This is a genomic window from Roseateles sp. SL47 (assembly GCF_026625885.1).
Classification (GTDB): domain Bacteria; phylum Pseudomonadota; class Gammaproteobacteria; order Burkholderiales; family Burkholderiaceae_C; genus Roseateles.
The window spans coordinates 4,224,973-4,282,643 of the sequence record NZ_CP113068.1; the positions used below are offsets into that span (position 1 = coordinate 4,224,973).

The 57,671-nt window shown below is 69.5% G+C and carries 44 protein-coding genes (2 of these 44 only partly in view); 12 read left to right on the forward strand and 32 right to left on the reverse strand.

Going from position 1 to position 57,671, the window contains the following annotated elements:
• Both OU995_RS18475 and OU995_RS18480 read right to left on the reverse strand, forming a co-directional pair.
• Positions 1-122 carry the beginning of an esterase-like activity of phytase family protein gene (locus OU995_RS18475; RefSeq protein WP_267831482.1) on the reverse strand. 1,126 nt of this gene lie to the left of the window's left edge, so 122 of the gene's 1,248 nt are visible here — the first part of the coding sequence; its start codon is at positions 120-122; its stop codon lies beyond the left edge, outside the window.
• Positions 119-2,407 carry a TonB-dependent receptor gene (locus OU995_RS18480; RefSeq protein WP_267831483.1) on the reverse strand — a complete coding sequence of 763 codons (2,289 nt, stop codon included), beginning with the start codon at positions 2,405-2,407 and terminating at the stop codon, positions 119-121. The genes OU995_RS18475 and OU995_RS18480 overlap by 4 nt, the downstream gene beginning before the upstream one ends.
• A 248-nt stretch (positions 2,408-2,655) precedes the next feature.
• Between OU995_RS18480 and OU995_RS18485 the strand changes: the two genes are divergently transcribed.
• The 7 genes from OU995_RS18485 to OU995_RS18515 all read left to right on the forward strand — a co-directional run bounded on the left by OU995_RS18485 (position 2,656) and on the right by OU995_RS18515 (position 10,476).
• Complete coding sequence (locus OU995_RS18485) at positions 2,656-3,417, forward strand: GntR family transcriptional regulator (RefSeq protein ID WP_267831484.1); 762 nt, start codon at positions 2,656-2,658, stop codon at positions 3,415-3,417.
• A 33-nt stretch (positions 3,418-3,450) separates the two neighbouring features.
• A complete protein-coding gene (locus tag OU995_RS18490) occupies positions 3,451-4,563 on the forward strand; it encodes a BMP family lipoprotein (protein ID WP_267831485.1) in 1,113 nt (370 codons plus the stop codon).
• Positions 4,560-6,203, forward strand: a complete 1,644-nt coding sequence (locus OU995_RS18495) for an ABC transporter ATP-binding protein (RefSeq protein ID WP_267831486.1) — start codon at positions 4,560-4,562, stop codon at positions 6,201-6,203. Before OU995_RS18490 ends, OU995_RS18495 begins: the two co-directional genes overlap by 4 nt.
• A gap of 2 nt (positions 6,204-6,205) precedes the next feature.
• The gene (locus OU995_RS18500) at positions 6,206-7,399 is read left to right on the forward strand and encodes an ABC transporter permease (protein ID WP_267831487.1); all 1,194 of its coding nucleotides are present in this window, start codon (positions 6,206-6,208) and stop codon (positions 7,397-7,399) included.
• Positions 7,396-8,382 (forward strand): ABC transporter permease, encoded by a 987-nt coding sequence (locus OU995_RS18505; RefSeq protein WP_267831488.1) that lies wholly within the window; start codon positions 7,396-7,398, stop codon positions 8,380-8,382. Before OU995_RS18500 ends, OU995_RS18505 begins: the two co-directional genes overlap by 4 nt.
• 74 nt (positions 8,383-8,456) lie before the next feature.
• Positions 8,457-9,551, forward strand: coding sequence for an ADP-ribosylglycohydrolase family protein (locus tag OU995_RS18510; RefSeq protein ID WP_267831489.1), 1,095 nt, complete (start codon positions 8,457-8,459; stop codon positions 9,549-9,551).
• On the forward strand, positions 9,544-10,476 hold the full coding sequence (locus OU995_RS18515; RefSeq protein ID WP_267831490.1) for a carbohydrate kinase family protein: 933 nt from the start codon (positions 9,544-9,546) through the stop codon (positions 10,474-10,476). The genes OU995_RS18510 and OU995_RS18515 overlap by 8 nt, the downstream gene beginning before the upstream one ends.
• A 90-nt stretch (positions 10,477-10,566) precedes the next feature.
• Here the strand turns inward: OU995_RS18515 and OU995_RS18520 are convergent, their stop codons facing one another.
• Positions 10,567-12,018 (reverse strand): hypothetical protein, encoded by a 1,452-nt coding sequence (locus OU995_RS18520; RefSeq protein WP_267831491.1) that lies wholly within the window; start codon positions 12,016-12,018, stop codon positions 10,567-10,569.
• A gap of 451 nt (positions 12,019-12,469) precedes the next feature.
• Between OU995_RS18520 and OU995_RS18525 the strand changes: the two genes are divergently transcribed.
• The 4 genes from OU995_RS18525 (at position 12,470) to OU995_RS18540 (ending at position 22,270) form a co-directional block, all read left to right on the forward strand.
• Positions 12,470-17,293 carry a hypothetical protein gene (locus tag OU995_RS18525; RefSeq protein ID WP_267831492.1) on the forward strand — a complete coding sequence of 1,608 codons (4,824 nt, stop codon included), beginning with the start codon at positions 12,470-12,472 and terminating at the stop codon, positions 17,291-17,293.
• Positions 17,294-17,649: 356 nt separating this feature from the next.
• Positions 17,650-18,423, forward strand: coding sequence for a hypothetical protein (locus OU995_RS18530; protein WP_267831493.1), 774 nt, complete (start codon positions 17,650-17,652; stop codon positions 18,421-18,423).
• Between the two features lie 139 nt (positions 18,424-18,562).
• The gene (locus OU995_RS18535; RefSeq protein ID WP_267831495.1) at positions 18,563-19,018 is read left to right on the forward strand and encodes a hypothetical protein; all 456 of its coding nucleotides are present in this window, start codon (positions 18,563-18,565) and stop codon (positions 19,016-19,018) included.
• A gap of 27 nt (positions 19,019-19,045) precedes the next feature.
• Positions 19,046-22,270, forward strand: a complete 3,225-nt coding sequence (locus tag OU995_RS18540) for a hypothetical protein (protein ID WP_267831496.1) — start codon at positions 19,046-19,048, stop codon at positions 22,268-22,270.
• Between the two features lie 75 nt (positions 22,271-22,345).
• On the opposite strand, the gene gtfA is transcribed toward OU995_RS18540, so the two are convergent.
• The 6 genes from gtfA to OU995_RS18570 form a co-directional block, all read right to left on the reverse strand.
• Positions 22,346-23,836 (reverse strand): sucrose phosphorylase, encoded by a 1,491-nt coding sequence (gtfA, locus tag OU995_RS18545; RefSeq protein WP_267831497.1) that lies wholly within the window; start codon positions 23,834-23,836, stop codon positions 22,346-22,348.
• A 28-nt stretch (positions 23,837-23,864) separates the two neighbouring features.
• Positions 23,865-25,202, reverse strand: coding sequence for an MFS transporter (locus OU995_RS18550; protein WP_267831499.1), 1,338 nt, complete (start codon positions 25,200-25,202; stop codon positions 23,865-23,867).
• Positions 25,202-26,155 (reverse strand): PfkB family carbohydrate kinase, encoded by a 954-nt coding sequence (locus tag OU995_RS18555; RefSeq protein ID WP_267831501.1) that lies wholly within the window; start codon positions 26,153-26,155, stop codon positions 25,202-25,204. Before OU995_RS18555 ends, OU995_RS18550 begins: the two co-directional genes overlap by 1 nt.
• A 21-nt stretch (positions 26,156-26,176) precedes the next feature.
• Entirely contained in the window at positions 26,177-28,543 is a 2,367-nt protein-coding gene (locus OU995_RS18560; protein WP_267831502.1) for a TonB-dependent receptor, read from the reverse strand.
• Between the two features lie 293 nt (positions 28,544-28,836).
• Complete coding sequence (locus OU995_RS18565; protein ID WP_267831504.1) at positions 28,837-29,877, reverse strand: LacI family DNA-binding transcriptional regulator; 1,041 nt, start codon at positions 29,875-29,877, stop codon at positions 28,837-28,839.
• A 179-nt stretch (positions 29,878-30,056) separates the two neighbouring features.
• Complete coding sequence (locus OU995_RS18570; protein WP_420714743.1) at positions 30,057-35,996, reverse strand: AvrE-family type 3 secretion system effector; 5,940 nt, start codon at positions 35,994-35,996, stop codon at positions 30,057-30,059.
• An 870-nt stretch (positions 35,997-36,866) separates the two neighbouring features.
• Between OU995_RS18570 and OU995_RS18575 the strand changes: the two genes are divergently transcribed.
• The gene (locus tag OU995_RS18575) at positions 36,867-40,403 is read left to right on the forward strand and encodes a hypothetical protein (RefSeq protein ID WP_267831507.1); all 3,537 of its coding nucleotides are present in this window, start codon (positions 36,867-36,869) and stop codon (positions 40,401-40,403) included.
• Here OU995_RS18575 and OU995_RS18580 read toward each other — a convergent pair.
• The 23 genes from OU995_RS18580 to OU995_RS18690 form a co-directional block, all read right to left on the reverse strand.
• Entirely contained in the window at positions 40,400-40,630 is a 231-nt protein-coding gene (locus OU995_RS18580; RefSeq protein WP_267831508.1) for a hypothetical protein, read from the reverse strand. The genes OU995_RS18575 and OU995_RS18580 overlap by 4 nt on opposite strands.
• Positions 40,623-41,651 (reverse strand): SET domain-containing protein, encoded by a 1,029-nt coding sequence (locus OU995_RS18585; protein WP_267831509.1) that lies wholly within the window; start codon positions 41,649-41,651, stop codon positions 40,623-40,625. The genes OU995_RS18580 and OU995_RS18585 overlap by 8 nt, the downstream gene beginning before the upstream one ends.
• 15 nt (positions 41,652-41,666) lie before the next feature.
• Positions 41,667-42,149, reverse strand: coding sequence for a hypothetical protein (locus OU995_RS18590; protein ID WP_267831510.1), 483 nt, complete (start codon positions 42,147-42,149; stop codon positions 41,667-41,669).
• A 45-nt stretch (positions 42,150-42,194) separates the two neighbouring features.
• Complete coding sequence (locus OU995_RS18595; protein ID WP_267831511.1) at positions 42,195-43,289, reverse strand: hypothetical protein; 1,095 nt, start codon at positions 43,287-43,289, stop codon at positions 42,195-42,197.
• 126 nt (positions 43,290-43,415) lie between these two features.
• Entirely contained in the window at positions 43,416-43,991 is a 576-nt protein-coding gene (locus OU995_RS18600) for a GNAT family N-acetyltransferase (RefSeq protein WP_267831512.1), read from the reverse strand.
• A gap of 20 nt (positions 43,992-44,011) precedes the next feature.
• Positions 44,012-45,112 carry a hypothetical protein gene (locus OU995_RS18605; protein WP_267831513.1) on the reverse strand — a complete coding sequence of 367 codons (1,101 nt, stop codon included), beginning with the start codon at positions 45,110-45,112 and terminating at the stop codon, positions 44,012-44,014.
• 149 nt (positions 45,113-45,261) lie between these two features.
• A complete protein-coding gene (locus OU995_RS18610) occupies positions 45,262-46,455 on the reverse strand; it encodes a pectate lyase (RefSeq protein ID WP_267831514.1) in 1,194 nt (397 codons plus the stop codon).
• Positions 46,456-46,587: 132 nt separating this feature from the next.
• A complete protein-coding gene (sctT, locus tag OU995_RS18615; protein ID WP_267831515.1) occupies positions 46,588-47,415 on the reverse strand; it encodes a type III secretion system export apparatus subunit SctT in 828 nt (275 codons plus the stop codon).
• Positions 47,412-47,942: a hypothetical protein gene (locus OU995_RS18620; RefSeq protein WP_267831516.1), complete on the reverse strand. Its 531-nt coding sequence runs from the start codon at positions 47,940-47,942 to the stop codon at positions 47,412-47,414. The genes sctT and OU995_RS18620 overlap by 4 nt, the downstream gene beginning before the upstream one ends.
• 14 nt (positions 47,943-47,956) lie before the next feature.
• Positions 47,957-49,279, reverse strand: coding sequence for a type III secretion system ATPase SctN (gene sctN / locus OU995_RS18625; protein WP_267831517.1), 1,323 nt, complete (start codon positions 49,277-49,279; stop codon positions 47,957-47,959).
• Positions 49,276-50,004 (reverse strand): type III secretion system stator protein SctL, encoded by a 729-nt coding sequence (gene sctL, locus OU995_RS18630; RefSeq protein ID WP_267831518.1) that lies wholly within the window; start codon positions 50,002-50,004, stop codon positions 49,276-49,278. Before sctL ends, sctN begins: the two co-directional genes overlap by 4 nt.
• 34 nt (positions 50,005-50,038) lie before the next feature.
• Positions 50,039-50,767, reverse strand: coding sequence for a type III secretion protein HrpB4 (locus tag OU995_RS18635; RefSeq protein WP_267831519.1), 729 nt, complete (start codon positions 50,765-50,767; stop codon positions 50,039-50,041).
• Positions 50,764-51,555, reverse strand: a complete 792-nt coding sequence (gene sctJ, locus OU995_RS18640) for a type III secretion system inner membrane ring lipoprotein SctJ (protein WP_267831520.1) — start codon at positions 51,553-51,555, stop codon at positions 50,764-50,766. Before sctJ ends, OU995_RS18635 begins: the two co-directional genes overlap by 4 nt.
• 7 nt (positions 51,556-51,562) lie before the next feature.
• Positions 51,563-51,946 (reverse strand): hypothetical protein, encoded by a 384-nt coding sequence (locus OU995_RS18645; RefSeq protein ID WP_267831521.1) that lies wholly within the window; start codon positions 51,944-51,946, stop codon positions 51,563-51,565.
• Positions 51,947-51,968: 22 nt separating this feature from the next.
• Positions 51,969-52,439: an HrpB1 family type III secretion system apparatus protein gene (locus tag OU995_RS18650; protein ID WP_267831523.1), complete on the reverse strand. Its 471-nt coding sequence runs from the start codon at positions 52,437-52,439 to the stop codon at positions 51,969-51,971.
• Positions 52,440-52,506: 67 nt separating this feature from the next.
• A complete protein-coding gene (locus OU995_RS18655; protein WP_267831524.1) occupies positions 52,507-53,580 on the reverse strand; it encodes a hypothetical protein in 1,074 nt (357 codons plus the stop codon).
• 36 nt (positions 53,581-53,616) lie between these two features.
• Positions 53,617-53,907 carry a hypothetical protein gene (locus OU995_RS18660; protein ID WP_267831525.1) on the reverse strand — a complete coding sequence of 97 codons (291 nt, stop codon included), beginning with the start codon at positions 53,905-53,907 and terminating at the stop codon, positions 53,617-53,619.
• A 16-nt stretch (positions 53,908-53,923) separates the two neighbouring features.
• A complete protein-coding gene (locus tag OU995_RS18665; RefSeq protein WP_267831526.1) occupies positions 53,924-54,316 on the reverse strand; it encodes a hypothetical protein in 393 nt (130 codons plus the stop codon).
• Between the two features lie 33 nt (positions 54,317-54,349).
• Entirely contained in the window at positions 54,350-54,619 is a 270-nt protein-coding gene (locus tag OU995_RS18670; RefSeq protein ID WP_267831527.1) for a hypothetical protein, read from the reverse strand.
• Positions 54,616-55,254 (reverse strand): hypothetical protein, encoded by a 639-nt coding sequence (locus OU995_RS18675; protein WP_267831528.1) that lies wholly within the window; start codon positions 55,252-55,254, stop codon positions 54,616-54,618. Before OU995_RS18675 ends, OU995_RS18670 begins: the two co-directional genes overlap by 4 nt.
• Positions 55,254-55,655, reverse strand: a complete 402-nt coding sequence (locus OU995_RS18680) for a hypothetical protein (RefSeq protein ID WP_267831529.1) — start codon at positions 55,653-55,655, stop codon at positions 55,254-55,256. The genes OU995_RS18675 and OU995_RS18680 overlap by 1 nt, the downstream gene beginning before the upstream one ends.
• Positions 55,652-56,722: a type III secretion system outer membrane ring subunit SctC gene (sctC, locus tag OU995_RS18685; RefSeq protein ID WP_267836303.1), complete on the reverse strand. Its 1,071-nt coding sequence runs from the start codon at positions 56,720-56,722 to the stop codon at positions 55,652-55,654. The genes OU995_RS18680 and sctC overlap by 4 nt, the downstream gene beginning before the upstream one ends.
• Positions 56,644-57,671, reverse strand: partial view of a hypothetical protein gene (locus OU995_RS18690; protein ID WP_267831530.1) — the 3' portion only. 7 nt of this gene lie beyond the right edge of the window; 1,028 of the gene's 1,035 nt are visible here — the last part of the coding sequence; its start codon lies beyond the right edge, outside the window; it ends in the stop codon at positions 56,644-56,646. Before OU995_RS18690 ends, sctC begins: the two co-directional genes overlap by 79 nt.

Consider the following 57,671-nt stretch of genomic DNA (forward strand, 5'->3'; position numbering starts at 1 on the left):
CCAGCACCATCCCCACCGGCGGTGCCACGCGCGGAAGGCGCGACGGAGCAGCCTGAGGTCAGGCCGGCCATCAGCCCGATCACGAGAGAGGCGATGATCGCGCTCAACGCCGTCTCGCTCACAGCTCCATCCTCACCCACAGCACCGCAGTACGGGGCGCGCCGATGAAATAGCGGCCCACGCTGGAGGCCGTGGTCATCAGCTCAGGCGCCACACCGGAGATGTAGTCCTTGCCCGTGATGTTCTCGAGGTTCAGCCCCACGGACACACGCTCCCACTGGTACGACGCACCGGCGCCGAGCAGCGTGTAGGCGGGCAAGCGCTCGTCCACACCACTGTTGGCCACACGCGGGTTGGCGTAATAACCGGCCTGGCTGGAGAGATGGCGGACATTGGCCACCAGGCGCAGCGCATCGGTCGGCCGCCACGTGGCTTCCAGGAAGAGATTGCGCGGCGCGATGCCCACCAGGTCCGCCCCATCACGGATGAAGCCCTTGGCCGGATACCCTTGTGCGTCAACATCGCTGAGCTCGTAGCGCGCCTTCTGGTAGGTGAACGATCCATAGAAGCGCCAGGCGGCACCCAGGCGGCCATTGCCGCTCAGTTCCACGCCGTTGATGCGGCGCCCCTGGTCGACGTTCTCGGACTGGAGCGTACCAGCGATATCGGCCGCCACCGTCTCTTTAGAACGGATCGAAAACCCCTGAATGCCGAGCGCATAGTTCTCCCCTTTGTGGCGCAGCCCCAGATCGAACGCCTTGGCGGTGTCCATGTCATGTGGCCGCGTGGCCCCAGCCAGCGTGGCCGCGGCACCGCCCTCCAGCGTGGCGTCGGTCATGGTGGCAGCGTTCTTGGCGTAGCCTGCAAACAACTCGGTGTTGGCCGCCAGCGGCACCAGCGCGCCAAGCTTGGGCAGCACGCCAGAATTCACACGTGCCTCGTTCACGTAGTTCACCTTGGCCGTGCGGGAGTCCTGGATGGGCGCGCGATAGTCCACCCGGTTGTCCAGGTAGGTCAGGCCGTAGTCCAGCTTGAGTCGCCCTTCCAGCAGGCTGCTGCGGTTGGCCGCATACACCATGGTGCTGCGGTTCTTCCAGTGCTTGTCTTCGCTGGTGGCGTCCGGCGTGTCGCTGTAGGCCGGGCCGGTGGCCTCGTCCAGCACCGGATACCAGCGCCGCAGCTGGCTGCGGTCATAGCTTTCATACCAGGCGCCCACACGCCAGTCGATCAGGTCGTTGTGGCGGGCGCTGACCTCCACCAGCGCACCATTGCGGGACAGCCCATAGTCATTGGCGCGGAAGTACAGGCTGGTGGCCCGGCCATCCAGGCCGGGGTAGCCGGCATTACCCAGCCCGGTCTCCTTGCCGGTACCGTCCTGCCCATGGTGGTAGGCCTTGGCCGACACCTTCAAACCGGCCAGTGAGGTGCTCAGGTCCACATAGCTCAGCCGGTCTTCGCGCGGGTTGCCCTTCAGGCCCCGGTAGTTGCGGTCCCTGCCAGGCACGCCCGTCCAGGTGTCCGTATAACCGTCCGCCTTGGGATTGGTCTGGAACTGCTTGAGCGTCACGATGTTCGTGCCACTCCTCTCCTCACGGTCGTTGTAGCTGGAGTGCAGCTTCAGCGTGGTGTCCGCACCCAGGCGCCAGGCCAGCTTCAGGTCTGCATGGTCGCGGGTGTTGTGGCCGGCAGGGTCGTCCACATAGGACACCTTCCATTGCTGGCGGGAGATGCTGAGATACGCAGTCAGGCCCGGGGCGATCTCGCCACTGTCCACGCGGGCATACAGCCGGCCCAGGTCCGCGCTGCCAGCGGCGGCTTCGGCCCGCAGACCGAAGTTGCGGTTGGGATCCTGCGTCAGATAGTTGATGTGGCCAGCCAGCGCCTGATGGGAAGGTGCGCCCACGATGCCGGCGGACTGGGACACATCAATGCCGGCCAGGTTGCTGCTGTCAAAGAATCGCGTCGGCACCGACCCGCCCCCCAGAGTGGTGCGTCCGTTGGGAATGCCATCAATCGAGAAGCCGATGCTGTCCTTGCCGAAGCCACGCATGCTGATCGTGCTTTCGAAGCCGTCGCCGCCAAAGGCATTGGACGAGCCGACCTGGATGCCGGAGACCCGCTCCAGCAGCTTGTCCGCCGAGACACCGGTCGGGTAGTGGTCCAGATCAGCCGCGGTGATCTTGACGTTGGCACGCGCCTGGCGCAGGCCGATGGATTCCCCCATCACCATCACCTGCCCCAGCGACTGGCTGGAAGCCGCGGGCGCGGTGCTGGTGTCCTGAGCAGCATCGCTGGCGGGCCGCGCCGGCGGTGGCACTTCCTGGGCCAGGGCCGGCAGCGCCTGAGCGGCCAGCAGCAGCGCCACAAGGGGGAGCGGGCGGAAGGGAACGTAGGCAAGAGGAGACATGTTGTTGGAGCTTTCAGCAGGTGGAGCCTGGATGCACGGGTAAGCGTCGTGGTTTGGGGTACTGCGAAATCGGGCGGATGATCCAATACTGGTACGTACCACGTCAATCCGGAGTGGAGCCCTTTTGCCGCATAAAAACGGTTTTCTTAGGGAAAACACTTCTGTCACAGCCTTGTCAAACGTTCATGAGTCACCCGTACGGGCAGCTCCTATTGACCTTCTGGTACGTACCATGAGAGCATGAAACGATGAACAAGCGTTCCGATGACTCCCCGTCCGCCGCCGCGGCGGTCCCCCGCTACCGCCTGGTGGCGGATGCCCTGCGCGCCGCCATCAATGAAGGCCGGCTGGCGGACAACCAGGCCCTGCCCTCCGAGCGTGAATTGACGGAGCAGCACCAGGTCAGCCGGGATACCGTGCGCAAGGCCGTCCGGCTGTTGGAAGACCATGGGTTGGTCTACAGCGACCACGGCCGCGGCACCTTCGTGGCACCGGCGCTGGTGCGGCGCATGTCCCGCTACATCGACGGTTTCTCGGAGGACACCCGCCAACGCGGCGGCGCGCCCACGCAGCGCATCCTCAACCTGGAACTCAGCCCGGCCACCCTTGCCATTGCCCAGTTGCTGCAACTGGAATCGGGCCATCCACTCACCCGTGTGCGGCGCGTGCGCCTGACCAACGGCGTGCCCGTCGGCCTGCACGATGCCTACTTCCCGCTGGCCCCCGGCGTGAAGCTGGAGCGGCAGGAGGTGGAGCGCACCCGCTCGCTGTATCAGCTGCTGCAGGAGCGCGCCGGTTTTGCCCCGGTGGAGGCGGTGGAGAACCTGTTCGCCGCCACGGCGGATGCGGAAGAGGCCCGGCTGCTGGAAATCCCCGAGGGCTCCCCACTGCTGGTGTGTGAACGCATCACCCTTTCGGACCGGCGTGAACCCATCGAGTACTGCCTGATGAAGTACGTCTCCAGCTACCGCTACAGCGCACGTATCACGCAGTCCACTCGTCTGGCCTGAGTCCACCCTCCTCCTCCGCACGTCCTGGCTCCGATGCGCGCTTCCCTGAAGTTCCTGCTGGTTCAGTTCGCCTGGCTGATCGCCGCTGTCGTGGCGCTCTACGCCATCAAGGCGGTGGGGGACCGCCTGCTGCCACGCGCCCAGGCTGGCCAGGGCCTGCGCGCCGTGCTCTTCATCAACGGCACGCTGGGCGACAAGTCCTTCTTCGACGGCGCCGCCAAGGGCATGCGTGACGCGGCCCGCGCCTTGCCCGTCTCGGTCAGGATCATCGAGGGCGGCACCGATCCCACCCGGTGGCTGCCCGCGCTCACCAGCCTGGTCGACAGCGGCGATTACGACCTGATCGTCACCGGCACCTTCACCATGGCGCCCTATGTCGAGCAACTGGCGCGGGACTATCCGGACCGGCGTTTCGTGCTGTATGACGCCTCGGTGGACACCCGCCGCTGTGCCTGCCGCAACGTTCAGTCGCTGCTGTTCCGCCAGAACGAGGGCGCCTATCTCGCCGGCTACCTGGCCGCGAAGCTGGACCAGGCGGGCCTGCCCGGCATGCCGCCCGGAGGCGGCCTGGGGGTGATGGGGGGCATGCAGTTTCCGGTGGTGGACGATTTCATCGTCGGCTTCCGGGCGGGCGCCAAGGCGGCCGACCCCAGCCTGCCGGTGGCCACGCAATATGCCAACTCCTTCTCCGATCCAGCGCTGGGCAAGGAGATCGCCAAGACGATGTATGGCCGCGGCGCCGGCATCGTGTTCCATGTGGCGGGCGCCAGTGGCCAGGGCGTCAACGAAGCCGCGCTGGAAACCGGCCGCTACGCCATCGGCGTGGACGTGGACCAGTACGCGATCTACCAGCGCCATCAACCCGCGCTCGCGGCCCGTATCGTCACGTCGGTGATCAAGAACGTGGACGTTGCCGTGCTGGAGGCCATCCGGCGGGCGGCCCGGTCGGCACGAGAAGGCAACGCCCCCACCACCGGCGGCATCCTGTCCCTGGGCCTGGCCGAGCGCGGCGTGAGCCTGGCTCCCCGCGCTGGCGCGCTGGAGAACGCCCCGCCAGCGCTGCTGCTGGAGCTCGACCAGGTGCAGGCCGAGATCATCACCGGCCAGCGCAGAGTCCCCAGCGCCTTCGCGGCCAAGACGTCATGATGCATCCCATCCCATCCATCCGCCCCGTGGCGGCGGCGCTGCCCACGGCCCCTCCTCGACCGATCCTTTCCCTGCACGAGGTCTCCAAGCGCTACCCCACCGGCACGCTGGCAGTGGACCAGGTGACGCTGTCCATCGCTCCCGGCGAGGTGCACGCCATCGTCGGCGAGAACGGCGCCGGCAAGTCCACCGTCATGAAGATGCTCTACGGACTGGAGCAGCCCAGTGCTGGCGAGATCCGCCTGGACGGCCAGCAGGTGCACTGGCCCTCGCCCCGGGCCGCCATCGCCGCCGGCATGGGGCTGGTGCCGCAGCATGTCACCCTGGTGGACTCCTTCACCGTCGCCGCCAACGTCGTGCTGGGCCAGGAGCCTCGGCGCGGCCTGTGGCTGGACACCCGCGCTGCGGCCCGGCAGGTGGCCGAGACCGCCCGCCGCTACCAGCTGCCGCTGGACCCGGACGCGCCCGTGTCCAGCCTGTCCCTCGGCGAGCAGCAGGCTGTCGGCCTGCTCAAGGCGCTGCACCAAGGCGCCCGCATCCTGATGCTGGACGAACCCACCGCCGTACTGCCGCCGCAGCAGGCCGAGGCGCTGATGCAGGCCCTGCGAGGCTTTGCGGACAGCGGCCTGACGGTGGTCCTCATCACCCATCGCATCGCCGAGATCCGCGAAGTCGCGGACCGTTTCACCGTGCTGCGCGCTGGCCGGGTGGCCGGCAGCGCAGCCTCCCGGGAGGTCAGCGCGGACGAGATCACCACCCTGGTCATGGGCCGTGCCATGACGCCGCTGAAGGCCAGCCGCCGGGCACCCACCAGTCCCACGCCCGTACTGCGCGTCCGCGACCTGTCGGTCCACCCGCGCGGCAGCCGCCAATCCGTCGAAGGCCTGACGCTGGACATCGCCGGCGGCGAGATCCTCGGTGTGGTGGGCGTTGAAGGCAATGGGCAGACCTTGCTGGCCGATATGCTGGCCGGCCTGCTTCGCCCAGATCATGGCGAGGTACGGGTCGACGGTACGCTGCTGCACGGCCAGGGCGACGCGGGCATCCGCGCCGCACGCGCGGCGGGTGTGGCCGCGATCCCGGAGGACAGGCTGCACGACGGCGTCGCCCCGGACATGTCCATCACCGAGAACGCCATCGCCAATCGCCATGACTGCCCTCCGCTGGCCCGCCCCACGGGCTGGATGGACCTGGCGTTAGCTGGCGAGCAGACCCGCCGGTTGCTGAGGGACTTCGGCGTCGTCGCCGCCTCGGCGGACGCCGCCATCCGTTCGCTCTCCGGCGGCAACATGCAGAAGGTGGTGCTGGCGCGCGAGATCGCCCTGGCCCCGCGGCTCCTCGTGGCCTGCCAGCCGACCCGGGGCGTGGACATCGGCGCCGCCCAGTCCCTGCATGAACGGCTGCTGGCGCTGCGGGACGGCGGCGCCGCCATTCTGCTGGTCTCCGCCGATCTAGATGAACTGCTCGCCCTGTCCGACCGGCTCATCGTGCTGGACCAAGGCCGCCTGGTGGGCCACTTTGCCGCCCAGGCGGTCGATGCCCGGCGCCTGGGCCTCTACATGACTGGCCTGCGCCGCGATCCCCATGCCCGCGCCGACCTCGGCGCCCCTTTCACCCGCGACGAAGACGCCGCGGTCTGACGATGGCTCTCCTGAACCTGTCCACCGCCTTGCCCACCGGTCTTCGCCGTCTCGGCCTCCGACTGAACGGCGGCGCCGGCACGCTGCCGTTGTCGATCGCCGCGGCGCTGATCATCGGCTTCCTGCTGACCGCCCTGGTCAGCGATGAGCCCGCCCGCGCCTGGCTCGCCCTGCTCACCGGCGCGCTGCCGGAGTTCCATCAGGGCGAACACGGCTGGGAGGTGCGGCGCCTGGTGCTCTTCGGCGCCGCCATCGGGGACGCCATCACCCTGGCCCTGCTGGGCCTGGCCATCGCCCTGCCCTTGCGCGCCCGGCAGTTCTCGCTGGGCGCGGATGGCCAGATGTTCCTCGGCGGCCTGGCCGCCGTGGCCACCAGCCTGGCCCTGGCCTCGATGCCGGCGCTGGTGGTGCTGCCCGCCTCGTTCATGGCGGCGATGCTGGCCGGTGGGGCCTGGGGCCTGCTGCCCGGATGGATGAAGGCCCGGCATGGCGCCAACGAGATCGTCACCACGCTGATGTTCAACCTCATCGCGGTGCAGCTGTTCCGGCTGGTCATCACGGAATGGATGAGCGATTCGCAGGCGGGTTTCATCGCCACCCCGGTGCTGCCGTCGGCCGCCTCGCTGGACGCGCTGATCCCCCGCACCCACGTGAGCTGGATGCTGCTGGGCGTGCCGCTGCTGGCCTGGGCCGGCCACCTGCTGCTGAGCCGCACCAGTGCGGGTTACGCCATCCGGGCCGTGGGGCAGGCGCCGGCCTTCGCGCGGCGCATGGGGCTGCCGGTGGCGCGCACCATCATGCTTTCGATGGCGCTGGGCGGCGTGTTTGCCGGGCTCGCTGGCCTTCACATCAGCCATGCGCTGCTGCACCGCCTGCCGGTGGACCTGCCCGCCGGGCTGGGCTACGAAGGGCTCGTCGTGGCCCTGCTGGCGCGCAACGAGCCCCGCGCCATCCCCATGGCCGCCCTGCTCTATGCCTATCTGCGCGCTGGGGGCCAGGCCATGGAGCGCAGCACGGATGTGCCGCGGGAGATGGTGCTGGTGCTGCAGGCACTGGTCATTCTCTTCGTGGTGTCTTCCCGGCTGTGGCCCCGGTTGGCGGCCGGGCTGTCGCGCGCGGCGTCGTGGGCGAGGTCCCTCCGGACGCCAGCAACCCGAGCCACGGGTGCGGACACCTCCTCGGAAGCCCCCACATGACGGACGTGACCGACACCTGGACCCTGGCCGCCGTGGGCCTGCTGGTGGCCCTGCTGCGCACCACCACGCCTGTTCTTCTGGCAGCGCTCGGCGCGCTCGTCTCGGACCTGGCGGGCTGCGTCAACGTGGCCCTGGAAGGGCTGATGCTGGTGGCCGCCTTCTTCGGCGTGATGGGCGCCATCCAGGCGGGGCACCTGTGGCCCGGGCTGCCGGTCTGGGGCCAGGCGCTGATCGGCGGTTGTGCGGGCCTGCTGGCGGCGATGGCGCTGTCGCTGCTGCTGGCCATCTTCCACCTCGAATTCGGGGCCGACCTGATCGTGGCCGGCATTGCCCTGAACCTGCTGGCCGTCGGCCTGACCGTCTTCCTGATGGCCAGCTGGGTGGGCGACAAGGGCTCCACGGCCAGCCTCGTCAGCCCCGCCCTGCCCCGGCTGCAGGTGCCCGGCCTGGGCGGCTGGCCCGCGCTGAACCTGCTGCTCAATGGCGAGGGCGGCCACGGCCACCCGCTGCCCCTGCCGCTGGCCCTGTTGGCCGTGCCCGGCGTGGGGCTGCTGTTGTACCGCACGCCCTGGGGCCGGTGGCTGCGCGCCACCGGGGAGAACCCCGCGGCCGCGCTGGGCGCCGGCATTCCGGTCAAGCGCATGCAATACCTGGCGCTGCTCACCAGCGGCGCCCTGGCGGGGCTGGGCGGCCTCTACCTCAGCATGGGGTACGTCACGCTCTTCCAGGCGGACATGAGCGCGGGCCGGGGATTCCTGGCGCTGGCGGCCGTCTTCCTGGGGGCCCGCGCGCTCTGGGGCACCGCCGCCGCGTCGCTGCTGTTCGGCGGCAGCGCGGTGCTGGTCACGCAGCTGGGCGTACTGGCGTGGCCGCCCCAGGTGCCGCAGATGCTGCCTCCGCTCATGACCTTGATCGCGATGCTGATCGCTGGCCACCGCACGCGGAATCGGGCACTCAAGACACGGGCGGCACGCGCGGACTGATCCGTTCAGCAGCCCCCAACACAGACAAGACACACAAAACACCCGCTCAGGGAATCAGAAAGACCCCGTTCACAATGAATCAGGAACAACTGCGCGACCGTATCCAGGCCTCTTTGACGCTGGCCGGCATGGGCGACGCGCTCGGCGCGCCGACCGAGCAATGGAGCATCGACGAAATCGCCGCCACCTTCGGCGGCCTGGTCACGCGCTTCGAGACCCCCACCCCCGACACCTTCGCTGGCGTCAATGGCGGCCTGCGCGCCGAAGTCACGGACGATGCCAGCCAGATGTATTACCTCGCCCGCGCCCTGGTGTCGGCGGACGGCCGCCTGGACCAGGCGGGCTGGGTGGCCTGCCTGCTCGACTGGGTCCGTACCAGTCCCAAGGCCGGTTTCATGGGCCCCAGCACCGCCGGCATCGTCAAGGCGCTGCAGGAGGGCACGGACCTGGCCACGGTGGGGGTGATCGGCCAGTCCCGCCGCAAGCTCACCGGCATGGGCACCACCAACGGCTCCGCCATGCGGGTGGCGCCGGTGGGGCTGATCCACCCGGGCGACCTGACGGCCACCTGCGAACAGGCCTTCATCACCTGCCTGCCCTCGCACGACACGGAAGTGGCCATCTCCGCGGCCTGCTCCATCGCCAGCGCGGTGTCGCGAGCGCTGGTGAGCCCGGACGTGCCCGGCGCGCTGGACGACGTGCTCTCCGCCGCGGTGGAAGGTGCTCGCCGCGGCGAGGCGCTGGCCCGGGAACGCGCGCGTGTGGTGGCGGGCCCCCGCTACCTGGTCCGCCTGGAAGCCGCTCTCTCCATCGCGATGGAGGCCAGCGACGACCTCACCTTCATGCGCGAGATGGAGGCCCTGATCGGCAACTCCGTGCTGGCGGCGGAATCGGTGCCGGTGGCCGTGGGCATCGTGGCCTACACCCGGGCCGACCCCTTGCGCACCATCGCCATCGGTGCCTCCATCGGCAACGACACCGACTCCATCGCCACCATGGCCGGCGCCATTGTCGGCGCCTGGCGAGGCATGGATGCGGTGCCCGGCGTACTGCGCGCCGAGTTCGAGGCCGCCAACCGGGCGGACTTCAATCTTCCCGCGCTGGCCGCCGGCCTGAGCACCCTGGCCTGGCGTCATCTGCAGGAGCAAAGGGAGCGCCGCCATGCCTGATATCCGCCGCTGGGACCTGCTCGCCTACGGCGACCCCTGTATGGACCTGACGCTGGACCTGGAGGGCCTGCCCGAACCCGGGGGCAAGGTGCTGGCCCGGCCGGCCCTGCAGTCGGCCGGCGGCACCACCGCCAATGCGGCCTGCGCCGTCTCCCGGCTGGGGGGACGCGCGGCCATCTTCGGCCGGGTGGGCGCCGATGCCTTTGGCGAGGCCTTGCGAGGCTCGATGCGGGAGGATGGCGTCGACATCGAGCACCTGCAGACCGTCAACGGCCAGTCCTCCGGCGTAGCCATCTCGCTGCTGCCACCGGGCGGTGATCGTGCCCTGGTGGTCGCGCCGATGGCACCGCCGCCGCCGCCCTTCCTCACCCAGCGCCTGCATGACGCCATGCTGCAGTCACGGGTGATCTATGTGATGCCCTATGACCAGCGCGAGCTGGAGCGCATCTGTCACCTGGCGCGGCGCACGGGCACCCGCATCGCCATCGACCTGGAGCCTTCCGTGGCCAGCGACCGCCAGGCCATGGAGCAACGCATGGCGCTGGCGGACCTCGTGTTCTTCAATGAAGCCGGGTTCCGGGCGGGTACGGGCGAGGCGCCTTCGGTCGAAGCGCTGGCATCGCTGAAAGCCCATCTGGACCCCGGCCCCGCCTGCATCGTGGTCACGATGGGCGCCGCGGGGGCCATGGCCGTGGACCAGCATGGCGTGATCCAACAGTCGGCCTTTGCGACCCAGGTGCGGGACACCACGGGGGCCGGGGATGCCTTCAACGCCGCTTTCGTGCTGGCCTATCTGGAGGGCAACTCACTGCCAGCGTGTCTGCGTTTCGCGTGCGCGGTCAGCAGTTTTGTGGTGGCCAAGCTCGGTGCGCGCGCCGGGTTGCCCTCGCGCGCGGCGGTGAATGCCTTGCTGCTGAACGACTGAACACAACAGCAGCGACGCTCGTCGCCCGCATGTCGCGGTACTCGCCTTCCGGCACAGACATCGTGCATCCAAGGGGCGACGGGGGGCGGCTCAGGCCACGTGCTCGGCGCAGTACTGAACCGTCCGGTCAATGGCTCGTTCGAAACGCGCGGCCAGATCCTGCCGCGCCCTTTCATCCTCGGCCAGATCCAGGATGGCCTCGTAACCCCCACGAAATGCACCATCCGGACCAGGCTCCGTACTGCCCGGTTCATGCATGGGGCGCAAGGCATGCGCAGTGGCGACCACCTCTTCCGTGGAATGCCCACCGTCGAAGACCAAATTCATGAGCATGCCGAGGTACACGTTGTTCATTGACAGAGAGCTACCCGTGTCCGCGAGGTGCTGTGCGAAAAAGGACACCATGCCCGTCTGCCCGGAGAGTCCATTCACCACGGGCTGTCCGCGGGACAACGCGTCCTGCTCAAACAGGCTCAGCGCGTCCGCCTTCGGCAGGCGGTAATGCGTCCAGTCTTTTCCGGATGCTGGATTCTCGATGGACGAGACCTTGGGGTGATAGTGCAACCAGATACCGGGTGTCTGCGCGGTCAAGTCCAGCGGGCTCTCGCCTGCCGGTTTCTGCGTCGAGACGAAGTCCGAGTAGTAATCCAGGCAACGCCGGTACCAGTCGGGCCGCTCCATGTTGCGGTTCTCGGAGACGTCATTGATGGCGTGGACAAAGCGCTGCGCCATATACAGCACCTTCACGGCTTCCAGGCCGCTGGAGGTGTCCGCGACGCAGGCCGCGAAGGTCTCCATCGAGGGGGCCCTGGCGAATGCCTTCAGCGATTCCGAATGAGTGAACCAGGGTCGGTCGCCCGAAGCCAGCTTTTCAACAAGTTCCTGCATCAGCGCATTGCGAGCGGCAATGGGCAACTTCAAGACGGTGTCGTACATGCCCTTTCCCAAGGCAGCCGCGGCATCAAGCACGCCCGGCGGAGGATGCTGGATCAGGTCTTCAACGAGGAAGTTCTCGAATGTCCGGCCGTAGAGGTTGTCCGCCTGCTGAGCCGCCGAGACCTCCTTGTCGGCTTCCTTGGCGAGTTTGTTGAATTGGTCCTGCAACAAAGGATCATCAATCAGCCGCTGTGCGCATCGCTTCAGGAAAACGGCCACTGCATCCCGGCTGAATCCTGAGGAGAGGAACAACGCCTTGCCTTCCTGGAGCAAGGCCGCGTTGTCATCATTGTGGTAGAGGCTGAGCAGGTGCATGGCACGCACCAGGAGATCCCGTTCCGCACGGGGCGCCTCCGAGCTGGTACGGGCCTTTGTCCGACTCAGCGGCGGGATGACCGCCGCTTCAAGGCTCTCGATGAGGGGGGTGGGGACAGGACGATTCGGACGCGTGTTGAACCCGAGGATCCGACCCAGGCCATCGAACTGGACAGGTCCGGCTTCCGGTCGGGATTCCGGCACCAGCGGACTGGCCACCCGGGGGTCAATGGTGGCACCGAGCAATCGGTCCATACGCGCCAGCGCCGCCTCGTCACCCGGTCGGATCACGGGCTGTCTGGGTCTGAGGTCTTCACTGTCTTCCCGCGCACCAGCACGCCTCGGCTGCAACGGCGCGGAAGGAAGCGTCCTGGCCGTGCCTGCAGGCACCCCGGGAGGACCACTGTCCGCAGCCCCTGTGGGGGCCGGGAAAAAACCAAGCAGATTGCGGATGTTCATGGCAGTCGCGGATGAATCCGATCATTGCAGACCACCAGGGACTGTATTCACCGACGCCACGCGAAGCGGCGTTCGCGTCCGCGAATTTCGATTCTTCGCGAAGGGGACATGGGATCGGGCGGTCAATCGCCAATCGCACCATCCATGAGCAGGGGTTTGACCCATGGCGGCGCCTTCGCTTTTGCGAGCGGCATTGCGTATCGCCCCCTGGAGACGGGACGCGGGGCCTTAGCCTTGCGCCAAGCTCGCGAGTCGTCGCGCGCTTCAATGGAGCCTCCCCGCCATGGTTACGCTGACTCCCATCGATCCCGCCACGTCCGCCCCCGTCGAGATCGAACCGTCCTCCCCGCAGAACTCGCCCAGGCGCACCGGATCCCCGCCGCCTGGGCCGGTCACGATCCCCAGCGGGGTGGCGGGTGAAGTACTCGGCAGTGGCACGCGTGTCTCCACGCAACCGCAGTCCCCGCGCCGGTCCGAAGCCTCGGCGCTCTCGCAGTTGACGACAGCCCCCTCCCCCACGGAGGTGCCGGGCGGTTCCAGCATTCGCCCCACCACGACGATTGGCCATGTGGACACCCTGGAGCGCCTGTTCGGCGTCCCCCCCACCCGCGCCACCCAGGGGGCGGACCAATTGAACCGGCTGAAAGAGAGTTATGGCGGCACCACGGCGGACATGCGCCGGTTCACCAGCCGTTTCCAAGCGGACCTGGTGCCTTCGGCCTCTGCCGGCGTACCGCTGCAAAGCCTCAACGACCACACCCATGTGCTGCGCCTGGTGGGCCATGGCCCCCGTGGCTTGACCGTGGCGGAACGGCTGCCCGTCATCAGCCAGACCCTGCCGGGGGACACCGGGCCGCGCTACTTCGTGAAGGGCTATGGCGACCGGCTCATCAAGCTGTCCGACCTGGAAACACTGGGAGCCGAAGGTCTGCTGGTGGCTCGCCCGCCACGGCCCGGCGCGGAGCCCGACCTGGAAGCGGGCGGAGAAGACAGCCGCGCGCACGACCGCCCGGCCACGCCCCCAATGCGTGGAGACATGGAGACGCCGCTGCGTTCCCGCCTCAAGACGCTATCCACGCAATCCGAGCTCTTCGCCCGCCGCTCGCGCAGCGAATCCGACGACCCCTTGATGCTGACTCCGCTGAACCCCAGCCCGATGCCTAAGGAGTCGCAGTGGTGGTCCAGCCCGGAAACGGCCACCCTGCCGGGCTTCGGCCCCACGCTGGCCAACGGCCTGACTGCACTGACCCCGCACGTCTACGGCCCCGAGCGGCTGTTCCTCATCACCGCGCTCGAAGGCTATGAGGAATACGACGGCCACATCACGCTGCCCCGGGAGCGACCTCCCGCGCTGCGGGCCCAGACCGCGGGGACCGAGGAGCATCCGCCCTCGGCGGTGAATGTCGGCGGCCCGGTGCTGGCCAAGGTGCGCGGCATCAACCAATGGGAGGTGGTCGGCCCCGTCGACGTCTCCGGGGTGAAATCCGCCAAGGGCGTGCGGGCCTTCGAAGCCCTGGTGGACGCCTTGCGCCGGCATCTGGATCCCAGCCAGGCGCCAGCCACGCCAGAGTCCTCCGTGGGCCGCCAGCCCCTCAGGCCCGTGGTCATCCGCTTCATCACGGACGACCAGGCCGTTCATGAACTCACGCTGAGCAACACCGGCGTGCGCATGCAACTGGTCAACCCCACCCCCAGCCGCGGCTATGGGGACAGCGCCGGCATGATGCAGGCCGGCCACGGCGTGGAGGCGGACATCGACGTCTACTCCTACGAGGGCCAGTACAACGGCGCCCATGCCACCCGGTCCGGTACCGCCGAACCGGCGCTGGTGATGTCCACCGGCGAGACCCTGCCGGCGGGCCCCCTGATCCGGCATGCCTCCTCGCTGCCGGACCAGGTCACCCGCGCCGCCCGCACCGCGCTGCGCCTCATGACGTCCCAGCCCACCCTGGGCCTCAGCGGCGAGCGCACGCTGGACTGGATGGCCAACACCGGTATCAAGGTGGCGGCCAAGGTGGGGGTGGTCTACGGCTTCAACATGCTGGGCCGCATGGCGGCCAACAGCATCGGCGTGGCCGGGCTGGGCAGCCAGGGTTCCAGCGTCGGTTTCGACGGCCTGGCCAAGGCCGTGGCCTGCATGGTGACCTCGCAGGAGGCCACCACCTACGCGATGAAGCAGTTCGGCCGCATGATGCCGGCCCATTTCGGGTCGCCCGAGGGCCGGCTTGGCCGCTTCGCCCTCAAGGCCGTGCTGCCCAGCGGGGAGGAAATGGTGCGCCTTTGCCTGAACATGGAGCTGCAACGGGCCTTCGGGCTGAACCGCGGCAATGCGCCGGACGTGATCTCGCTCGCCTCGGCCTCCATCGCCAAGGGCGGCATCGAGTGGCTGCGCTCGCGGGCCGGCAACCCGGTCCATCACGCCGCCGCCCACACGGCGCTGACGCTGCTCTACAACACCATCTACAACGTGGCCCGGGGGGTCTCCAATGCCTTCGCCATGCCGGGTGGCGACGGCCATCCCTCCGGCCGCCTGGTGGGTGCCACGCTGACGGCACGGGTCATCGGGCGGCTGGACACGATGTATGAACCGATGCTGACCACCCTGCTCAACAACGCCGGTGTGGTGGGCGAAAACGCCAGCGCCTTCGATCACCAGATGAGCCACGAGACCCAGTGGGAGAGCCGTGTCTCGATGCTGGACCGCGCCATCACCGAGCTCTCCAATGCCACCACCCGGCTCACCGGCCAGAAGCTGGAAGAGAACCGTACCGCGATGATGATGTTGCTGGCCGTGCGTGAAGGCATGGAAGGCGTGCGCCAATACCTGAGCCGCTTCCCGCTGGAACGGGACGCCGGCCGGTTCAGCGAGATCGGTTCGGAGTTGGCGGCGGTGCATGAGTCCATCCGCCACTCCTCGCAGCCCATGGATCCCGAGCGTGAACTCGAGATGGATGACAGGCTGCAGGAGAAGCTGGAATCGCTGATCGAGGCTGCCGGTGCGCCCGCGGGCCATCCGCCAACATCAACGCAGACGCAGGCCCTGCGCTACGACGTCAGCCTGCTCGATCCCAAGGACCGCGCCACCTTCGAGCGCCAGAGCCAGGCCGCCCGCGCCCTGTGGGCGAACCGGGATGAATCGCCGCAGACCAGCCGTTTCCAGGAGGTGAACCTGGACTACGGCAACCGCAGCCGGCCGGCGCACGCCCGTCCGCATGTGCTGTTCGACACCGCCAACGTACCCCGCGACGCGACCACCTGGACACGGCGCGGCCAGATGGCCGCCTGGCCCACCACCGCGCTGATGGCCGCCGCGCCCGGCATCCACACGCCACGTACGGACATCGGCCTGCCGCCGGTCTCCCAGCTGCTGCAAAAACGCGCCACCTCCTCCGCCTTCCTCTACACAGTGGAATCGGGCATGTTCCACCTGCCACTGCGCTTCGACTACATCGGCCAGTTGCAATACCAGCCCATCCGGCCCGGAAGCAAGATCAGCGTGCCCCACATGGTGCTGACCTCCGCCGCGCATCGCCCCGACGGGGATGACGGCCTGGTGGACCCGCGGGTCATCCTGGACGTGAATCTGGCCGCGCGTTATGCGCCGAAGTACCCGGCCAACCTGGATCGTGCGGCGGTCACCGAGGCGGCCTACATCCCGCCCGGCGGGCGCACGCGGGCCAACAAGGCCGTGGAACCCGGCCAGGCGCCCGACAAGGCGGTGACCGAAGGTGAGGTGGTCGCGCTGACCGAGATGTACTCCGCCACCACCTCCGGCCGCATGGCCGCCTACTTCGGCGCGGGCATCAATGCGGGTGCCCCCCGGGACCGCAGCCTGCGCATCCACGCCAAGATGCTCAGCGGCGTCAACTTCGCCAAGGTGAGCGACCTGGCGCAGGGCGAGGTCGTCTCGGTGCCCGGCATGCTACTGCGGGTACGCAAGATCGACGTCGATGCCGGCAAGGGCCGTGCGCCGGGAGCAGCCGGCAAGGACGTGCAGGACCTCGGGCAGGTGGTCTACTTCGAGCAAGTCAACACCTACGATCTGGAAAAGCGCTTCCATGCGATGAAGGGCCCCGACCCCGTGTGGCCGAACGAGGGCGACGAGGTGATGGAACCGCGTTCCGGCCATCTGCTCAAGGCCACGAGCCATCCGGAGGAGAACGCCTGGATCTTCGACCTCGGCGAGGACCGCTTCCGCCGCCACGACGCCGAGAAGGACGCCGAGAAGGACGCCGGCCAGCAGGTGCTGGCGTGGATCAACAACAAGAGCTACTTCCTAGGCCGTGGGCTGGAGGACACCTACCGTTCGGGCGACGCGGGCCCGGCCGAGCGCTCGCGCTGGTTCTATCCCTACAGCGGGGACCAGTCCATGCGGGCCATCAAGGAGGCGACCCACGCTGTGATCCTGGGCAAGGACCCTTTGCTCACCGAGGGCCTGCTGGACATCGCCACCGAAAACGTGCACCACGCGCATTTCCGTGAGGCGGGCGGTTACCTCGCCACGCCTGAGGCCCAGCAAGAGCAGGCGCGGCGCGAGGCCGTACGCGCCGGCGCGGCCGAGGTGGCGGCCAGCATCGACGAGAAGACGCTCGCCAGCCCGCTCACGGCGCGGGACGCCGAATCCTTCAGCTGGTTGCTCACCAGTCTGCTGCGCAAGCGCATCGAGCTGGTCACCCTGGACGAGTCTGGCCAGGCCACTCGCAGGTCCTTCGACACCACCTACGACAAGATCGACCTCAAGCGCGAGGCTGAACTCAGTGACCTCGCGGACAAGCGCTACGAACCCAGCCACGTGATCTGCGTGACCCCGGAGGGCGTCTATGCCCAGCAGGTGCGGGACGGCCGTCGCGAGATGGTGAAGATGGACGAGCCCGGCGGCGCCAACGGCCCCACGCTGGGCGGCCTCATCCATGCGCTGGTGCGCCAGGCCTACCCGGAGGCCGGGACGTATGCGGATACGGGCACGGGCGCGTTGCGGCCGGACAGCTCCGCACGCCACAGCGCGGCGGACATCCTGTCCACCATGAAGGACGCCGCCCATGCGCACTACCTGCCGCTGCAAAGCGCGCTGGTGAAGCAGTTCACCGAAGCGCCGGCGCAGCCCTGAGCGGCCGACGCGCCATCCCGCCGAGGCGCTGCCTGCGCCTGCGTGGACAGCGCCTCGCGCGCGCGCCGTGCCGCCCACCCGACCCACAAGCTGCGATCACCATCCAGGAGGGACGAATGGACACGCCAGTCACGACCATCGGGAGCCGCTCAGGCCTCGGCGAGCCCCCGCAACAGGAGGGCCCGCCCCCCGGCCGGCCAGTATCCTCCAAACCACGCGGCTCGCACGATCTGCAGCACGCGGGTCCGAACCGCCGGCCAACGCTGCCGCCGTCCTCGGGGCCATCCTCGGCACAGGCCCCGCAACAGGCCCCGGATGGGCCGCGGCGCTCCTTCAACCTGCCGGTGGATCTCTCCGTGCACGGTGAACGCAAGGCCCACCTCGGCGCAGGCGTCCGTGCCGGTACGCAGGGCCGAGGGGGGCATGCCAGTGCCGGCATCTCCGCGGACCTGGCGGCCCAGGTGCGCGGCCAGGCGGGTGCCGGGCGGCCCACCCTGGAAGACCTGACGGCGCCGTTGCTGGCGATCAATGGCGAGGCCCAGGCCGGCGCCAGCTTTGATCAATACGCCCGCGCGGGCCTGCCGCCCCTGCGCCTGGCCAACGAGACCCTCGTGGATGAACCCGTGGGCGTCGGGCAGAAGTCACACGGTTTTGTGGGCGCGCGGGCCGAAGCCAAGGGGTCGGTCGGGCCGACCCATGCGCAGGGCCACGTCGAAACCTTCGCGGGCGCCAAGACCGGCGGCCAGGCCGAGCTGACGCTGGGAGACCAGCGCTTCAAGGTCAATGGCGACCTGCGCGCCGGCATCGGCCTGGACGCCTCCGCCTCCGCGGGCCTCAAACGCACGCCGGAGGGGCGCACGCGGCTGCAACTGGAAGGCCGGCTGGGCGGAGCGCTGGGCGTGGGCGGGGCCATTGGCGGCGGTGTCGACCTGGACGTGACGCCGGTGGCGGATGCCGTCGACGCCCTGCCCCGTCCCGCCCGCAACGGCCTCAAGTCCCTCGTGCATACCGGCGGGCGCATCGTGAAATCGGCGGCTGACCTGGGCAAGGCGGCGGTCAAGGCCGTGGGCAAGGTGGCCAAGGAAGTGGTCACCGCACCGGTGCGCTTCATCAAGTCGCTGTTTTCCTGAGCGGGCCTTGTGCCCTGTTCAGACGCCGATTTCGCCTGTTCTTTTCGTTTGCCCATACGTGTTTTTGCATCCACCACCGGCTCCAGTCCTCACCACGATAGCTTGTGAACCTTGAACAACCAGCGAAGGAGTGCCCCACATGCTGCCCCGCCTCATCACCCGTCTTTTCGGCGCCCGACCCGCGCCTGGCCTACGCGCGGCGCGTTCCGGCGAGCGCGCGAAGAACGACTCCCGCTTCACGCCACGCGAGTCGCGCTTCACGATGTACGACACCCGCTTCGCCGTCAGTGAGTCGCGTCTGGACGCCGTCCTGGGCCCGGGTCGCACCTCGTTCGACTCGGGTTTCGCCGAGTCGCACTTTGGCCGCCTGGACCCGCACGCGCTCAACGGGCCGGTGCCGCCTCTGGACATACGGGGCCTGCTGTCCATCGAGGACCGTGCCGACACCGCATCGCCGCACCGCCTGCACGCATGGATCCGCGAGATCAGCGACCAGATCCCGCATATGGAACTCGCCGACCGGGGTTATGCCGCCGATCTGGTGCTCAAGCTGCGCCACCTGCTGGACCATCACGCCGCCTTCGGCCGCGTCTGAGCCCTATCCGCGCCGCGCCGAGGCCGCATGCCTGATCCCATCTCGAAGTTCGCCGACTACTTCAACGTCGCCCGGCTGAACGCCGACCATCCGCTTGCGCAGACGCAGCAGACACCGTCGCTGCCCAGTTCCGCGATTGCGCCGTCGCTGCCGCCGCTGGGTGATCGGCGTTCCGGTGGAGTCAGCCTGCCGCCGCGGGCCGACATCGGCATCGACCGCCTGCTGGCGGAACGGGCATCGGCCACGGCGGGCGCACCCGACGCCGCGGGCACCCCCCCCGCTGCGGACACGGTGGGGGCCCTCTGCGCCCCGGGTGCCCAGCGGGCCGACACGGTACCCCCGCTGATGCTGCGCGCGATGACACGCGCAAGGCTCCGCCTGAGCGACGTCGTCCGGGAGGTGTTTCCCGCCCGGATGCAGTCCACCGACCGGCTCACCGAGACCCTGGCCGGGCTCGACCTCTCCCATGCGGCGCTGGTGCCCGGCCTGCCATCCGCCCCCATCGTGCTGCTGACGCTGGCGCTGGCCCGTGGCAGCCAGGGCCACGCGGCCGATGCCTTGCGTGGCCTGCGGGTGCTGCGGAGGCTGGACGTGGTGCCGGACATCGGGGATGCCTGGCGGCGGCGGGCGGCGCGTCTGGATCCCGCCGCCCCCGGTCCATCGCGGCCGCCGGCGATTGAAACCATCCCGGATCGGGGCGTCACCACAGCCTGGCAGACCCTTGCCGCGCTGGCCACCACGCCGGACGGGCTGGCCCTCAGCCAGGCGCTGCTCAAGCGGCCGGTGGACGACTCGCAGCGGATCGACGTGTCGCTGCTGCTGAAGGCCGCCACCGTGGCGGCCCGTGAAGCCGGCATCGAGCTGGACCCGGAGGCCCTGTTGCAACGCCCGTCCACCGGCCAGACCCTGGCCGGCGCGGCCCTGCTGTGCGCCGCCGCCCGCCTGGCGGGAGACCTGGACTCGGCCGCGCCCCACACCTGGGCCCTGGCGGCTGTGCGCAACGACCTGATGAGCGACGGCCCGGGCTCGGACTTCGCACGGATCAACCAGCGTCTCATGAAGACCGGGCTCTGGGTGGAACGCGCCACCTCGGAGAACGAGGCGCTGGTCCGCCATCCGCTGCGGGAGAAATCCCCGTTCAGGGCGCTGCGGCACGGGGTGCAGCGCGTCGATCGGGGCCCCGCCATCGGGCGCCACAAGGTGGAGCGGGACAAGGCCGTCAACGAGGCGGCCATCGCGCTGCGCGACCACCTGGTGTCCGCGGCCGCCATGCCCGTAGCGCCAGCGACACGCGCTCCCGGTGCCACGGGTGCCACGACGGAAATAGCTCGCCCGATGGATCCTGCCAATGTCAGACAAATGGATATCCCGACGACGCTGCTGCGCGCCGCGGTCCTGGATCACTGCCTGGTGCTCGGTGGGCCGCAAGAGTTGGAGCGCACCGGCTTCGACGGCGCAGCGCTGACCGACATCGCGGCCCGCCTGGACGGACTGCTGCCCCACACGCACCAGCCGGACGAAGATCGCGACCCGCGAGTCGCCGCCTTGCTGACGCGGCCGGACATCCAGGCGCTGGCTCAGCTCAGGCTCGACGCCGACACCTTGTCCAAATGGATTGACGACGCTGAACGCGCCCAGGCCGCTCCGGCCCAGGCGCGGGATCCAGGTGCAGCGCCCCTCGCCGTAGCGCGCACCGCCCTGCAGCACGCCCGCGACGAAGCACTCGGCCGCGACACCCGTGTCCCCGACATCAACCGGGAGACCGTGCGCGAGGCGCTCAAGGACATCATCAGGAACATCGAAGGTTCTTCGCGCCTGCGGCTGTCCGCGGGCGGCATCAGCGGCGTGGGCCTGCGCCAGGTCACCGCCACCATCAGCGCGCTGGCCAGCGCCCTTTTCCTGCGCGGCCGCGTGGACGCCCGGCTGCAGCAAGGCCGCCAGGCCATCTTCGAGATCGCCATGCCGCCCTACGACATGGAGATCGTGCTGGGCTCGCAGCGCCAGTCGGCGCGCAACCTGGGGCTGGGCGCCTTCATCGGGCCGGACCTCGGCGCCGGCAAGATCGGCCTGAACGTGGACGCCACGCTCTGGGCCAGTGAACGGAACCAGCTCAGCGGCATCTCGCTGCGCCTGCCCCGCGTGGGCCGGCCGGTGCCCGAGCTGCGAGAGGAATTCGCCCGCCTGGTCGACCATCTGCTGGATGGCAGCACCGGCGGCCTGGAGGCCGGCAGGCCTGCCGTGCAGCCGTTGCTGCGGCAACTGCTGCAGGCCTTCCCCGACCTCACCGTCAACCAGATCGCCGATGGCGGCGATGGCCGGCGCCGCCATGGCCTGGGCATCGACCTGGCCGGCTCCATCGGCGCGGGATGGTTCAAGGCCACGGGCAGCCTGGGCGCTTATGCCGAGGGCCAGCGGGACGTCAGCCGCCACTACACCGATGCCACCGGGCGCATGCGGGTCTCCCGGACCATCGACGGCCAGACCAACCGCGCGGGCGCCGCGCTGCGGGGTGCGCTCGGTGTGAGCCAGACGGTCGCCAGCAGCACTGGCGACGCGGGCAAGACGGACCTCACCCTGGGTGCCCTGCCGGGCGCGCTGGGCGCCGAACGCATCCTGAACGGCGCGTTCGACCGCCGTGAGGAGGTGTATGAAGACGGTCGGCTTCACCCGCTGTCCTTCGTCGAGCGCGAGTTCCAGGACGTGGACGAGTTCCTCGCCCACCTCCAGCGCGAACTGCCCGACTGGATGGCCGCCGGCGCGCCTCCGGAACGCCTGCAGTTGCTGCTGGACCAGATCAAGACCCATGTCCAGCCAACGCACACTTTCGCGGCGCGCTGGATCGTGACGCCCGAGATGAAGGCCCGTGACGACGCCTACCGCTCCGCCATCACCCTCTTGGAGCCGCTCCCCAACAGCACCGAGGCGGTGGCGGCGCTGCGCGCCGCGGTCGAGTCGCAATGGCAGGACCGGCAGTCGTTGCAGCCCTATTCGATCCGCGCCTATGACCGGCATTCCCGTCAGCAGACCCGCGGGGTGGACCTCGTGGCCCAGCTCGCGGCGGTGGATAGCGCCGAGGCGTCGCACATCGACAACCGGCTGGATGTGAAGCCGCGCAGTGATTTCACGGCGCCGGCCACGGCGTCGGGTGACGCCCCCGAGGACACCAACCCCGCCTTCCTCCGCTCGCCTGAAAGTCCCTTTCAGTCGATGTGGTCGCCGCCGTCCCGGGCCACGCTCCCGCTCTTGCCGTGATGGCCACTCGATCCATTCCCGGGCGTCCGGTGCGGATCGCCTGCGGGTGGACAAGGACGCCTGCGCGTCCGCCCCTCAGGCAAACCGCATCACCGCTTCCGACTCACCCTCCCGGGTGTAACGCAGCTCATGCAGGTCGGGGGCGCCGAAGTCGACGAACAGCTCCGCCCGATGCGCCCCCAGCGTCCAGAACAGCCGCAGGCAGCGCCCATCGCTCTCGCCGACATGGAACTCGCCGGAGAAGGCAGGATGCGTGTTGCGCAGGCGGATCAGGTCCAGCAACTGCCGTACCACGCCATCCTGCAGGCGAGCCTCGATCTCCTCCCGGCTGTAGCGGTGCCGGTTGATGTCCCGCCCGACCCCGGTCTGCCTGAGCAGCGCCATGTCGTTGCGGCCCGCCAGCAGGCCCACGTAATACACCTGCGGAATTCCGGGCATGAAGAACTGCACCGCCCGCGCCAGCAGGTAGTTGCGTTCGTGGCCGCCCAAGGCGTCGAAGAAGGTGCAGTTGACCTGGTACAGATCGAGGTTGGAGGCGGCCGCCCCCGTGGCTTGGCGGCTCTCGCCCTGGCTGTTGTTGTGCACCCATTCCACCAGCGCATCCAGCTCCTGCGGGGGCACCAGGCCGGGGGACCCGGTGCGGTCCGCCGCATCGGCGCCGATGTCGATGATGCCGATGCCGTCATGCGTGTCCAGCACCGTCAGCGCATTGGCCGGACGAATCTCCGCCCAGTGCTTGAGCGGCTCCGCCGTGCGGAAGGCGAAGGCGTGCAGCACCAGCGGCGGCAGCGCGAAGTCGTAGACCCAGTCCACCTGCCGCGCGATCTCGATCTGGCGGCGGTAGTAGCTGTGGATCTCCACCAGCACCTCGATGCCCCGCTGGCGCGCCCGGGCGCTGAAGCCGGCGATGAAATCAAAGGTCTCCGGCATCATGAAGCAGGACTGCCCCGCGCGCTTGATGGCGTAGCCGGCCGCGTCCAGCCGGATGCTGCGGATGCCGGCCTCGGCAAACCGCTGCAGGATCGTATCCAGGTAGGCCTCACCCAGGGGATGCTCCACGTTGATGTCGATCTGCTGCGGCGTGAAGGTGGTCCAGAACACCCGCTTGCTGCCATCCGCCAGCGGCAGCACCGTCAGCGGCAGCCCGGGCCGGGGGCGATACACCTGCGTGAGCAACGCCTCGTTGGCACCGGCCGGAAATACCGCGTCCAGCGTCAGGAACAGGCCCGCATGGGCGGAGTCTTCACCCCGCGCCAGGTAGTCCAGGAACTGCGGCGACTGCGAGGACATGTGGTTGACGATGACATCCGCCATGACCTCGATGCGGCTGCCCAGGTCCGCCAGGTCGGACCAGTCACCCAGGCGTGGGTCGACCTGGGTGTGGTCGATCGGGTCGAAGCCGGCGTCCGCTCCGTCGATCGGATAGAAGAACGGCAGCAGGTGGACGCCGCCGAATGCATCGCGCAGCGGATGGCCGTCCCCCGCCGTGAGCAGGTCGCGCAGGGCCTGGAGACCGCCGCCACCCAGGCGGTCGACATAGGTGATGAGTTGGACTTGGTTCTTCATGAGAGATCGGTGGATCTGATGGATGACTCTATTCGGAGGCACGGACAATGGACGGGGAACCCGCGGGGGCCCGCCCCGGCACCCGCAGGGTGGCGATGGCGGCCAGCAGCATCAGCACCCCGGCCAGGCGCAGCACGTTGCCGGGGTCGCCATGCAGGAAGCGGTCGTAGATCAATGGCAGCGTGAGCATCTGGATGAGCATCGGCAGCACGATGAACATGTTGAAAATGCCCATGTACACGCCGGCGCGCTCCGGCGGAATGCAGCCCGCCAGCATCACGTAGGGGTTGCCCATGATGCTGGCCCAGGCCACGCCGATGCCCAGCATGGGCAGGAAGAGCCAGGCGCGGTCCCGCACCATCGGGATGCACCACATGGCCACCCCCGCGGCCACCAGGCTGACGGCGTGCACCCGCCGCGCGCCCAGCCGCCGGGTGACCGGCAGCATGGCCAGCGCGGCGATGAAGGCCACGAAGTTGTAGAAGCCGCCGATCTGTCCGTTCAGCAGCCCGGCTTCACGGAAGCCGGCCGAGGTGGCGTCGGCGGTGCCAAACAGGGAGCGGGACAGGCAGGGCACGATGTAGATCCAGTAGCACATCATGGCGTACCACTGGAAGAGCTTCATCCACCACAGGCGCCGCATCGTCTCCGGCATCTCCCGCACGGCGGCGACGATCTCGCCGACGATGGCGCCCACCGAGCGGGACTGGCCCCGCAGCTTCTCCATCTCGCGCGGCGGCAGCGGCAGCTCCGGCACCCGCCGCACCGACCACCACACCGTACTGATGGACAGCACCGCCCCCAGGTAGAACGCCATCGAGGTGGTCTGCGGGATGTGGTTGCCGGCCACGGCATCGCGGCTCATGCCCAGCGCCACCAGCAGCGAGGGCGTGAGATACGCCAAGGTCTGCGCCAGCCCGGTGAAGGCGCTCTGGATCAGAAAGCCCGAGACATGCTGGGATTCGTCCAGCCGGTCGCTGACATAGGCCCGGTAAGGCTCCATGGTCACGTTGTTGGCCGCGTCCAGGATCCACAGCAGGCCGGCGGCGAACCACAGCGCCGGGCTCATCGGCATCAGCAGCAGCCCCAGGCTGCACAGCACGGCGCCGATGAGGAAGTACGGCGTGCGCCGGCCCCAGCGGGTCACCGTGCGGTCGCTGATGGCGCCCACCAGCGGCTGCACCAGCAGGCCGGTGACCGGCCCGGCCAGCCACAGCAGCGGCAGCGTGGCTTCATCGGCCCCCAGGTACTTGTAGATGGGGCTCATGTTGCTCTGTTGCAGACCGAAGCTGAACTGGATGCCGAGGAAGCCGACATTCATGTTCACGATCTGCCCCAGGGTCAGGCGGGGCTTGTGGCCGGTCATCACTGCTCCAGGAACGCCCGCCACGGGGCGTAGAAACTCAGGTTGGCGGGCGCCGGGCCGCGCTCGCCGCACATGGCGCCGGCCATGCCGTTGGCCAGCTCCAGCGCCTGCGCCCAGGACCGGCCCCGCAGCAGCGAGGCCACCAGCATGGCGCTGAACGCGTCCCCGGCGCCGACGGTGTCCACGCGCCGGAGCAGCGGCTGCGCCGGGCCGCTGACGGGCAGCGAATCGCCATTGAAGCCCACATATCCCTGCTCGCCCAGCGTCACCACGAGCCGGCGCAGGCCGAATCGACGCATCAGCGCATGGGCACAGCGCGTGGTCTCCGGGGAGGCAGACCTGGACGGCGCCGGCAGCTCGAACCAATCAGCCAGGCGCTGCAGCTCCTCGTCGTTGACCTTCACCCAGTCCGCCGCGGCCAGGCAGGCCTCGGCGAGCTCCCGCCTGTCGCTGCCGGCGCGCAGGTTGAGGTCGAGATACCGCACGCCACCGGTCGCCGAGAACGCGGCCAGCACCCGCTCGAGCGTGGCCCGGGATTCAGGGTGGCGCCGCGCCAGTGAGCCGGCATACACCAGCCCGGGGTTCCGCTCGCCCAGCCACTCCAGGATGGGTGGGGCCTCCAGGTGGTCCCACGCGACGTTGCGGTGGATCTGGAAACGATGTCCCCCATGGCCGGACTCGTGCACCGACACCCGGCCGGACGCATGCACCGTGTCCGCCTGGACGCCGGCAAGGCTCAGGCCGAAGCGGCGCATGCTCGCCAGCAGCATCTCACCGGCGGCGTCGTCCGGATTCAGCCGGGTCGCAAAGTGCGTCTCCAGCCCCAGCGCCCGCAGCGAGCGCGCCACATTGAGCGGCGCGCCGCCCGCCACCGGCCCATCGGCGAACTCGTCCACCAGGGCCTCGCCCAGCACCAGCAGCGGGCGGGCCGCCAACGATGTCAAGTCATCCATATCCGTCGCGGGTCCCTGGCCTCAGAAGTCCATCTTCAGCGTGGCGCGCAGCGTGCGGCCGTTCAGCGCGCGCGCGGCATGGCCATCGCTTTCGATCTCGGTGTAGGCCAGCTTGTTGAAGAGGTTGTTGGCCGAGAGGCTCACCATCGTCTTCTCCGTCAGCGCATAGTTGGCGAAGGCATTGACCACGGTGTAGGCCTTCATCGTGATGGTGTTGGCATCGTCGCCGTAGGACTTGCCGGAGCCCACCAGCGCTGCGCCCAGCTCCAGATTGCCGATGGTGTAGGACGGTGCCAGCTGCCACACGATGTCGGCCTGGCGGCGCGGTGTGTTGCCCACCACCGTCGCGTCGTTGGCGCCGCGGATGCGCGCGTGCGTCCAGGTGGCACCGGCGGTCAGGCGCCACGGGCCGCTGCTGTAGGCGCCTTCCAGCTCCAGGCCGCGGGCGCGGTAGCGGTTGGCGGTGAAGGTCTGGGTCGTGAGCTCGTAGTTGCTCTCGTTGGTACGGGCTTCGAAGGCGGTGACAAACAGGCTCAGACCGGACTTGTCGCGCCACTTCACGCCCAGCTCGCCCTGGTCGATCTCGTTGATCGCCACGGGCACCGAGCCGTCCAGCGGATTGCCATACAGCAGGCGGTCCGCCGAGAAGGCCACCCCGTTGCTGAGGCGGCCGAACACGGCCAGGTCGCTGTTCAGCGCGTAGTTCACGCCGCCGGAATAGGAGGTGTGGGAGACCTTGTAGTGCACCGTCTCGTGGGTGCTTGGGTCCCAGCTCTGCGTCTGCGCGTTGCCGGCCAGGGTGAAGCCGTCGGCGCGCTGGCCGTCGCGGCGCACGCTGAGGTCCACGTTCAGGGGGCCGCTTTCCCAGGTCAGCGCCAGGTAGGGCGAGGTCTGGGTGTACTCCACGTCATAGGTGTGGGCGCAGCAGGCGCCCCAGGTGTTCCAGCCGCTGGTCACCGGCTGCTTCGTGGGCTGGCCGTTGGCGTCCACCACCTGCGCGTTGTTGTTGCTGAAGCTCAGGTTGTACTGGTTCCAGAACCAGGTCTGCGCCACCTGCTGCACACCATTGAACAAGCCGGCCACCACCGTGGCGTTGCCACTGGCCAGCTCGAACTTGCGGCTGAGCTTGAGGTCGTTGAAGGTGTTGCCCATGTCGTCCAGCGAACTGTTGAACAGCGTGCCGGTGAAATAGGCGTTCTGGCCGTTGTTGCCGTTGTCCGCGGGGAAGAGCGCCATGAAACGGCCGCTGTTGCTGCTGCGGCGGAAGCGGTCTTCCAGCGTCCAGCCGCCGCCCAGCTTGAGGCTGGTCTCCAGCCCGATGGCAAAGCTCTTGACGTGCAGCCCATCGCGGGTGCTGCTGGTCACGGGGTTGCCGTTCTTGTCCACCGTCGTGTCGGTGGCCAGGCTGGGGGTCAGGAAGAAGGCCTTGCGCGGGTCGATGCCCGCCACGGTGTGGATCTGGCCGTTCACCACCTGCACCGGCACGGGCATCAGCGAGGGCGTGCGGTCGTCCAATGCCTTGAGGTTGAGGCGCACATAACCGGCGTCGAAGGCCTGGGTGATGCTGGCCTTGATCTGGCCGCCCTGCTCCAGCGTGCGGCCGGTGGGGCGACCGCCCTCCCCCACGCGCTGGAAGCCGCCGATGTGGAAACTGGTGCCGTTGCCCAGCGAGCCACCGTACTCGGCGTCCACGCGCCACAGGCGCTGGTCCAGGCCGGCGGAGAGCGCCACGGAACCCGCCTTCTCACCCTTGCCATCCTTGCTGATGAAGTTGATCAGGCCGCCCGGCGAGTTGCTGGCCAGCGTGGAGGCGGAGCCGCCGCGCAGCACTTCCAGCCGGTCGATGCTGGCGTCCGCGCGGACGAACTGGTCCGCCGTGCCAAAGGAGATGTCACCGAACAGCAGCACCGGCAGGCCATCTTCCTGGATCTGCACGTACCGGGAGCCGCCCGCGGAGAGCGGCACACCGCGCACGGTGATGTTGGCGTTGCCCTCGCCCCCGGAGGACTCCGAGCGCAGGCCGGGCACGGCACGCAGCAGCTCGGCGGCGCTGGTGGCACCTGACTTGGCGATCTGCTCGCTGCCCATCGAACTGACGGACAGGCTCTGCTTCATCTTGCTGGTCCGTACCGAGGTGCCGGTCACTACCACCTGGCTCAGGGCCAGCGCGTCCTGCTTGCCGTCCGCCGGGGCCTGATCACCCTCGGCGGGCGCGGCGGCTTCACCGGAGGCCGGTGCGGACGCGGACGCGGACGGCACGGAAGGTGTGGCGGAAGGCGAGGCGGAAAGGGCCGGGGACGGCGCTGCCGTCTGGCTCCAGGCCGACCCGAAGGCGATGGAGAGGGCGATCGCCAGCGGCAGCTGGCGCGTGGGCAAGGAAGCACGCATGTAGGTTGTCTCCGAATGTCTTGTTCCGCGCCGCCATGGTGGGCGTTGTGGCGCGGCCCGTCGCACTGTGGGCGACGTGCAGTCATTCTGGGCGAACCGTCATCACTTTGCAATCGATTGCAAAACCGGGTAATCCCTGAGAAATTGACGATACAACAGGCGTGACATAGCCTTCAAAGCAGCGGATGTGATTGGTGAGATCAGCCTTCTTGGCTTAAGAATGCAATCGGTTGCAACCGCAGCTGAAAAAATTGGAACTCAGGCCTTTCCGGCCGTCCGAGATGCCTGAAGGCTCAGGCTGGGATCGTGCTGTCCCTCACTACCAGATGCACGGGCAGCGTCCGTGGCGCCACCCGCTCGCCGGCCAGCATGCGAAGCAGTGTGGACACCAGCGTCGCGGCGGCTTCGGTGACCGGCTGGTGCACCGTGGTCAGGGCCGGTGTGCCGTAGCTGGCGAGCGCCATGTCGTCATAACCGGTCACGGATACATCGCCCGGCACCGACCGCCCCAGCCCCCGCAACGCTCTCACCACTTCCAGCGCGAGCAGGTCGGAGCAGGCCACCACCGCGTCGACGTCGCGATGCCGCGCCAGGAACGCCTCGATCGCCGCGCGCGCCACGCCGGGTTCAAAAGGCGCCGCCAGTTCCAGCGCCGGGTCCGGTTGCACTCCCGCTTCGCGCAGCGCCTGCCAGTAGCCGTTGCGGCGATGCAGGACCTCCGGCAGCTTGGCGTCGCCCACGAAGGCGATGCGGCGTCGTCCCACCTCGATCAGATGGCCGGTGGCCAGTTGCCCGCCATGGTGGTTGTCGCCCCCCACGGTGCAATACAGCTGCTGCGGCAGTTCCGCGCCCCAGACCACCACGGGCAGGTGGCGCGAGGCCAGCGCGTTGAGCTGGTCATGGTGGCGCCACTGGCCGATCAGCAGCAGCCCGCTGGCCTTGCCCATCTCCACGGCGCGGATGGCCTGGTCCAGATGGTCTGCATCCACGCGCGAGAGCAGCATGTCGAAGCCATGGGCCGTCAGCGCGTCGGCAATGGCGCCGACGATGGTGAGAAAGAAGGGGTCGGAGATGTGCTGGCGCGAGTCGCGGTCGTAAGGCACCACCACGGACACCGTACGGTTCTCCTGCAGCCGGAAGCTCTTGGCGCCCAGGTTGATGGTGTAGTTCAGGGACCTGGCCAGCTCCTCGACACGCCGGCGGGTCTCCGCATTGACCAGCGGGCTGCCATTCAGGCAGCGCGATACCGTGGACACGGAAACCCCCGCCATGCGGGCAATGTCCGCCATCTGCAGCCGCCGCCTGTCGGCAGTCTCCTTGTCGCCCGATTTCATCGCTCCCCGCACTCTCACCGAAAAAACGAGAGCCGAGTGTCGCAGACTTGGCCGCCATGGCTGTCATGACCGCCAGGCATCGACCGCCCGGAACGGGCGGCTCCCACCCTCCCGCACCCTTGGGCGGAGCGGTCGATGCAAGGCTGCGTTTGAAGCGTGGGCCGGACGCCAGTGAAGCATCACCGCAAGGTCACCCCCGGTCCCACAATCTGCCCCACCTCATACTGCAGGCGGTCGATCCGCTGGTCCAGCTGGCCGATGTCGCGATGAACCAGCATCAAGGCCTTCGCGGCCTGGGCCACTGGTCCGGATGTCTCTTCGAGCAAGGCCTTGGCCTCGGCTTGCAGATCGGCCTGCCGCTCGCGCGCCTCGTGGAGGGTCGCCGTCAGCACCTCGCGTTGGGCGCGCACGTCTGCGTGATCGCGCCCACCGGCGGATTCACCCGCCTCCCCGGCCGGCGCCTGCGCCAGCCGCGCCAAGGCTTCGCGGGTGTGTTCCACCACCAGGCGGTTGTCCTCCACCCGCTGCCGCAGATCGCCAATGGCCTCGTTCAATTGCCGGTCGAGTCCCTTCACGGCCCGGCGGGCCAATGACTCGATCGCGTCCCGAGCCCCCGCCAGCACCTCCAGGCTGCGTGCCGCGTGGTTCAACCAGACGGCGGCTTCCGCGCCAGCGGCGGCTTCATCCTTCGTCCTTTTGCCGGACCGCTCATCCACCCGGCCGGGGCCGGGTGCGGGGGCCAAGCGCTCCGGCACCGTCGTGACCGCCTGGCGCGCTTCCCGCAGGCCGTGGTCGATGTGGCCCACCAGCTCGTTGATGCCTCTGCCGAGCTCGCCGGCGAAACCCTCCTGATGCGACATCAACAGATCCAGCCGCACGCCCCGTGGCACCAGGGACTTCAGCGTGTCCATTGACGCCTGTACCGCCGCGTGGCGTTCATTGAGCTGCCGCACCGTCGACGCCGTGCCGGCGGCGCTATCGCCCCGGCGATCATGCAGCGCGAGGATGCGCGCCAGCGGCGGCGCCATGGCGCTGACCGACGCCGGCGCCCAACCCGCCTTCTCCAGGCCAAGACGCGCCCGCGCCTCGGCCAGCTGGTGGCGCTGGGCCTCCAGGCCCGGCCGGTCGCCCACCTCCGACGCCGGTCCGAACCGCTCCCCGGGTTCCGAGGGCGTGGGCAGACCCAGCGGCGCCAGGTCCGCGCGCCGCATCGAGCCATGGGCCTGCGCCATCGCCCGGCGTCCGCCCTCCAGCACCTCCGCGCCCAGCAGCCGGTCATACAGGCCATACCGCAGCTGCAACTCCCCCTGGAACAGCTGATGCGAGGTGCCCGCCGTGCGGCTGTGCGCCAGGCCGCCCAGGCCCACCGAGGCATTCACCGGGTTGTCGTCCGTGTTGTGCGGCACGATCACGGCCAGCCGGTATAGCTGCGGGTTGCCGCGCGCCTGCCCCAGCACATCGGCCCAGGCCATGGGCGGACGTGTCACGGGCTGGCCCTCCATCTGCAGGCGCCGCATCTCCAGGGCGTCATTGATGGCGTAGAGCGCATCGGGGCGCATCTCGAAGACGAAACGGACCTGGTTGACTTCATGGCTGTGGTCCCGCAGGTACCCCAGCAACTGATCCATACCGGGAATGGCACGCCGCGCCTGCGCCACCTCGGCCATCTTGCCACCCAGATGCCAGTGCCCCACCGCATGGGTCACCAGCTCGTCCAGCGAGCCGGTGCCGAACATGTTGAGCTCGATGCGCACGCCCGGGATCAGCACCGCGCGTTCGCGCATGGCGCCCTCCTCCTGCTGGCGCAGGGACTTGAGCTCCCGCAGCGCCGACTCACGTTCAGCCTCGGAGGTCGTGGCCCAGGCTTCTCCGCTGGCCACCGCTTCACGGGTGGCCGCACGGGCGGCTTCGCGCCAGCGGGTTTCGCCGGGTTCGGCGCGGGATTCCAGCCGCCAGGCTTCCTGGCCCTGCAACTGGACGATCAACCGATCGATGGCCTTCACCCGCTCCCCCGGCAGTGCCGGCAGCGGCGGCAGGCCGCCCAGCGCCCGCATGGCGGCGGGCGCGGCCTTCTCCAGCTTCCGCGCCAGACCGTCCCAGTGTTCCGTCGTGATGGCCCGCGCCGCCGCCGCATCCAGCGTTCGCTTGTAGGTGGCGGGCGCCAGGCGCGGCGTCGGCTTGTCGGCACGGTCGGCGGCCTCCCGCTCGCCGTCCAGCCCCTGCAGCAACCGGTTCACGCCGGCCAGGTCAAACAGGTTGCCATTGCCCATCGACACATTCATGCCCGCCACGCGCAGGTTGGACTGGTTGGGCGCCGTCAGCGTGGTCATGCTCTTGAACACCTCGCCGATGGCCCCGGAAATGGCGGAGTTCACATTGATGTTGGTGTCCAGCGAGACACCGACATCAAACCGCCCCTGGTACTCCAGGCCGAAGATGTCCCGCCACGCATGGTCCAGGTGCAGCTCCATCTCCTGCCAGTGCGCGGTGATGAACCCCGCGGCCACCGCGCCAACACCCGCGCTGTAGTCTCCGCGGGCATTGGCGGACCCGGTCGAGGACGAGGCGGCCGCCGGATCGGTGGTGCGCTGGCCACCAAACTTGCCGCCCGGCAGGCTGATGTTGGCGGAGACGGAAATACCGCCGGTGATGTCCAGGTTGGTCTCGTACAGATCCAGCCCGATGCCGCCTTGGTTCACGCCGATGGCGAGCACCGACGTCGAGTCCGGGTGATGCACGTCGAAGAGCAGCCGCGAGAACTCCCCGATGACCTGCGGATCCAGGATCACGGCGGCGCCCTGCCCGTGCTGCATGGCCGCGCCCAGCGTCACCCGGCCGCCCACCCCCATGGAGAACGCGGGGCCGTCGTCGTTGCCCTGCTCCAGGGGCTGGCGGAAGTTGCTCTTGCTGCCCTTCTGCGGATCGATGCCCATGCTGAGCGTGGCCGCCCCGGACGCCTTGTTGTGCCGGACAAAAAACGCCACCAGGCCCGCATCGCCCTCCATCGAATCACCGATGCGCTCCACGCCCAGCGCATGGATGTGCTCGCCGGTCACCCCCAGCGCGAAGCCCAGCACATGCAGGGCCCGTGGCGAGAGCGACAGGGACGCCGTCTTGGCATCCGACTGCGTGGAGAAGAAGGTGCTGCGGTTGTAGAGGTCGTTGAGCAGCGAGGCCATGCGGGCGGCGGCCACATCCGGCGGGGCGGAGGCCGGCAGGTCCATCGCCTTCATCAACTGCTGGCGGCGGGCGGAGTGGGCATTGCCCATCTCGGCGCGGAAAGTCGCCACCACGTCGTCGAAGGACTCCAGTTGCGACCAGGCGGACATGCCCAGCTTGCCCAGCCGCAGCAGGCCGGACTCGGCGCTGCGCGCGCGCTCGGCCACGACGGCCTGCAACTGATCCGGGGTGGACGCCTGCAGCAGTTGCGCATATTCCGTCACCGTGCGGGCCAGGTTGGCGGACCGGATGGCGTGCGGGTCGCGCCGGTCCCGGCGGGCCAGCGTGGCGTCGTCCGGCGCCTGGCGCCCGACGGGCGCCGTGGGGAGGCGCACGCCGGCCGACTGCAGCGTCTGCAGCACCTGGACGATCTCCTTCATCAGCACCCGTTCGCGGTCGCCCAGGCCGGGCTTGCTGTCCAGGCGCGGTCCGGCGGGCAGGTGATCGAACAGGGCCTTGAGACCGGGCAGCAGGTTGTCCCGGGAGATCGCCTGGGTGACGCTGCGATAGGCCTCGGCCGCGCCATAGCTGAAGTTGGCGGCGGAGAAGACGTCCGGCTTGGCGTCCAGGCTGGGGTCCAGCGCCCGAGCCTGGATGCCGATCTTGCGCAGTTGCACCAGCAGGAGCTCCAGCGTGTCCTCCCGCGCCTGGGTGGCCTCCAGCCGGGACACCGCATCCCACCCCGGACCGTCCGGCAGCAGCGACGGCGCCTGCGTGAAGATCTGCATCAGGGCTTGCGGCTCCCGCATCAGCGTCGCCAGCCCGGCATGCGCCCGCTGGGCCTCCAGGAAGTGGCCCTGCAGGCGCTTGAACTGGTCCGCCGACATGGCGGTATAGCCCAGTGCGTTGGCAAAGGCACGCGCCGAGTCCACCACCGCGTCGCTCACGCTGCGGCCCAGCTTGGCCACGTTGTCCACCGTGGTGGCGGCCAGCGTGCCGAGGTTGGAGCCCAATGTCAGCGGGTCGGAAGAGGTGTTGCCCAGCAGTGTGGTGCGTACCCCCGCGTGGGCATTACCCAGGTGCAGGCGGGTGTTCTGCTGCCGGTCGATGCGGGCATTGGTCGCATGGTGCAGGCCACTGGTGGCGTGCTCCGGCACCACCGGCTGCGGATCGATGCGCGCCGGCGCGAGGCTGCCATCGGGCCGTGTCATGGGCGGCAGCACCAGGTGCCAGGTGTCGCCCGCGCGGCCGGCCTCCGGATCCCGCACCCGCACCTCCAGTTGACCGGCACGGGAACTCCGCAGTTCCCGCAGTTGCGCGCCCGGCGGCAGGCCGCCCATGTCCAGCGGTACCGGCAGCCAGTGTTCCCGTGCGTCCAGCCGCTTCAGCGTGGCGGGGCCGCCCGTAGGCTCGTCCAGCACGTGCAGCTGGTCATCCAGGCCGACCGCCAGGCTGATCGGATGCAGGGCCCCGTCAGCGTTGAGGTTGCGCAGCGCTCCAGCACTGCCGCTCCCACTGGAAACCCCGCTGGGGGCCGGCCGGTTGGTGAGGATCGCGTGGCTGTCCAGGTTGTTCTCCACCAGGAAGACCGACCGGTCCCGCGAGATGGCCATCTGCCCGACCAGGGCGTCATGCGTCAGCAACGGCTGCGGAGACACCCGCACCGGCGGCGGTGCCACCACCAGCGGGCCCCCGTGGGGGAGCCGCTGCGCGTCCCTCGCGGGCAGGAAGGGGGTGCGGCCTTCCCAGTGCAGCTCCAGCACCTGCGCCGCTTCGCCGGGCGGCTGCGCCAGGGCGAAGACGGGTTTGCGGTCGATGAAGCCGAAGGGGCTGGTCACCACCCGCAGCAGGTGCTCCAAGGGCTGGCCATCAGCGCGGGCCAGGCTGATCCAGGGATGGTCCGGCGCCTCCCGGTAGAAGGCATGCCCGCCGGCGAGGCCGATCTCCGCATGGCCATCCAGCAAGGTCCGCGCGGAGGCCGGAATCTCCGGCGACACCAGGCCGGCGTTGTTCACCACCAGCAGCGGATGCTCCAGGGCAAAGGTCGGCTGCCAGCCATGGCCATCGGCGGCGCGGGCCAGCGCGAGGCGTTCGCCGGTCTCATTGGTGGCGATCAATTGCACCCGGCCGTCGCCCTCGTGGGCCATGGCGCTCACCGACCAGTCGCTGCCCTCCGGCAGCGGTAAGTCCACGCGCCGGGCCTTCACCGTACCGGCGCCGGCCAGGCTGCCCTCATAAAGCCGGCCACGGTCGTCCAGCACCAGGGCGGTGTGCCGGTCGGTGAGGAGCACGTCCCGCGGCTGCGCCGGGCTCGGGGCCTCCCCGTCGGTCGGGTCGGGGCGCAGCAGCTGGATGGGCCGCGCCGGCCCCTCCCCGGGCGGCAGCAGCGTGCCGTGGGCCAGCACGTGCACACCGCCATCGGCATCCACCCGCACCTGGCCCCGGATGCCCGGACGGCCCACCTGCTCCACGCCTTCGGCGGTCAGTCGCAGCACACGCCCCTCCTTCTCCACATAGACCTGGTCATCGGCCTGGCGGCCCAGCATGCGGACCGTGGCCGACGGCAGCCCCGGCAGCGCCGCGGGGGCCCAGCGGCCGTCCTCACCCAGTTGGTGCACCTGGTTGTTGTGCAGGCGGAGGGTGGCGCCCGGCCCACCCGCATCCGCGCCATGGTGAGCCCCGGGGGTGTACCGGTGCGCCAGAGCCCGGCGAGCAGTCCCAGTGGGGGTTGATGGAGCGGCTGATGCGGCGCGGCAGCGTCGGGCGGCTGCGCCAATGCGTGCGCAGCCGCGTCGGAGGCCGGTGTCAACGCGGCCAGCGCCATGCCGGGCACTCCCACCTGGAAGACCTCGTGGCGGGCGGCGTGGGGCGTCCCCGGCATCGCCGGATAACGGACCAGCCAGCCAGCGCCGCCGTTCAGCGGCACGACCGCCTCCGGATCCGGCCGCCGCTGCAACCATTGCCCCAGCCGCTGCGTCAGCACGCGATTCTGGCGTGGGTCCCCCACCAACTCCCGGGCGATGTCCCTGTGCAGTTGCTCGCCTTCCGGGCGACCGAGCCAGGAGAGGCTCTGGCGGAGGGAGCGTGTGCCGGGGCCGCTAGGGGGCTCATCCGGCAGTTGGTTCCGCGGCTGGTTCGGCGGCGCGGATGCCAGGGCGGGCAAGGCGGGGCCCGGGCGCCGAAGCCGGTCCGCCGGGCGGCCCGCCGCGTCCGGGGAGTTCGTGCCGCCGGCATCGTCCGTGCCGAGGGTCTCGGACCGCGCAAGATCCTGCGCGGTCCGCGGTGTCCGCAGCAGGTCTTCGGGCAGGCTCGTTGTACGGCCGGGACGGTCCCGCCGGACGCGTTCCGGCAGCCGGCCCGGGTCGCTACCGGTGGTGTCAAGCCGGGGCAATGGCTCGCCGGACTGAATGCTGTCAACCATGTGTGTCTCCTCGCTATGAGGTGGTGTATGCGTCGTTGTGGTGAGTGCCGTGAGGGCTCGTTGGGCGTCCTCGGGGCCGTGGCGGGGCCCGCGTCGGCTGGTTCCGTGGGCCTGTGCAGACTAGGAACGCCACGTGCTGGCAAACGCCGCGGCGCGAAGCGGCAGCGGGAGATACGAAACCGCGGTCGCCGATCCGGGCCACCAAGGCCGGCGGCGTGCCAGCGCAGGCGCGGAAGTCACCTGGATCGGCTTCACGATCGCCTGGGGATGCGCTGCGCTCTCCACGTAGCGGGTCCGCATGGGGCCCGGCCGGAGTACGCCCGACGCGTGTGCCAGGTTTTCGCTTCAGCTGGGTCGCTTTCGGCTTTGCATCACTGCGCGTTGCGCGGTGACGGCAGCATCCGGACGCATGAAATTCCCATCTTTCCTTGGCGGGTCCAGCCCGTCCGATGCAGGCGGCGGTCTGCCGCCGCCCTCGACCGCCGCATCCTCCACCTCCGGGGCGGCCCTGTCGCCCGGCACGCCTGCCGGGCCGCTGGCGCCCAACGCGTCGCCAGGCGCCTCTCCCGGGTTGAACAGCCCGGCGTCTTCGCGCGGCGCGCGTCCGGTGCCCGGCGGGCACACAGGCGGCATCCTGGACCAGCTCCGGCGCCAGTTCAGGCCGGGCCCCATGAACGTCGCGGCGGGGCCGTTCTACATCCACACCACGATGCCGCCGCTACGGATGACCTCGCCCCCGGGGTACGGTGCGGATTCACCGGCGCCCCTGCCCGCGCTGCCTGCGGCGCCACCCCTGCGCGGCGCCACCTCGCAATGGATCCGCGAACGGACCGAGCGCCTGATCCAGCATCTGCATCCCACACCGCCCGAGGTGAAGACGTCCGTGGACGGCAGCCCTTGCGGCGGCTCGTCAATCACGTCGGCCAGCGACTCTGCCGCCACGCCCGCAGTGGCCGCCGCCGATATCCTTGGTGCGGCGTCCAACCCGCGCGCCTTTGCCAGCACCGTGCGCACCCTGTTCCATCGGGATGCCGACCATCGCGACGACGTCGATACCGGCACCGCCCTCGACGCCGACCCCCTCGCCACGAGCCAGTTGATCGCTACCCTCACGGCCCGCCTGGCCGGCCCCTCCGCTGCGCCGAACGGCGCGCGTTTCGCCAAGGCCCTGCAGGGCGCACGCGCACTGGCGGTGGCCACCGGCGGAGACGCTGCGCTGGCATTGAATGCGCTGGACCAGTTGCCTCACATCAGCGGGTCCATCCTCGCGGACCGCCCGCAACGCGGCCCGGCCACGCCCACGGTATCAGGTGCTCCGCAAGATGCGTCCAGCGCCGCGTGGCGCGCCGCCTGCCTGCTGAGCGCCACGCGCAGCGGCTTTGACGCCCTGTTGACGCTGAGCGACGACCACAGCCTGCGCGCCCCCGGCGAGGCCGGCGAGATGAAGCGAGAGGCGCTGCACACCTTCCTGCAGGCCGCGGCCTACCTCGCGGACCACGCGGATCCCTCCACCGTCCCGGCCCCCGGCCAGCCATCCGGCAGCACACGCCGCCGGCTCAACACCGCGTCCAACGCCGCCGCCCAGCTGCACGACGCCATCTCGCGCCTGGCCCGCTCCAGTCCCAGCGCCCCGGATCCTCAAGCGCTGGCCCTCAACGCGCTGGTCTGTGCGGCCCGGCTGATGGAGGCCCCGCTGGCCACCGCCCAGGAGATCGCCAATACGGACCACGTGGCCGCCTACGTGGCCTGGCGCAGCGGGTACCACGAGCGTGGTCCGGGCACGGCCCTGGCACGGACACAGGCCCGCATGGCCAAGTTCCTGACCTGGATCCCCCGGGCGGAACGCCGGGCCGCGAACCCCGCCACCGCGCTGGATCCCCGGCGCTGGATCGGCCAGCAGAAATCCCCGCTCACCGCCACCGCCTTCACCGCTGGCGGCGCCAATCTCGGCCTGGCGGTCCGCGAGGCGGAGCAACTCCAGCAGGCCGTGTCCGCCGCGCTCAGTGCCGTCTCCGACCGGCTGGGCGCTCTGGCCGCCTGGAAGGTGGCACCGGCCCCTCGGCGCATGGAGGCGCTGCTGCGCCAGCAGGCCGTGGCGCATTGGGCCGCAGTGTCCCAGGGCCTGGGCCACCCCGGCGAATGCCACCCCGGCAAGTCGGACCGCGCGGCCATCGTCAGCGCCGCCGCGGCGCTGGCCCCGGGGCTGGGGCTGGACCCGGCCGCTCTCGCCTCGCACCGCCAGGCCAGGGAGCTGAAGCACCTGGATCTGAAGGCCCTGGAGCGATGGCTGCAGGAAACGCCCGCCCTCGGCGTCCCCGCCGAGGGCGCCGCATCTCCAGCCACTTCATCCCCGGCAACCCTGATCGCACAGGTGCGGGAGCGCCTGCGGTTGCGCCCCATCCGCCCCGCCGGCGGCACCCGCGCCGACATCCAGGACGCGCTCACCCAGGTGATCGACACCACGCCCCTGGGCAACAACGTGCGCTACTTCGACGGCGGCACCTACGGCGTGAATGCCAACACCTCGCTGAACATGCAGGACTTCAAGGCCATGATCGGCCTGTCGCTCGGCCCGGGCTACAAGTCCCTGCGCGGGCGGCACGCCTTCCTGGAGATTGGTTCGTCGTCGTACGGGGGCGAAGTGTTCATGGGCGTGGACAAGCGGACCTCGCACGGTGGCGCGGTCGGCCTGTTCGGCGGCATCGCGCTGGGCATCCACGAGTCGATCTTCCATGTCTCCCTGGGCGGTGGCGCGGGATATGCCTACTCCCACGACACCAGCGCGCCCAGCGGCGTCATCATCCGCACGCGGGTGCGGCGCGACGCCAACAACAAACCCACCGATTCCTGGCGGGGGCAGGCCAACGATGTGCTGCGGTTCCTGTTCGAGCAGAGCGTGCCGACAACCGCCCCGGCAGGACGATCCGGACCCTTGGGCACCGGCGCCCGCATGGCGCCGGAGGCGCTGTGGCAGGCCTTCAGTGAACGCTTCTTCCGCGAGCGGGACATCTCGGTGAACTGGCGTGACCAGCGGCGCAGCAGCCACACCGTCTCGGAGGTGCGCAATGCCATGGCGCGCTTCTCGCTGGCCGGCTGGCACTTCGGGCCCTCCTTCGCCGCCAGCAACGACCACCTGGTGGGCGGCAAGAACGAGCGCATCGACGCCAACGGCTGGCTGAAGGGGCTGGAGCGCTCACGCGCGCGCTCCTCGGCGTTGAACGTCAACCTGTCGCTGGTGTCGGCCTCGGCCAGCCCGGGCCACTTCGCCCGGCATCCGGGCCAGCCAGAATCGGTCAGCCTGCCCAGCGTGCCGATGGTGGGCGTCTCGGCATCCCTGATGCCCCAGGGCGCCAGCGTCACGCTGCGCATGGTGGACGAACACGGCGACCTGCATCCGGGCTACATCCGCTGCCTGGTCGAGTTCCTGGACCCGGCCTCCTTCATGTCCTATCTGGGCCAGCGCACGGCTGGCCTGGCCAACACCGGCCGCAGCCGGCAACGCCTGGAGGCCTTCCGGCAGGAGGTGATGGCGGCGGCCACGCGCGGCAATCAGTCCTTCGGGGAAAGCCTGAAACTGCGGCCAGAGATCGTGGAGGTGATGAATGTGCACCGCGACGAGGTGGAGATGATCCGTCGCTGCGCCGCGCCGGGCCAGCCATCCCTGGATCCCCGCATCGCTGCGCTGGAAGGCGAGATGGCGCGCCTGCTCAACGATCCCGGCAGCTGGAAGCTCTCCGGCTACTACACCTACGAGATCAACACCGAGGGTTACACCGCAGGCCCGGCCTTCATCGGCCAGGCCACGGCGGTCACCGCCGCCAACGGGGAGCGGGTGTTGGCCGAACTCGCCATGGCGGAACTGGAGGCGCTGGATCAGACGGCGGCGGAAGACGTCGCGGGCGTCGCCGTGGATCCGTCGCCACCGCCGCAGGACGCGACGGATTAATCCCGCCGCAGACCCTGGACCGCCGCGCGGGCCAACTGATAACCGGCGAAAGGCAGCAGGACCGAGCCTGCTCTGGAGGAACTCCTGGCGGCCGCCATGGAGGTGGCGCTCGGGATGGAAGTCGTCAGGGCCGTGTCCACCGCCGGCTGGATGCCGGCCGGGAATCGTTCCTCCGCTCGGCGCAGGCGCCGCGACAGCTTCACCACGGCCCGAAAGGCCTCAAGCACGTGAGAGGTCATAGTTCCACCTCAGTTCAGTCCCAGCCGGGATGTCCTGGCTGGCAAAAAACGCCGGCAGGCCGATGTGCCAGCCGTGCGACCACTTGGACGGGAACAGCACCCGCGTCAGGTTGTAGCCCTCGGCGGGATGCCCCGCGCGCTGGCCCATCGCGTCCACCTCGAACAGCGTGTTGGTCAGCGACATCAGGTTCTCGCCGTTCACGAAGGCCGGGCCCGCGCCGCTGCGCAGGGCCATGAGGTAACGGTCGTCCTGCAGCAGGAAGTAGTCCACCTCGCCCAGCATCTGGCCGCCGTAGACACCCAGGCAGGTGCCGGCGGGGATGTTCGCCCGCGCGAACACGCCGCGCTGCCCCACCAGCGAAGCCTCATGCGGCCCCTTGAGGTCGGCCTCGGTCAACCGGCGGGCCAGCATCCAGCGCTGCTGCGCCGCCGCCCGGGCCCGCTGGCTGCAGGCAGCGACAAAGGGCTCCACGTCCGCCATCGCCCGCCGGCTGCCATCCGCCAGGGGCAGGCTGGCCTCGTCGGCGCAGAGCAGGCGCAGCGCGCCATGGTCGGCATCACGGAACGGCGCCAGGCCGCAGTCGGCATCCGCATAGTTGCGGCGCGCGATGCGCTGGCGCTCGCGGTACCGGAACACCTTGACCAGGGACACCCAGTTCGCCATGGCCGCGCTCACCGTCTGCCCGCGGCGCTGGGCCAGCGCGATGGCGTTCATGCCGCCGAGCGCGCCACCGGAGGCGGCTTGCGCCACCATGCCGGCCGCAGCGTCCGGCGAGGTCACGGCATTCACATAGGCCAGCAGCTGGTCCTTGAAGGCGATCAGCTGGCGCATCACGGCCAGGCGGGCCTCGGCCGGTGGCAGTTCCCGCCGCAGTCGCTCCACGGCCTCCCGCATGGCCTGGCTCACGCCCTCGGCCTGGCCGGCGCGGCCGTCCAGTTGCTCGATCACCGCGCGGATGTCCAGCGGCTGCGCCGCCGTGGCGGCTTCCATGATGTCTTCAGGCTTCATGCAAAAGGCTCCCCGTTAGATGAGCTTGGACTGGATGTCCGCGCCGTTCTTGAAGTTCACGCCCATGCGCTCGGAGGCCTTGAGCGCCAGCGTCCGGGCCGCGGTGGCCGTATTGGTACGGATCTGCTGGCGGGTCTGCTCATCTTCCAGCGCGTCGGTGTCCTTCTGCGTCTTCGTGAGCTCTTCCTGGTTCTTGCTGTTGAGCTCGTAATGGCTGGTCGGCGTGGGTGCTGGAGCCGGTGGCGTGGGCGCCTCTGGCAGCCACGGTGGTCCGGACCGGCGGCTGGCCAGGCTCACGCCCGGGCTACCGCCATCGGGTGGCGCGGGCGCCCGCCCCAGCTGGCTGATGGCCGAACCCTCCCCGCCACGCGAGGTCGGGCCACGCGGCGCGCCATGGGGGCCCCCGTTGTCGCCGCCCGTGGGCCCGGCGCCGGGGAGCGCCTCGGGCGGCGGCAGGTCGAGGGGCTTGAGACTGTCGAGGGGCACGTTGTTGGACATGATGTGGGATAGCGTTGGGAGAGTGGGAAATCCGGCCCCTGCCCCTCAGGGCAAGGCGCCGGCGCCAAAGACGGCCAGGCTGATCAACGTGTAGTCGCCAGCGGGCACGAAGGTGGCCGTGAGCGCCGCCGACACAGGGCCGCCCTTGGCTTTCATGCCGCGCACCACCCAGCCGGCGGAGTTGAGGTCCTGGGACCAGCGCGCGGCCTTGAGCCGCTCGAAGCCGGCGCCGGTGTTGCGCAGGCAGCGCACCAGGGCGTCCAGGTCCGTATCGGCCACCCGGCCTTCCATGCGGATCCCTTCCACCCGGGCATCCGCATCGGCGCGGATCTCGAAGGCATCCGCCAGAAGCGTCTGTCCATCCTGCGGCGCGGCCTCGCGGCTCACCATGCGGCTCATCGCCACGCAATACCGCAGCGGCGGACCTTCCACCACCGGTGCCTGCTCGGCACGGGTCGGCACGCAGCCCCGCGAGGCGTCGCTCATGGCGTTGACCAGCCGGCAGACCACGGGCCGGTAGCTGCGGCCATCCCATTGCAGCGTGGTGGTACGGAGCTCCAGCGCGGAGTCGTTGGCGGTGACATGGATGTCGGGATACCCCATGCGGCCCAACGCCTGCGGCTTGGGCGGCGTGCTGGCCATGGCCAGCAGCAGCGCGCGGTACTGCGTCCCTTCATCGGCGAACAGGCCGTAGGGGCAGTTGCCGTCCCCGCAGAGTTCACGCGTGCCGGACGCCATCAGGACACGCGGGCCGCTGGGGCCGAGTTCCATCTCCTGCATGAGCACGCGGCCATCCGGCGGCACGCCTTCACGCCGGGCCAGCGCCTTGAGCGCCGAGGCCACCTCGGCCGGCACCTTGTCCGGTGCGGCGGTGCGGGGCGCCGTGGCCGGGCGCGGGCCGGAGCCGCAGCCACTCAGCAACGCAAGTAGCGCCAGCGACGCCACGATGGAGAACAGCGCGGAAAAACTCAACGCGACTTCCAGGGCCACTCCAGCCCCCAGGCGCCAGCGTGGGCCAGGTTTGTCGGCGGCCGAAGCGTCGGTGGCGGGCAACTCGCCGCCCGAAGGGCTGACCAGCGCGGGTTCGACCGGCTCCGTGGCGGGCGTCCTGCCGGCCCATGAAAAACTGCGGTGTCCCATCCAGACTCTCCAGCCCTGTGGTGGTTGTTGTGAGGCCCAGTCTCCAGCCTTGCACGGACTCGTCTGGTAAAGCGTGCGAAATGGCGCGGTGGGAAACGAAGGCCGTTCAAGCCTCCGGCTTACCGCTCAGTCCAGCCGCAGGATCTCGACCATCACCTCTTTGCGCCGTCCCCAGGCAAAGGCCGGCGTCTGGCCGGTGGTCTGGAAGCCGTGCTTGCGCAGCACACGCAGGCTGCGGATGTTGTCCACCAGCACATGCGCGTTCAGCGGCCGTTGCGGCGCCACCGCCAGCAACTGGCGAAGCGCCTCGCTGGCCACGCCCTTGCCCCACCAGCGGCGGGCGATCCAGTAACCGACCTCCCAGTCCCCCTGGAAGCGGTAGCAGGCCACATGGCCGGCGAACTGGCCGTCCGCCAGCACCGCACGGATCTGCAGCTCGGAATCGGCGAGCACTTTGCGCCATGCCGCATCGAACTCCGCGCGGTTGCCGGGTTCCCGCAGGGTCAGGCCCGCGATGTGCACGGAGGCGGGGTCGCTGAGGTGGGAAAACACCTCGTCCAGATCGGCCACGGAGAATGGGCGCAGCACCACCTCGGGCAGGGTCCGCTGGCGCTCAGGCAATGCCGGCGCCAGCGGGGCCGCGAGGAAGCTCCCTGGAGGCGGTCGCCGCAGAAGCCCCTCCTGCTCGTTCAGCACCGTCATGACGCGAGGAGCCACCGGGCTCAGATCAGCCCGCCATCGCGGATGCCGTCGTGGTCGATGTCCACGCCGTGCATCGCCACCTCCATCAGCTGCGCGTTGTGCAGGATCGACAGAGCCTGGCGCATGTCGCCGCGCTCGCGCTGGTGCAGCAGCCGCTGCTCGTGCTCGGCGGCAATGCCCGCGAGCATCGGCTGCAGGTCGTCGCCGGCCAGGGTGAAGATGCCGCGCGTGGGGTCGAACAGCGAGAACTGCTCGTCCGCCTCCCGGATGCAGGCCACCGGCCGGGGCAGCAGCCCTCCTGTGAGCAGCAGCAGATGGAACTTGTGTTCCGAGTCGCGCAGACGGTCGGACAGCTGCCGGGCTGCGGTATCGATGACATCCGCCTCGGTGCTCAGCAGCAGGTTCAGGCGCAGGGCCAGGTCGCGATCCGACGCGCGCAGCACGCTACCCACGCGCGGATGCGGCCCGAGCGCCCGCAGGCCCTCCATCAGCTCGCGGTGGCCGAGCAAGGCGTCCACCACGCCGGTCTCGTACAGGCGCTGCAGGCGGTCCTCCTGGACCGTGAGCGCCTGGCCGGCCAGCAGCCATTCCAGCGCCAGACCGGTCGACACCACCGGGGCGGTGGCCGTGTAACGCGGCAGTAGCTGCGCGATCAGCGAGGATTCATCAAACACCACATACGGGAAGGCATGCAGTGTCTCCACCGCCCGCCCCAGCGCGAGCCGGTCCGGACCACCTGTCGCCGCATGGCGCGGCGCCACCAACTGCGTATGCGAGGCATCGCCCGCCGCCACCGTCCCCATGGCATCCATCGGCGGCGTCGCCTCGGGGCGCTGCACCGGCAGCGGGGCGCGGGCGCGCCACAGGGATTCACGCGGCGCGGGCTCCAGGTCGGCGCGCGCCGGCAGCGGCGCCACGGCGGTGGGCGCGCTGACGGCGGCGCTGGACAGGGAACTCCCCAGCCTCATCGGCCGGCGCAGCGCGGCCAGCCCTCCCTCGCTGACCGCCATCGTGCGAGGACCGGTGGGCACGGCCTGGGCGGGGGTGTTCGGCTCGGCATCACGCGGTGTGTCGAAGACGGGAACGCGAACGCGGCGGACGAGGGAAACGGGGGTGACCATGGGTTGTTTCTCCACTGATGAATGTTGCCCCCATTGCGCCAAAGCCTGGGGTCTGGTGCTGCGCAAAGAACGAAGCGGACACCGGGAACGCGAAACCACCCCGGGTGCCCGGTGCCTTCCGCACAGTTGGCACGGCGCACCGCCCTCCATCAGCCGGTGTAAGGCTTGTAGCTCTGGTTCACCGCGCCTTCGACCAGCGCGCCGGAGGGTGCCAGCACGTCGTTCTTCACCGTGCTGGGATCCACGTTGCTCAGGTAGATCCTGGCCTGCGGCGAGTCGGTACGGACCAGCGCCTCACCCGCGTCCTTCGTGGTGATGTTGCTGAGCTTCACGGTCAGCGGGAAGTCCTTGCCACCGTTCTGGCGCACCAGCTTGTCGAAGTCCTCGGCGTGGAAGCCGTTGATCGAGATGGAGCCCGACGCGTTGATCTGGAAGACCTTGTCCGACGCGTGATATGCACCACCGCCCTCCACCGTCACATGGCCCGGCTTCTTGAGCGTGAAGGCATCCTCGCCCACGTCCTTCCACCAGACGTTCTTGAGCGTGGCGTCGCCGTTGGCATGCACACCGTCGCCGCCCTGCACCTGCACGTTCTGCAGGGTGGCCCCGGGTTCCAGCTGGAAGACCGGCTTCTGGGTCTCGGACTGACCGCCATCCCCCAGTTCCGGGCCGGCCTGGTAGAGCTTGCCGCCACCGTCGAACGTCTGGCCCGCCTTGACCACGATGGGCTCGTGCACAACCACGGTGCCCTTGGCCTCCGGGATGCGGGTGGAGGGCGTGATCGTGGTGGGCGCGTCGGTCTTGCCCGGCGAGGTGGGATTGGTGGGCGACGTGGGGGAAGTCGGCGAGGTGTCCGGCTTGGTGGACGGCTTGCCGCCGCCATGGGCATCTTCGGGCGGAGAGACGCCGCGATCGCCTTCGTTGGAGCCCTCGTGCTTGTTGCCGGTCCGGCTCCATGGATTCGACGAACCGTTGTTGTCGTTCTGGCCGGGGGATGAGCCGCCCACGCCACCACCGCTACCCCCACCGCCGCCGCCAGAACATCCGTCGGCGCCGCTGCCATCCTGCTGCGGATTGAACAGGCTCTGCAGGTTCTGCAGGAACTGCTGGAAGGGGTCGGTCTGTTGCTGCGAACCGCCGGAAAATGGGCTGCCTCCGCCACCGTTCTGCGAGAACAGGTTGGCCATGTGGTTGAGCAGGGCCATGCCCAGGGCAATGGTCTGCATCATCTGCGCCACCTGCATCATGCCGGGGCTGATGCCGCCGTCGCCATGGGGCTGGTAGGCGTTGTAGCGTGCGTAAGGATCGGCATTCGTCGAGCCGATCGGTTCCACTGCGTTCATCTGCTGACTCCTTGTGGGCGCGACTCGAATGGAGCGCCGCCTGCAGAATGCCCGCGGGGGTCCACCGGCCCCGCCCCTTGGGCGAATTGATGTCGGCCAGTCCGAATGTCGGCTCGAACGTCCGTTCGGAATTCAGCGAGCCGCCGCGTCCGTGAAGAACCTGTGCAGCTCCCGCGACAGGTCGTCCAGCATGAAGTGCCCACGCAGCTGCGTGAAATACACGCCGATCATCAGGCTCAGCATCACCATCGTCACCGCGCCCTTCACGGGCTGGGCCATGCTGTTGGGCTCCAGCTTCTCGGCGGTCTTGGTCAACAGGCCGAAACCCAGATCGACCAGCAGCAGCGTCAGCAGCGCCGGGGCGGACAGGCGCGCCACGGACAACATGTACTCCCCCAGCCGCATCTGGGCAAAACGCTCCAGCAGCTGCACGCCATCGGGCGAGGTCCGCGTCAGCGGCCACCAGGTGTAGGAATCGAAGATCATGCCCAGGAAGGCCGTCATGCCGCCCAGCACGTAGAAGGCCCAGATCGCCATCTCACCCAGCAGCGAACCCACGGGTGTGCTCTGGTCGCTGCTGTTGGGGTTGCTCTGCTGCACGTTGTTGTAGCCCGCCAGGTTGTCGATCATGGAGCCCACGCCCTCGGCCACCCAGAAAATCAGTCCGGCGGCGAAGCCGATCAGCAGGCCCAGCACGGCCTCCTTCAGCACCAGCAGGGCCACGTCGACGATGGACAACCCGGCCACGACATCCGGGGACTGGCCCCATGCGATGAAGAGCCCGATCCAGATGGGTAGCCCCGCTCGCACCATGCCTGGCAGCTTGGCGGCGGAAGTGGCCGGCATCACCAGCATCGCGGCGATCAGGCGCGCGCTGCACAGGGACAACAGCGCAAACAGGTTGCGTAGCAACGTGCCCTGCTCCATCAGGATCTGGTACTGGTCCATGCCGGTGCTCATGCGCGGCTGCCCACCTCGTCCGCTGTGGCGCGGGCTTCGATGGCCATCCCGATCATCCGCGCCACCGCCGTCTCCTCGGCGTCCTCGTCCTGGGTGTCCTCCTGGGCTTGCGCGGCCTCCCGGATGGCCTTCTTCAACTCGTCCTTGAACAGCTGCGCCTGCTGCTCCAGGCGTTGCAGATGGGCGCGAGCGTCCCGCAATTCCTCACGCACCGTGGCCACCCGCTGCTTGTGCACACTCGTTTCGTGCTGGGCCTGCTTGAGGTCCTGCTCGCTGGCGTCGATCTGGCGCTTGCGCATCAGGGCCAGGTCCGGCGAGAAGCTCTGTGCACCGCCATACAGGTCGAACAGCGCCCGCTGCGCGTTCTCGAAGACCTCCTGCCGGTGGGCCTCGGCGGCGCGGGCCTTCTCCAGCCCGGCCTCGCACTCGCGCACCGAGGCCAGAGCCTCGGCCACCACGCCTTCCTGCCGCTCGATGCGGCGGGCCTTGAGCCGCACCAGGGTGCGCCAAATCGGGATGGCCGCCATCTCCGCCGGTCTCCTCAACCCTGTGCGACACCGGCCATCGCCCGCACCGACGCGTCATAGCGCCAGAGATCCTCGGTCGCCTGGCAGAGAAACTCGCGCACCCGCGGCTGCTTGTCCACCGCCTCGTCGGCCAGCGCATCGGCACCAGGACGGTACTCGCCCATCTGCACCAGCATCTCCAGCTCGTCGAACTTGGCCATCAGCTGCCGGAAGCGGCCCGCCGCATCGCGGTGTTCGCGGCTCACGATCTGCGACATCACCCGGCTGAGGCTGCCCAGCACGTCGATGGCGGGGTACTGGTTCTTGGCCGCGATCTTGCGGGAGAGGATCATGTGGCCGTCCAGGATGCCGCGCACCTCCTCCGAGATCGGGTCACTGCCGCTCTCGTCTTCATACAGCACGGTGTAGAGCGCGGTGATGGAGCCGGTCGCCCCCATGCCCGCCCGCTCCAGCAGGCGCGGGATCTCCGCAAAGACCGAAGGCGGAAACCCCCGGCGCGCCGGCGGTTCGCCCGCGGCCAGGCCGATCTCCCGTTGCGCCCGGGCGAACCGGGTGAGCGAATCCATCATGAGCAGCACCTTCAGCCCCTGGTCGCGGAAGTACTCGGCAATGGCGGTGGCGGCATGGGCGGCCTTCGCGCGCTCGATGGAGGACCGGTCCGAGGTGGCACAGACCACCACCGAACGGGCCATGCCGGCCTCACCCATGATGATCTCGATGAACTCGCGCACTTCGCGCCCCCGTTCACCAATCAGCGCGATCACGCTGATGTCGCAGGCCGTGCCACGCGCCAGCATGCCCATCAACGTGCTCTTGCCCACGCCGGCCGGCGCGAAGATGCCCATGCGCTGGCCTTCGCCGAGGGTGAGCAGGGCGTCGATGATCTTCACCCCGGTGGGCAGCGGCCGCTCGATCATCTCCCGCGCCATGGGGCTGGGGGGCAGCGCAAAGACCGGGCGTTTCTCCACGGTGTGGATGGGACCCCTGCCGTCGATGGGCCGGCCCAGGCTGTCGATCACGCGGCCCAGGACGCCCTGCCCCACGGGCACGGACAGCACTTCGCCCAGGCCACGGACCCGGCTGCCGACCCCGATGCCCAGGATGGAGCCGAATGGCGACAGGATGCTGCGTCCGTTGGAGAACCCCACCACCTCGGCGGACTGCAGCACGTCGCCATCGGCGCCGATGATTTCGCACAGTTCGCCCAGGCGGGCGTCCAGCCCACTGACCCGCATCAGCGTACCCACCACCTCCACCACCTTGCCGGTGCGGCGGACCAGCGGCTGGGCGCGGATCTGCGCGTCCATGAGCGCGGTCAACCGGTCGAGATCGCTCATGGGCCCGCTCCAGTGCCATCGGGTCCCGTTGGGGACAGCCTCGCACATGCCTGCCCGATCGCCGAGCGCAGTGCCTCCAGTTGAACGTCCAGGCTCGCATCCAGCGAGCCCTGCGCGGAGTCGAACAGGCAGGCGCCGGGCGCCAGAGCCTCATCCGCCACCACATCGATCTGTGCCTGCCGGGAGTAAGCGCCCTGCGAGAGCGCCACCGCTTCCTGGGCCGCCGCCAGGTCATCGGGATGCACGCGCAGGGTCGCGGCGCTGGTCTCCCGCAGCAGTTCGCCCACATGCATCAGCGCCTTGTCGAACAGGCCGCGCGCGGGCTCGCTGCGCAGCACCCGCTCCACGGCGGTGGTCACCAGGCGGGCCAGGGCCTCCAGCCGGGCCTCCATCGACGTGGCCTGGGCCAGCACGTGTTCGAGCCGACGCGCATGCCAGGCCTCCAGCACCGACGCTTGCGCGTCACGCCGCGCTTGCGCCTCAGTCAGTGAGGCCAGTTCGCTCGCCTGCCGTTCGGCGTCTTCAACGATCTGGCGGGCCTGCGCTCTCGCGTCCGCCAGGCAGGCCTCGGCCTCCTCGCGGGCCCGCGCGCGCAAGCCGTCGACTTCCTCATCGATCAGGCGCATGGCCGCGCCGGCCTCCACAAAGCGCTCCACCTCGGCCGCGCGCAGCCATCCGTCGGGCACGCCGAGCTTGTCGTTCCGCAGCGCCAGCCAGGTCCACATCTTGTTTTTCTCCTCCATCACCCTGGCATCCCGGTCAGGTCTGGAACCAGGCATCCACCATGGGCAGATGACTCACAAAGGTCTGGGCCGCCGCCCGTGACGGACGCGAGGCCCAGGCCCGCTCGCTGCCATGCGCGTTCACTGGACCTGGCGCCAACACCCGTCCATCCGTCCGCAGGGCCGGCAAGGCTCCGGCGGAGGCCACCGTTCTCGGCAGCCCCAGCCGCACCCAGCGGCGCAGCGCGCGGTCGCGCCAATGGCCGGCGCGGCGCAAGGCCTGGTAGGCCTCCAGCGCCCATTCGGCCGGCGGCCGCTCCGCCACCTCGGGCGGTGCGGCCGTGGCGCCTGCGCCCAGGTCCACGAGCGGACCGTATGCCGGGCCCAGCACAGCCTCCAGGGCCTGGCGGGGCCCCCGCCGCACGCACGAACGCAAGGCCCCCGGCGTGGCCGCCAGGGCCAGCGCGGCCAGACGTGCCAGGCGATCCTCACGGGCCAGCAGACACCAGCGGCCGGGCAGCTCGTCAAGATCAGTGACGTCCGGCGCCTCGCCGCAGACCTGCTGGAACACCGCCAGGCCCAGTCGGGTGCCAAAGCCCAGGCGTTCCACGTCCGGCAGCATCAGATGGAGGTCCGCGGCCTCAGCCACATCCCCCAGATCCGACAGCAACGCCGCATGCCAGGACGGATCGACCTGCGCCTGCGGCGCGGCCATCAACTGGTCCAGCCGGCGGACCACCTGCTCGTAGTGCCGCGCGGGCTTCATCGCGGCGCCGTGGCCCACGGCAGGCGGGCAGCCAGCGTGGGCGGCAGCAGGTCCGGCTTGCGCCACAGCACCCAGCCCGCACCGCCGATCAGCAGGATCGACACCAGGGCCAGCAGGATCCAGGGCCACGGGCTGGCCGCCGGCAACGGCACGGCGGCCCGCGGCAGTTCGCCCTGCACCAGCGTCACCGCCACGTTGTCATACACCAGGCCCTCCACACTGCGGGCCACCATGTTCTTGATCGCCGGCACCAGCGCGGCCAGGTTGGCGTCTGCCCGGTACTTGACGAACACGCTGGCGCTGGAGGGCCGTGGCGCGGGGGCGAGCGGGTCGTTCTGCGGCAGCACGATGTGCACCCGGGCGGTGATGACACCATCCACGTGGGAGAGCGTCTCGGACAGCTCCTCCGCCACGCCGTGGATGAAGCGCACGCGCTCTTCGGTCGGGGTGGAGATCAGCCCTTCCTTCTTGAACAGCTCGCCCAGGTTGGCATGGCGCTCCTCCGGCAGGCCGTTGGATCGCAGCACCTCCATGGCACGCACCATGTCGTCCTGCTCCACACGCACGCTCCAGGTCTTGCCACCGTCGGGGGTGTCCTTCCAGGCCGGCACACCGGCCTGGAGCAGCGCCGCCACCATCTGGTTGGCGTCGGCTTCGGCCTGCTTGGTGTAGAGGTCGATCTTGCAGCCACTCAGCAGCAACACCAGCGCCAGCAGCCAGACGCGGGGCAGCGAGGTCCGCGCTGCGATGCCAGCGGAGGCTCTGGAAGGAAAGGCAAGCTCGCGCATCACGCCCTCACTGGTTCTTCATCAGGGTCTGCAGGCCGTTCTTGGCACTCTGCGCGATGTAGGAGAAGGCGTTGTTCTGCGCTGAGACGTTCACCACCCGGAACATCATCTCCGTGTGCTTCACCGTCGCCTCCTGCGGATTCAGCGACGGGGCCTCCAGCGAGGCCTTCTGCATGTCGCGCATCAGGTCCTGGTACATGCGTTCATGCTGGCCCAGCAGGCTGGAGATCACATTGGGCGCGCCCACCTCCGGCGCGGGCCGCGTGGCCGGGTCCTGCGCCAGCAGGTCGGCGAAGCGGCCGGCGAGGTGGTCCACCGCCGCTGGGCTGGACTGGCTCTGCTCCAGCGAGCGCAGCACGGCGGGATCCTGGATTCCGCTGATGGGGGACATGTCGGCTCTCCTTCCCCGCGCCTCAGGCCCGCATGGCGCTGTGTTCCATGGCCGCGCTCTGGCCGGAACTGATCGCCTGCAGGATCATCTCGTTGCCACCGATGTCTTCGGGGTCCACACGGCCCAGCAGCATGCGCATCAGGTCGCGGGCATCCCCGGCCTCCGGCTGCGCCAGCACCCGCTCGGCATTGATGGACCAGGTGGGATCACCGGTGGCGTACTGGCAATAGGCAAGGATCGCGGTGCCGAAGGGCCAGTCGCCGCTGCGCTCGATGGCGGCGCGGGCGATGCGGGTGGCCTGCTGCCATTCGCCACGCAGGATGGCGATCCAGGCGTCCAGGAAATCCAGCTGGTCCAGCTTGGGACGCAGTTGGCGCACGCAGGCGACGATCTCGTCCGCGTCGTCCAGCAGGTTCTGGCTCATCGCCACCGAGGCGATCTCCACCAGGCCCTGAACGAATTCGCGGCGCTTGAGCTGCAACATCAGGTTCATGATCCTCTCCAGGGAACGGTCCCGGACCCCGGCCTGGGCCGGAATCCGGGCATCACGGCGTGGTGGCTCAATGCGCCAACATCGGCTGCTGCATGTTGGGCTGCTGTAGCAGGTTCAGCAGGTACGGGTTGACGCCCGTGGACTGCAGGTGCCCCATCAACGCGTTCACGAAGGAGCTGCCGTAGGCGCTGTTGGGCGAATACGGACGCTGCGGCGTGTTGGTGTTGTAGGTGGTGGTGGCGCTGGGGGTGGCTTCCTTGAGCTGCTTCATCAGCATCTGGACATCCCAGACCGAGGCCAGGCCGTCGGTGTCGCGCTTGCCCTTGGACGCGCGGACGGTCGACTGGAGCTTGTCGAACAGCTGCGGGTTGCTCGCCAGCGACTGGCAGGCCATCTTCAGGTCGGCCGGGGCTTCCGTGCCGTCCGGGCAGCGGCCGCCCTGGGCGATGTTCTGGATGTCCGACATGCTGATGTTCTTGCCCTTGGGGAAGAGCTTGGACGCATACTTGCCCAGCGTGGTGACGGTGGCGCGGTCGTTGTTCGGCTGCGCGTAGGTCGGCACCAGCGGCTGGCCGTAGGTGGGCATGTTGGTCTGCAGTCCGGTGGGGAAGCCCATCGTTTGCTGGCCATAGGGCTGCTGGCCAAACGGCTGCTGGCCATAGGACTGCTGCTGGCGCTGCAGCCCCTGGTAGGCCTGCATGGCGTTGTACAGGCCACCGGAGAGCTGCATCAGGTTCTGCAGTTGGCCGAACAGGTTCTGCACATTGCCGTTGGCATTGCCCAGGCCACCGGTCTGCGGACCCACCATGCAGTTGTAGCTGGGCATCGCGCCCATGCCCTCGCCCATCAGCTGCATCAGCTGGCTGGCCATGTTCAGCAGCTGCGTGGTGGGCTGCTGCTGTTGCTGGTAGGGCTGGTTCATGCTGATCTGCGGGAACTGCATCAGGTTGGACCACGGCGTGGCGCCCCCCTGCTGGTTCTGCGCCTGATCGAGCTGGTCGCGCAGCGCCTGGTTCTCGGTCTTGAGATTGGCGATGTCGCGATCACGATTGCGGATCTTGGACTTCAGATTGTTGACGCCGGGCATCATCAGCGCTTCGCCGGTGAGCACGCCGGCGGCGCCGGCCAGAACTGGAACCATGTTGATTCTCCGTGTGAGTGAATGGGAGGCCCTGGCTTAGACCAGACCCTTCATCGAATCGACCATCGCCTTCGCCGTCTTGCCGATCATTTCGGCAAAGGTGCGGATGACGGTCAGCATCGCCTGTTGCATGATCTGCTCGACGGCTTGGGCGTTCTGCGCGCCTTCCATCTGCAGCCCCTGGTTGTTGATGCCCATGAGCTGCGACTGTCCGGAGGACAGGTTGCTCATCGAACCACCGCTAACGTCCATGACGTCTTCCTTTACAAGAGATGAGTGGACAAGCCACCCGTTGCGATACGGCGGGCCTGAGCCCGCCAGCCACATGGCCGGTCCGCCTCGCTCAGCTCACCAGTTCAGGTTGCTTGTGGAGCAGCTCCAGCATGTTGTTGGCCGTCTCGCGCACCGCGGTGTTGTCGGTGGTGGCGAGCAGGCCCTCGATGGCGCGCTTGCCGTCGGCGTCCCCCGCCAGCAGCAGGGAGATGGCCAGCGCCAGCCGGGCTGGTTCGTCGTTGGGGTTGCGGTGCACGTATTCGCTCAGGCTGCCCTTGGCCACGTCGGTGGCGCCGGCCATGCCGGAGACCACCGCGCGGCAGACCTGGAATTGCAGCGGCTCGGCCAGCGTGGACTCCACCACGTCGCAGATTTCGTTGCCGTCTTCCATCTCGCGGTACACCAGCCCCAGCAGGCCGACGGCCATCAGGTTGCGATACAGATGGGTGAAATTGAGTTCCATGAAGTCCTCCGGAATCGGTTGGGGCCGCTTGGCTCAGAACACCAGGGCCACGCCGTGGATGCTTTCCCACACCTGGCGGACCACCCGCTCGGAGGCCTGGAAGCCGCGCAGCAGGCGGGAGATCAGGTGGCGCTGGCTCTCCTCCTTGGCGGAGGCCAGCATCTTGTCGGTGGCTTCACCCACGGACTGGAAGTACTTGACGATGGCGCGCGCCCGGTCACCCGTGGTGTCCTCGGAGAGCGTCTTCTCCAGGTTGGACATGTCGGCGAAGATCGATTGCTCCATGGCGGTGGATGGGTTCATCTCTGGCTCCTTGCACTGGTCTGGGGTAACCCGAGGTCGGAGTCCTTCAACTCCTCGACGGGCGGGTTGGTGAATGACAGATGTTTCGTACCGTCGCGCGTCTGCACATAGGCCATGCCGGAGGACTCCAGCATGGCGCCCACGGGCGTGCGCGGCGCAGGTGGCAGGTCGGTGACCTGCAGGCGAATGGCGCGGACCAGCGGCGCCAGGTCCGCGGCGATGCGGCCCGCCGCCACACGCAGGCGGTCGGCGCGCACTGCGGCACCTTCGATGACGAAGTCGCCGGCGGCCACGTGCCGGACCGTGACCTGCGGTTCGTCCAGCGCTTCGGTAATGCTCTGCGCAATGTCGGTGGCCGCGGCATAACGCCGCAGCACCAGGCCGCGCGGCAGCGCGTCGAGCGCCGCATTCAGTTGGGCCACCTCGGCGGGCGTGGCCAGCAGCCCCTCGACAATCGCGCCGCCGGCCCGCTCGCGCACCACCACGCCCTGCACCCGGGCGACGGTGACCGCCTTCTGGGCCTGGGCCAGCGGGGACGGTGGCGGCACCCGGGCCGCCGCATCGCTGGCCACCCCGGTGGCCACGACGGTGAAAGCCCCCGCCAGCAGCGCGGCGCAGGCCGTGGCGGCCCACATCAGCCAGGGGCGCCGGCGGGTGTCCGCGGCGGGTTGGTCCGTCCCGGACGGCGAGGCGGCGGTCGGCCCCCCGCCTTCGCGACGGGACGCAGCAGGCGGTCCAGCAGTTCCAGGTCGGACGGCCAGGTCGAGGCATCCGCGGGGCCGACACACAAGGCCGTGCCGCCGAACTGGCGGGGCATCAAGTCGATCGCGAGGTCGCCGGTCGCGGCGTCGGCGACTGACCAGTGGGCGCTGTACACGTTGTCGGCTCCTTCCCGGATGTCCAGGACCAGCATCTCTCCGGTCCAGTCGAGCAGCCGGATGTCCGCGTCCGCGTCGGCGGAGATGGCATGCCGGCCTGGCGGCAAGAGTAAGTCGGTGCCGGCATGGCGGCCGGTCAATACACGAAGCCGATTCATGGTTTGCGAACCCCCGCGTTGGATTTGCCGCCGCCGTTGCGCAAGCCATAGCTGCCCGGGTCGGCGAGGCGGTCCACCAGCGGGCGCACGGGATCCGGCGGCACCATGGGGGCGGGTTCACCACGCCCGTTGCCAGGTACACGCAACCCTGGCAGCGCGGCCGCCGCGGCGGCGCTCGGCATGGTGGGCGACGGCGCCGGCAGCGGAGCCATCGGCGCGGCCGGCGACGGGGGCGCCAGGGCCGCGCGCGTCTGCGCGGGCACCGGCGTGATTACATGCGGCGTCAGCAGGAACATCCGCTCCGACCGCGCCGTATGCTGCTGGCGTTGCCGGAAGGCCGCGCCCAGCACCGGGATGTCCTTGAGCAGCGGCACCCCGGTCTCACCGGAGGTCTCGCTGTCCACGGTAATGCCGCCGATCAGCAGGCTCTGCCCTTCCAGCACACGTGCCTCGGTGCGGATCTCGGTGCGCTTCACGACCGGCACCTGGTCCACGTTGGTGGACTGGAAGCTGCCGTCCTCGATGAAGATGGAGAGCTTGATCGACGCCGGGAACCCGGGCGCTCCCGGCGTCACCTGCGGGGTGACCTGCAGCGTGGTGCCGGCCTCGACCTGGAAGAGGTTGACGTCCAGGTTGCCGGCCACCCGCACGCTGGCGATGCGCTTGTCCGACATCACCGCTGGCCGGTTGGCCTCCCCCAGCACCCGGGGTTTGGAGATGATGCGCGCGCGGCCATCACCCGCCAGGGCCTGCACACGCGCCATCAGCGAGCGGCCGGCGTCGGTGAGCAGCGTGGCCACGGTGAAGGGCTGGGTGGAGGTGCCGCTGCCCGTGGTGGCGTCGCCGCCCGACGGACCGCTGACCGAGAACTGGCCCCGCGTGCCTTGCACGGACCAGTCGACGCCCAAGGCCGAAAGGTTGTCGGTACTGACGTCGATGACGGTGGCTTCCAGCTCCACCTGCACCGGCCGCACGTCCAGCGCGCGGATCAGCGAACCGATCTCCTCCATGCGGCGGGCCTTGGCGTAGACGATGACGGCGTTGCTGTTCTCGTCGACCTCGAACACCGGCGCTTCGTCGTCCGTGTCCTGGTCCAGCGGGCTGCGCACCGCGCGCGGCGCTGGCGTGGCGCCCGACCCTCGGCGGCGCCCTGCGCCGCGCCGTTCTGCAGCGAGGCCATCAGCCCGCCCTGCTGCTGCATGGCGCCATACATCTGCTGCATGGACCGCGTGGTCGGCGCCACCGAACGCGCCGCGTTCTTCTGGGCCGTGGCCAGCACCCCGGCCGGGTTCTGGCGGGCGGCGCCGCCGGAGCCGAACACCGAACGCAGGGTCGAGACAATGCCGGTCACGTTGACGCTGCCCATGGCCCGGTCCCCCGCCGAGGCGTTGGAGAGCGAGAACACTCGGGTGATGCGCCGGTTCTGCTCGATGGCGCCCACGTCCAGCGATTCCACCGCCAGCCCCACCAGCTCCACATGCCGCGGCGGGCCGTAGACCAGCAGCGTGCTGTTGGTGGAATCCCAGCGGATCGGATAACGGTCACTGGCCAGCCGCAGTGAATCCAGCAGTTGCACCACCTGCCGGCGCTGGTAGCCCTTGAGGCGGAAGATGCGGCTCTGGATGGCGTTGGCCGGATAGAAGTAGTAGGCCGTGCCGTCGAAGTACCAGATGAGCGCATAAGCCCGGCACAGGCCATCCAGGAACTGGCGCGCGCTGGTGTCGAAATTGCCGCTGACCACGCCCTCCACGCGCTGGTCGACCACCACCGGCACCCCTTGCGAGGACGCGAAGTCATTCAGCACGTCGGCCAGGCGCTTGCCATCGGCACGGTAAACAAAACGCTGCGTGCCGGGGCCGGCGGGCGAGCCAGGGGCTGCGGTGCCGCCCTGGTCCGCCAGACCGGCCGTGCCACCGGCACCCGCGCTCTGCGCCCATACCTGCGGCACGGGCACCCCCACCGTGGCCAGCGCGGCCAGGCAGGCCGTGGCGCGCTGGCGCAAACTGCTGGGCGGGG

Excerpts from the sequence above, each read along its gene's own strand:
- OU995_RS18480 (WP_267831483.1), bottom strand. The coding sequence starts at position 2,407 with ATGTCTCCTCTTGCCTACGTTCCCTTCCGCCCGCTCCCCCTTGTGGCG.
- sctL (WP_267831518.1), bottom strand. The coding sequence starts at position 50,004 with ATGTGGACCTGGCTGGCGCTGCGGAACGACAAGCTCGGCGTGCCCGAC.
- OU995_RS18565 (WP_267831504.1), bottom strand. The coding sequence starts at position 29,877 with ATGAAATCGGGCGACAAGGAGACTGCCGACAGGCGGCGGCTGCAGATG.
- OU995_RS18635 (WP_267831519.1), bottom strand. The coding sequence starts at position 50,767 with ATGAAGCCCGCGCGGCACTACGAGCAGGTGGTCCGCCGGCTGGACCAG.
- OU995_RS18620 (WP_267831516.1), bottom strand. The coding sequence starts at position 47,942 with ATGGCGGCCATCCCGATTTGGCGCACCCTGGTGCGGCTCAAGGCCCGC.
- gtfA (WP_267831497.1), bottom strand. The coding sequence starts at position 23,836 with ATGAAGAACCAAGTCCAACTCATCACCTATGTCGACCGCCTGGGTGGC.
- sctJ (WP_267831520.1), bottom strand. The coding sequence starts at position 51,555 with ATGCGCGAGCTTGCCTTTCCTTCCAGAGCCTCCGCTGGCATCGCAGCG.
- OU995_RS18660 (WP_267831525.1), bottom strand. The coding sequence starts at position 53,907 with ATGTGGCTGGCGGGCTCAGGCCCGCCGTATCGCAACGGGTGGCTTGTC.
- OU995_RS18650 (WP_267831523.1), bottom strand. The coding sequence starts at position 52,439 with ATGAACCTGATGTTGCAGCTCAAGCGCCGCGAATTCGTTCAGGGCCTG.
- OU995_RS18550 (WP_267831499.1), bottom strand. The coding sequence starts at position 25,202 with ATGACCGGCCACAAGCCCCGCCTGACCCTGGGGCAGATCGTGAACATG.
- OU995_RS18490 (WP_267831485.1), top strand. The coding sequence starts at position 3,451 with ATGCGCGCTTCCCTGAAGTTCCTGCTGGTTCAGTTCGCCTGGCTGATC.
- OU995_RS18675 (WP_267831528.1), bottom strand. The coding sequence starts at position 55,254 with ATGTGGGCCGCCACGGCCTGCGCCGCGCTGCTGGCGGGGGCTTTCACC.
- OU995_RS18485 (WP_267831484.1), top strand. The coding sequence starts at position 2,656 with ATGAACAAGCGTTCCGATGACTCCCCGTCCGCCGCCGCGGCGGTCCCC.
- OU995_RS18535 (WP_267831495.1), top strand. The coding sequence starts at position 18,563 with ATGCTGCCCCGCCTCATCACCCGTCTTTTCGGCGCCCGACCCGCGCCT.
- sctN (WP_267831517.1), bottom strand. The coding sequence starts at position 49,279 with ATGAGCGATCTCGACCGGTTGACCGCGCTCATGGACGCGCAGATCCGC.
- OU995_RS18515 (WP_267831490.1), top strand. The coding sequence starts at position 9,544 with ATGCCTGATATCCGCCGCTGGGACCTGCTCGCCTACGGCGACCCCTGT.
- OU995_RS18655 (WP_267831524.1), bottom strand. The coding sequence starts at position 53,580 with ATGGTTCCAGTTCTGGCCGGCGCCGCCGGCGTGCTCACCGGCGAAGCG.
- OU995_RS18510 (WP_267831489.1), top strand. The coding sequence starts at position 8,457 with ATGAATCAGGAACAACTGCGCGACCGTATCCAGGCCTCTTTGACGCTG.
- OU995_RS18505 (WP_267831488.1), top strand. The coding sequence starts at position 7,396 with ATGACGGACGTGACCGACACCTGGACCCTGGCCGCCGTGGGCCTGCTG.
- OU995_RS18590 (WP_267831510.1), bottom strand. The coding sequence starts at position 42,149 with ATGTCCAACAACGTGCCCCTCGACAGTCTCAAGCCCCTCGACCTGCCG.
- OU995_RS18555 (WP_267831501.1), bottom strand. The coding sequence starts at position 26,155 with ATGGATGACTTGACATCGTTGGCGGCCCGCCCGCTGCTGGTGCTGGGC.
- OU995_RS18600 (WP_267831512.1), bottom strand. The coding sequence starts at position 43,991 with ATGACGGTGCTGAACGAGCAGGAGGGGCTTCTGCGGCGACCGCCTCCA.
- OU995_RS18610 (WP_267831514.1), bottom strand. The coding sequence starts at position 46,455 with ATGAACGCAGTGGAACCGATCGGCTCGACGAATGCCGATCCTTACGCA.
- OU995_RS18645 (WP_267831521.1), bottom strand. The coding sequence starts at position 51,946 with ATGTCCCCCATCAGCGGAATCCAGGATCCCGCCGTGCTGCGCTCGCTG.
- OU995_RS18560 (WP_267831502.1), bottom strand. The coding sequence starts at position 28,543 with ATGCGTGCTTCCTTGCCCACGCGCCAGCTGCCGCTGGCGATCGCCCTC.
- OU995_RS18585 (WP_267831509.1), bottom strand. The coding sequence starts at position 41,651 with ATGAAGCCTGAAGACATCATGGAAGCCGCCACGGCGGCGCAGCCGCTG.
- OU995_RS18665 (WP_267831526.1), bottom strand. The coding sequence starts at position 54,316 with ATGGAACTCAATTTCACCCATCTGTATCGCAACCTGATGGCCGTCGGC.
- OU995_RS18670 (WP_267831527.1), bottom strand. The coding sequence starts at position 54,619 with ATGAACCCATCCACCGCCATGGAGCAATCGATCTTCGCCGACATGTCC.
- OU995_RS18540 (WP_267831496.1), top strand. The coding sequence starts at position 19,046 with ATGCCTGATCCCATCTCGAAGTTCGCCGACTACTTCAACGTCGCCCGG.
- OU995_RS18680 (WP_267831529.1), bottom strand. The coding sequence starts at position 55,655 with ATGAATCGGCTTCGTGTATTGACCGGCCGCCATGCCGGCACCGACTTA.
- OU995_RS18595 (WP_267831511.1), bottom strand. The coding sequence starts at position 43,289 with ATGGGACACCGCAGTTTTTCATGGGCCGGCAGGACGCCCGCCACGGAG.
- OU995_RS18605 (WP_267831513.1), bottom strand. The coding sequence starts at position 45,112 with ATGGTCACCCCCGTTTCCCTCGTCCGCCGCGTTCGCGTTCCCGTCTTC.
- OU995_RS18570 (WP_420714743.1), bottom strand. The coding sequence starts at position 35,996 with ATGGTTGCAGCGGCGGCCGGATCCGGAGGCGGTCGTGCCGCTGAACGG.
- OU995_RS18500 (WP_267831487.1), top strand. The coding sequence starts at position 6,206 with ATGGCTCTCCTGAACCTGTCCACCGCCTTGCCCACCGGTCTTCGCCGT.
- OU995_RS18575 (WP_267831507.1), top strand. The coding sequence starts at position 36,867 with ATGAAATTCCCATCTTTCCTTGGCGGGTCCAGCCCGTCCGATGCAGGC.
- sctT (WP_267831515.1), bottom strand. The coding sequence starts at position 47,415 with ATGAGCACCGGCATGGACCAGTACCAGATCCTGATGGAGCAGGGCACG.
- OU995_RS18525 (WP_267831492.1), top strand. The coding sequence starts at position 12,470 with ATGGTTACGCTGACTCCCATCGATCCCGCCACGTCCGCCCCCGTCGAG.
- OU995_RS18495 (WP_267831486.1), top strand. The coding sequence starts at position 4,560 with ATGATGCATCCCATCCCATCCATCCGCCCCGTGGCGGCGGCGCTGCCC.